At 67.1% G+C, this 56,436-nt stretch carries 52 protein-coding genes and 7 tRNA genes (2 of these 59 only partly in view); 32 read left to right on the forward strand and 27 right to left on the reverse strand.

Annotated elements, in window-relative coordinates; all coding sequences use genetic code 11:
- Positions 1-6, forward strand: the 3' end of a protein-coding gene (locus EZ304_RS02850; RefSeq protein WP_142806215.1) for a LysR family transcriptional regulator. The gene continues 891 nt to the left of window position 1, outside the view; 6 of the gene's 897 nt are visible here — the last part of the coding sequence; its start codon lies off the left edge, out of view; its stop codon occupies positions 4-6.
- A gap of 99 nt (positions 7-105) precedes the next feature.
- On the opposite strand, the gene EZ304_RS02855 is transcribed toward EZ304_RS02850, so the two are convergent.
- Positions 106-2,901 carry a beta-glucosidase family protein gene (locus tag EZ304_RS02855; protein WP_142806216.1) on the reverse strand — a complete coding sequence of 932 codons (2,796 nt, stop codon included), beginning with the start codon at positions 2,899-2,901 and terminating at the stop codon, positions 106-108.
- 337 nt (positions 2,902-3,238) lie between these two features.
- On the opposite strand from EZ304_RS02855, the gene EZ304_RS02860 reads away from it, so the two are divergent.
- Positions 3,239-3,673, forward strand: a complete 435-nt coding sequence (locus tag EZ304_RS02860) for a VOC family protein (RefSeq protein ID WP_099553200.1) — start codon at positions 3,239-3,241, stop codon at positions 3,671-3,673.
- Between the two features lie 187 nt (positions 3,674-3,860).
- Positions 3,861-4,565, forward strand: coding sequence for an AraC family transcriptional regulator (locus tag EZ304_RS02870; protein WP_142806218.1), 705 nt, complete (start codon positions 3,861-3,863; stop codon positions 4,563-4,565).
- A 9-nt stretch (positions 4,566-4,574) separates the two neighbouring features.
- On the opposite strand, the gene EZ304_RS02875 is transcribed toward EZ304_RS02870, so the two are convergent.
- Complete coding sequence (locus tag EZ304_RS02875; RefSeq protein ID WP_260678216.1) at positions 4,575-5,453, reverse strand: sterol desaturase family protein; 879 nt, start codon at positions 5,451-5,453, stop codon at positions 4,575-4,577.
- A 186-nt stretch (positions 5,454-5,639) separates the two neighbouring features.
- Here EZ304_RS02875 and EZ304_RS02880 point away from each other — a divergent pair, with 186 nt between their 5' ends.
- The 7 genes from EZ304_RS02880 (at position 5,640) to EZ304_RS02910 (ending at position 14,411) form a co-directional block, all read left to right on the forward strand.
- Positions 5,640-6,545: a LysR family transcriptional regulator gene (locus EZ304_RS02880; RefSeq protein ID WP_111203929.1), complete on the forward strand. Its 906-nt coding sequence runs from the start codon at positions 5,640-5,642 to the stop codon at positions 6,543-6,545.
- A 92-nt stretch (positions 6,546-6,637) separates the two neighbouring features.
- A complete protein-coding gene (locus EZ304_RS02885; RefSeq protein ID WP_099553197.1) occupies positions 6,638-7,288 on the forward strand; it encodes a DsbA family oxidoreductase in 651 nt (216 codons plus the stop codon).
- A gap of 35 nt (positions 7,289-7,323) precedes the next feature.
- Positions 7,324-8,331, forward strand: coding sequence for a cyclase family protein (locus tag EZ304_RS02890; RefSeq protein ID WP_142806220.1), 1,008 nt, complete (start codon positions 7,324-7,326; stop codon positions 8,329-8,331).
- Positions 8,332-8,613: 282 nt separating this feature from the next.
- Positions 8,614-9,228, forward strand: coding sequence for a translesion DNA synthesis-associated protein ImuA (imuA, locus tag EZ304_RS02895; RefSeq protein WP_142806221.1), 615 nt, complete (start codon positions 8,614-8,616; stop codon positions 9,226-9,228).
- Positions 9,229-9,237: 9 nt separating this feature from the next.
- Positions 9,238-10,647: a Y-family DNA polymerase gene (locus EZ304_RS02900; RefSeq protein ID WP_142806222.1), complete on the forward strand. Its 1,410-nt coding sequence runs from the start codon at positions 9,238-9,240 to the stop codon at positions 10,645-10,647.
- Positions 10,648-10,653: 6 nt separating this feature from the next.
- Complete coding sequence (locus EZ304_RS02905; RefSeq protein ID WP_142806223.1) at positions 10,654-13,764, forward strand: error-prone DNA polymerase; 3,111 nt, start codon at positions 10,654-10,656, stop codon at positions 13,762-13,764.
- A gap of 140 nt (positions 13,765-13,904) precedes the next feature.
- Positions 13,905-14,411 (forward strand): hypothetical protein, encoded by a 507-nt coding sequence (locus tag EZ304_RS02910; protein ID WP_099553192.1) that lies wholly within the window; start codon positions 13,905-13,907, stop codon positions 14,409-14,411.
- A 102-nt stretch (positions 14,412-14,513) separates the two neighbouring features.
- Here the strand turns inward: EZ304_RS02910 and ptsJ are convergent, their stop codons facing one another.
- Entirely contained in the window at positions 14,514-15,800 is a 1,287-nt protein-coding gene (ptsJ, locus tag EZ304_RS02915; protein WP_142806224.1) for a transcriptional regulator PtsJ, read from the reverse strand.
- A gap of 76 nt (positions 15,801-15,876) precedes the next feature.
- Between ptsJ and EZ304_RS02920 the strand changes: the two genes are divergently transcribed.
- The 9 genes from EZ304_RS02920 to EZ304_RS02960 all read left to right on the forward strand — a co-directional run bounded on the left by EZ304_RS02920 (position 15,877) and on the right by EZ304_RS02960 (position 23,758).
- The gene (locus EZ304_RS02920; protein WP_142806225.1) at positions 15,877-16,650 is read left to right on the forward strand and encodes a YggS family pyridoxal phosphate-dependent enzyme; all 774 of its coding nucleotides are present in this window, start codon (positions 15,877-15,879) and stop codon (positions 16,648-16,650) included.
- A complete protein-coding gene (locus EZ304_RS02925; RefSeq protein ID WP_142806226.1) occupies positions 16,647-17,348 on the forward strand; it encodes a glutamine amidotransferase in 702 nt (233 codons plus the stop codon). The genes EZ304_RS02920 and EZ304_RS02925 overlap by 4 nt, the downstream gene beginning before the upstream one ends.
- Positions 17,345-17,569 carry a hypothetical protein gene (locus EZ304_RS02930; RefSeq protein ID WP_142806227.1) on the forward strand — a complete coding sequence of 75 codons (225 nt, stop codon included), beginning with the start codon at positions 17,345-17,347 and terminating at the stop codon, positions 17,567-17,569. The genes EZ304_RS02925 and EZ304_RS02930 overlap by 4 nt, the downstream gene beginning before the upstream one ends.
- A gap of 96 nt (positions 17,570-17,665) precedes the next feature.
- Positions 17,666-18,172 carry a hypothetical protein gene (locus EZ304_RS02935; protein ID WP_099553188.1) on the forward strand — a complete coding sequence of 169 codons (507 nt, stop codon included), beginning with the start codon at positions 17,666-17,668 and terminating at the stop codon, positions 18,170-18,172.
- 124 nt (positions 18,173-18,296) lie between these two features.
- Positions 18,297-18,806 (forward strand): RNA polymerase sigma factor, encoded by a 510-nt coding sequence (locus EZ304_RS02940; protein ID WP_142806228.1) that lies wholly within the window; start codon positions 18,297-18,299, stop codon positions 18,804-18,806.
- Positions 18,803-19,729 (forward strand): FecR family protein, encoded by a 927-nt coding sequence (locus EZ304_RS02945; RefSeq protein ID WP_142806229.1) that lies wholly within the window; start codon positions 18,803-18,805, stop codon positions 19,727-19,729. The genes EZ304_RS02940 and EZ304_RS02945 overlap by 4 nt, the downstream gene beginning before the upstream one ends.
- Positions 19,730-19,793: 64 nt before the next feature.
- Positions 19,794-22,265: a TonB-dependent receptor gene (locus tag EZ304_RS02950; RefSeq protein WP_142806230.1), complete on the forward strand. Its 2,472-nt coding sequence runs from the start codon at positions 19,794-19,796 to the stop codon at positions 22,263-22,265.
- A complete protein-coding gene (locus EZ304_RS02955; protein WP_099553184.1) occupies positions 22,252-23,052 on the forward strand; it encodes a ChaN family lipoprotein in 801 nt (266 codons plus the stop codon). Before EZ304_RS02950 ends, EZ304_RS02955 begins: the two co-directional genes overlap by 14 nt.
- Entirely contained in the window at positions 23,045-23,758 is a 714-nt protein-coding gene (locus tag EZ304_RS02960; protein ID WP_099553183.1) for an energy transducer TonB family protein, read from the forward strand. The genes EZ304_RS02955 and EZ304_RS02960 overlap by 8 nt, the downstream gene beginning before the upstream one ends.
- On the opposite strand, the gene EZ304_RS02965 is transcribed toward EZ304_RS02960, so the two are convergent.
- The 8 genes from EZ304_RS02965 to EZ304_RS03000 all read right to left on the reverse strand — a co-directional run bounded on the left by EZ304_RS02965 (position 23,755) and on the right by EZ304_RS03000 (position 33,757).
- Complete coding sequence (locus EZ304_RS02965; RefSeq protein ID WP_099553182.1) at positions 23,755-24,189, reverse strand: RidA family protein; 435 nt, start codon at positions 24,187-24,189, stop codon at positions 23,755-23,757. The two genes, EZ304_RS02960 and EZ304_RS02965, sit on opposite strands and share 4 nt — an antisense overlap.
- A 127-nt stretch (positions 24,190-24,316) precedes the next feature.
- Positions 24,317-25,219 carry a cation diffusion facilitator family transporter gene (locus EZ304_RS02970; RefSeq protein WP_099553181.1) on the reverse strand — a complete coding sequence of 301 codons (903 nt, stop codon included), beginning with the start codon at positions 25,217-25,219 and terminating at the stop codon, positions 24,317-24,319.
- Between the two features lie 28 nt (positions 25,220-25,247).
- A complete protein-coding gene (locus tag EZ304_RS02975; RefSeq protein WP_142806231.1) occupies positions 25,248-27,536 on the reverse strand; it encodes an Orn/Lys/Arg decarboxylase N-terminal domain-containing protein in 2,289 nt (762 codons plus the stop codon).
- 20 nt (positions 27,537-27,556) lie between these two features.
- Positions 27,557-28,909: an arginine/agmatine antiporter gene (gene adiC / locus EZ304_RS02980; protein WP_142806232.1), complete on the reverse strand. Its 1,353-nt coding sequence runs from the start codon at positions 28,907-28,909 to the stop codon at positions 27,557-27,559.
- Between the two features lie 76 nt (positions 28,910-28,985).
- The gene (locus EZ304_RS02985) at positions 28,986-30,419 is read right to left on the reverse strand and encodes a DcaP family trimeric outer membrane transporter (protein WP_142806233.1); all 1,434 of its coding nucleotides are present in this window, start codon (positions 30,417-30,419) and stop codon (positions 28,986-28,988) included.
- Between the two features lie 513 nt (positions 30,420-30,932).
- Positions 30,933-31,775, reverse strand: a complete 843-nt coding sequence (gene dsbG / locus EZ304_RS02990) for a thiol:disulfide interchange protein DsbG (protein ID WP_099553178.1) — start codon at positions 31,773-31,775, stop codon at positions 30,933-30,935.
- A 30-nt stretch (positions 31,776-31,805) separates the two neighbouring features.
- Positions 31,806-32,609, reverse strand: a complete 804-nt coding sequence (locus EZ304_RS02995) for a TlpA disulfide reductase family protein (RefSeq protein ID WP_099553177.1) — start codon at positions 32,607-32,609, stop codon at positions 31,806-31,808.
- Positions 32,610-32,689: 80 nt separating this feature from the next.
- Positions 32,690-33,757 (reverse strand): GlxA family transcriptional regulator, encoded by a 1,068-nt coding sequence (locus EZ304_RS03000; protein WP_099553176.1) that lies wholly within the window; start codon positions 33,755-33,757, stop codon positions 32,690-32,692.
- 186 nt (positions 33,758-33,943) lie between these two features.
- On the opposite strand from EZ304_RS03000, the gene EZ304_RS03005 reads away from it, so the two are divergent.
- The 7 genes from EZ304_RS03005 to EZ304_RS03035 all read left to right on the forward strand — a co-directional run bounded on the left by EZ304_RS03005 (position 33,944) and on the right by EZ304_RS03035 (position 35,280).
- Positions 33,944-34,342, forward strand: coding sequence for a heavy metal-responsive transcriptional regulator (locus EZ304_RS03005; RefSeq protein WP_142806234.1), 399 nt, complete (start codon positions 33,944-33,946; stop codon positions 34,340-34,342).
- A gap of 103 nt (positions 34,343-34,445) precedes the next feature.
- Positions 34,446-34,521 (forward strand) — tRNA-Ala (locus EZ304_RS03010).
- Between the two features lie 54 nt (positions 34,522-34,575).
- Positions 34,576-34,651, forward strand: a tRNA-Glu gene (locus EZ304_RS03015).
- A 184-nt stretch (positions 34,652-34,835) separates the two neighbouring features.
- Positions 34,836-34,911: transfer RNA gene (locus EZ304_RS03020), tRNA-Ala, on the forward strand.
- Positions 34,912-34,960: 49 nt separating this feature from the next.
- Positions 34,961-35,036 (forward strand) — tRNA-Glu (locus tag EZ304_RS03025).
- A gap of 45 nt (positions 35,037-35,081) precedes the next feature.
- Positions 35,082-35,157: transfer RNA gene (locus EZ304_RS03030), tRNA-Ala, on the forward strand.
- A gap of 47 nt (positions 35,158-35,204) precedes the next feature.
- Positions 35,205-35,280, forward strand: a tRNA-Glu gene (locus tag EZ304_RS03035).
- A 140-nt stretch (positions 35,281-35,420) separates the two neighbouring features.
- On the opposite strand, the gene EZ304_RS03040 is transcribed toward EZ304_RS03035, so the two are convergent.
- The gene (locus EZ304_RS03040; RefSeq protein WP_142806235.1) at positions 35,421-35,837 is read right to left on the reverse strand and encodes a GNAT family N-acetyltransferase; all 417 of its coding nucleotides are present in this window, start codon (positions 35,835-35,837) and stop codon (positions 35,421-35,423) included.
- 77 nt (positions 35,838-35,914) lie between these two features.
- Between EZ304_RS03040 and EZ304_RS03045 the strand changes: the two genes are divergently transcribed.
- Positions 35,915-36,871, forward strand: coding sequence for an SOS response-associated peptidase family protein (locus tag EZ304_RS03045; RefSeq protein WP_142806236.1), 957 nt, complete (start codon positions 35,915-35,917; stop codon positions 36,869-36,871).
- A 10-nt stretch (positions 36,872-36,881) separates the two neighbouring features.
- Here the strand turns inward: EZ304_RS03045 and EZ304_RS03050 are convergent, their stop codons facing one another.
- On the reverse strand, positions 36,882-37,262 hold the full coding sequence (locus EZ304_RS03050) for a response regulator (RefSeq protein ID WP_049427448.1): 381 nt from the start codon (positions 37,260-37,262) through the stop codon (positions 36,882-36,884).
- A gap of 132 nt (positions 37,263-37,394) precedes the next feature.
- Here EZ304_RS03050 and EZ304_RS03055 point away from each other — a divergent pair.
- A tRNA-Leu gene (locus EZ304_RS03055) sits at positions 37,395-37,480 on the forward strand.
- Between the two features lie 200 nt (positions 37,481-37,680).
- Complete coding sequence (locus EZ304_RS03060) at positions 37,681-39,120, forward strand: GGDEF domain-containing protein (protein WP_099553124.1); 1,440 nt, start codon at positions 37,681-37,683, stop codon at positions 39,118-39,120.
- On the opposite strand, the gene EZ304_RS03065 is transcribed toward EZ304_RS03060, so the two are convergent.
- Both EZ304_RS03065 and EZ304_RS03070 read right to left on the reverse strand, forming a co-directional pair.
- On the reverse strand, positions 39,117-40,943 hold the full coding sequence (locus EZ304_RS03065; RefSeq protein WP_099553123.1) for a methyl-accepting chemotaxis protein: 1,827 nt from the start codon (positions 40,941-40,943) through the stop codon (positions 39,117-39,119). The two genes, EZ304_RS03060 and EZ304_RS03065, sit on opposite strands and share 4 nt — an antisense overlap.
- Positions 40,944-41,198: 255 nt before the next feature.
- Entirely contained in the window at positions 41,199-41,882 is a 684-nt protein-coding gene (locus tag EZ304_RS03070; protein ID WP_260678220.1) for a GNAT family N-acetyltransferase, read from the reverse strand.
- Positions 41,883-41,897: 15 nt separating this feature from the next.
- On the opposite strand from EZ304_RS03070, the gene EZ304_RS03075 reads away from it, so the two are divergent.
- Both EZ304_RS03075 and EZ304_RS03080 read left to right on the forward strand, forming a co-directional pair.
- Positions 41,898-42,998 (forward strand): DUF5694 domain-containing protein, encoded by a 1,101-nt coding sequence (locus tag EZ304_RS03075; protein WP_099553121.1) that lies wholly within the window; start codon positions 41,898-41,900, stop codon positions 42,996-42,998.
- Between the two features lie 61 nt (positions 42,999-43,059).
- Positions 43,060-43,350, forward strand: coding sequence for a putative quinol monooxygenase (locus tag EZ304_RS03080; RefSeq protein ID WP_099553120.1), 291 nt, complete (start codon positions 43,060-43,062; stop codon positions 43,348-43,350).
- Here the strand turns inward: EZ304_RS03080 and EZ304_RS03085 are convergent.
- The 10 genes from EZ304_RS03085 to EZ304_RS03130 all read right to left on the reverse strand — a co-directional run bounded on the left by EZ304_RS03085 (position 43,292) and on the right by EZ304_RS03130 (position 53,495).
- The gene (locus EZ304_RS03085; protein ID WP_142806237.1) at positions 43,292-43,591 is read right to left on the reverse strand and encodes a hypothetical protein; all 300 of its coding nucleotides are present in this window, start codon (positions 43,589-43,591) and stop codon (positions 43,292-43,294) included. The genes EZ304_RS03080 and EZ304_RS03085 overlap by 59 nt on opposite strands.
- A 62-nt stretch (positions 43,592-43,653) precedes the next feature.
- Positions 43,654-45,843 (reverse strand): PAS domain S-box protein, encoded by a 2,190-nt coding sequence (locus tag EZ304_RS03090; RefSeq protein WP_142806238.1) that lies wholly within the window; start codon positions 45,841-45,843, stop codon positions 43,654-43,656.
- A 208-nt stretch (positions 45,844-46,051) separates the two neighbouring features.
- A complete protein-coding gene (locus tag EZ304_RS03095; RefSeq protein WP_142806239.1) occupies positions 46,052-48,439 on the reverse strand; it encodes a Tex family protein in 2,388 nt (795 codons plus the stop codon).
- Between the two features lie 207 nt (positions 48,440-48,646).
- Positions 48,647-48,862: a hypothetical protein gene (locus EZ304_RS03100; RefSeq protein ID WP_005417149.1), complete on the reverse strand. Its 216-nt coding sequence runs from the start codon at positions 48,860-48,862 to the stop codon at positions 48,647-48,649.
- A 724-nt stretch (positions 48,863-49,586) separates the two neighbouring features.
- Positions 49,587-50,039, reverse strand: coding sequence for a hypothetical protein (locus EZ304_RS03105; protein WP_099553116.1), 453 nt, complete (start codon positions 50,037-50,039; stop codon positions 49,587-49,589).
- Positions 50,036-50,239 carry a PspC domain-containing protein gene (locus EZ304_RS03110; RefSeq protein ID WP_099553115.1) on the reverse strand — a complete coding sequence of 68 codons (204 nt, stop codon included), beginning with the start codon at positions 50,237-50,239 and terminating at the stop codon, positions 50,036-50,038. Before EZ304_RS03110 ends, EZ304_RS03105 begins: the two co-directional genes overlap by 4 nt.
- A 67-nt stretch (positions 50,240-50,306) precedes the next feature.
- The gene (locus tag EZ304_RS03115) at positions 50,307-50,678 is read right to left on the reverse strand and encodes a YfeK family protein (protein ID WP_428999711.1); all 372 of its coding nucleotides are present in this window, start codon (positions 50,676-50,678) and stop codon (positions 50,307-50,309) included.
- A gap of 51 nt (positions 50,679-50,729) precedes the next feature.
- The gene (gene phaC, locus EZ304_RS03120; RefSeq protein WP_099553113.1) at positions 50,730-51,797 is read right to left on the reverse strand and encodes a class III poly(R)-hydroxyalkanoic acid synthase subunit PhaC; all 1,068 of its coding nucleotides are present in this window, start codon (positions 51,795-51,797) and stop codon (positions 50,730-50,732) included.
- Positions 51,794-52,858 (reverse strand): class III poly(R)-hydroxyalkanoic acid synthase subunit PhaE, encoded by a 1,065-nt coding sequence (gene phaE, locus EZ304_RS03125; protein ID WP_142806241.1) that lies wholly within the window; start codon positions 52,856-52,858, stop codon positions 51,794-51,796. Before phaE ends, phaC begins: the two co-directional genes overlap by 4 nt.
- A gap of 22 nt (positions 52,859-52,880) precedes the next feature.
- Positions 52,881-53,495 (reverse strand): CDP-alcohol phosphatidyltransferase family protein, encoded by a 615-nt coding sequence (locus EZ304_RS03130; protein ID WP_049429661.1) that lies wholly within the window; start codon positions 53,493-53,495, stop codon positions 52,881-52,883.
- Between the two features lie 293 nt (positions 53,496-53,788).
- Between EZ304_RS03130 and EZ304_RS03135 the strand changes: the two genes are divergently transcribed.
- Positions 53,789-54,490: a class I SAM-dependent methyltransferase gene (locus EZ304_RS03135; RefSeq protein WP_099553111.1), complete on the forward strand. Its 702-nt coding sequence runs from the start codon at positions 53,789-53,791 to the stop codon at positions 54,488-54,490.
- Between the two features lie 226 nt (positions 54,491-54,716).
- On the opposite strand, the gene EZ304_RS03140 is transcribed toward EZ304_RS03135, so the two are convergent.
- Positions 54,717-56,078: an MATE family efflux transporter gene (locus tag EZ304_RS03140; RefSeq protein WP_142806242.1), complete on the reverse strand. Its 1,362-nt coding sequence runs from the start codon at positions 56,076-56,078 to the stop codon at positions 54,717-54,719.
- 118 nt (positions 56,079-56,196) lie between these two features.
- Positions 56,197-56,436, reverse strand: the final stretch of a protein-coding gene (locus EZ304_RS03145; protein WP_099552082.1) for a DUF2239 family protein. 390 nt of this gene lie beyond the right edge of the window; only the last 240 of its 630 coding nucleotides appear in the window; the start codon falls outside the window, past its right edge — the gene reads right to left on this strand; the stop codon is at positions 56,197-56,199.

Below are 56,436 nucleotides of genomic sequence, written 5' to 3' on the forward strand. Positions count from 1 at the left end.
ACATAAAAAGGGGACGGAGGGGATTAAGTCGTTTATGCATAAACGACTTAATCCCCTCCGTCCCCTTTTTCAGACACGGCCCTGTGCGGGCCGTGTCTTCAGGCATCAGCGCAGCACCTGCTCCACCAGCTGCACGTCCACGCTATGCAGCGGTTCGGCGGCATTGCGCGACAGTTGCACCTGGTAACTGCCGCCGTCGATCTTCCACTGGCGGGCCTGCGCATCGTAGTGGGCCAGGGTCTTCGGCTCGGCTTCGATGCGGATGCGACGCTGTTCGCCCGGCTGCAGGGTCACCTTGTCGTAGCCGATCAGGCGGATCGGCGTGCTGCTGCCAGCCGGCAGCTTCAGGTACAACTGGGCCACGTCGGCACCGGCGCGCTCGCCGGTGTTGCGGATGTCGACGCTGGCGACCAGGCGCGAACCCTCCACGCTCACTTTCAGGTTTTCATAGGCGAACGAGGTGTAGGACAGGCCGTGGCCAAAGGCGAAGGTCGGGGTCAGGCCCTTGGCCGCCATCCACTTGTAGCCGACGTTGGCACCTTCGATATCGAAATCGAACACATCACCAAACGGCTTGGCCGGCTTGAAGCCGAGGCCGTCGATGTGCGGGCGCGGCAGCTGCGATTCATCCACCACCCAGGTCACCGGCAGGCGACCCGACGGATTGACCTGGCCGGTCAGCAGCGCGGCGATGCCTTCGCCACCTCGGATGCCCGGGTACCAGGCCTGCAGCATCGCCGGCACCTGCGCCAGCCACGGCGTGCGCACCGGGCCGTTGGTTTCCAGCACCAGCACGGTCTTCGGGTTGGCCTTGGCCACCGCCGAGATCAGTGCGTCCTGGTTGTCCGGCAACTGCATGTCCGGCAGGTCCACCGATTCGGCGGCCCACTGCGTGGCGAACACGATGGCCACGTCGGCCTGCGCGGCGGCCTTGGCCGCAGCAGCGGCGTTGGTGCCGTCCACATACTCGATGGTCGCGTCCGGGCGCGCTGCACGCAGCGATTCCAGCGGCGAGGACGGGTGGAAGATCACCGGGCCCGGCCAGGTGGTCGGCAGCACACCCGGCACCGCATTGGTGCCCTTGGCGGTCACGCCCACCATCGACGAACCACCGCCACCGATCACGCCCTTGTCGACATGGCCGCCGATGATGACGATGCGCTTCACGCTGTCGGCCAGCGGCAGCAGGTTGCCCTCATTGCGCAGCAGCACGCTGCCCTCTTCCACCGTGCGCTGGGCAACGGCGAAACCGGCTTCGGCATCGACCTTCTGGTGCTGCGGCGGGTTGTCGAAGTTGCCATGCAGGAACATCGTGCGCAGGATGCGCGCGACCATGTCGTTCAGGCGCGCCTGCGGCACCACGCCGCCGTGCACGGCCAGGCGCAGCGGCTCGTCGAAGAACACCGCCGCATCGAACACTTCACCGGCCGACTGCTGGTCCAGGCCGGCCAGCGCCGCCTTCGAACCGCTGTGCACGCCGCCCCAGTCGGACATCACGAAACCGGGGAACTTCCACTCCTGCTTCAGCACCTGGTTCATCAGGTAGCCGTTCTCGCAGCCGTAGGTGCCGTTGATCTTGTTGTACGAGCACATCGCCACGCCCGGGCGGCCGGCTTCCAGCGCGATCTCGAAGGCCAGCAGGTCCGACTCGTGCATGGCCTGTTCGCCGATGCGCACGTCGTGGAAGTTGCGGCGGGTCTCCATGTCGTTCAGCGCGAAGTGCTTCATCGAGGAGATCACGTGCTGGCTCTGCACGCCCTGGATCAGCGCACCGACCATCGAACCGGCCAGCAGCGGATCTTCGCCGGCATATTCGAAGTTGCGGCCGTTGCGCGGGTCGCGCTGCAGGTTGACGCTGCCCGACAGCAGGATGTTGAAGCGCTGCTGCCACGCCTCGCGGCCCATGGTCGCGCCACCGGCAAAGGCGACTTCGCGGTTCCAGCTGGAGGCGGTGGACGGGCCCGAGGGCATCGCCGTGGCGAAATCGCCCGGGCGGATGCCGCCCGGATTGGTCACGCCGACGCCGGCATCGGCCGACTGCTGCGACGGAATGCCCAGCCGCGCCACGCCCGGCACGAAACCGGCCGAACCGACCGCGCCTTCCGGCAGCGGGCCACCGTCCTTGCCCAGCCCGAAGTAGCTGTGCAGCATCTGGAACTTCTCATCCTCGGTCATCGCCTTCAGCAGCAGCGCAGCGCGCGCATCGGCGTTGAGCGTGGTGTCCATCCACGGCCTGTCGCCATGCGTGTCGGCGGCATAGGCCAGGGTCAGCAGGGTGGCACGCAGGGTGCTGCCTTCCACCTTGAACGGCGCACTGCTGGCGGCCTGGAAACCGTCGCTGAAATAGCTGGCATCCGCTTCCAGCGCCACACGCGCCGGATCGAAGCCTGCGGCCTTGGCCGATTCACCAGCCACCGCGCCGAGCAGCACCGCCGGTGCACCCAGCCGCGAACGGGTGACCAGTGCCGGCAGCTGCGCGGCACCTGCACCGGCATCGGTATAGACCGCCACGGTGTGGCGGCCGTCGTCCAGGCGCAGGTAGTTCAGGCCCGGCTGGTCGGGGCCGGATTCAGCGGCGATCGGCAGCCGGGTCAGCACGGCCTGGCCGCGCTGGGTCTGGCCATCGTCCTTGCCCGCAGCAATGAAGCGGTACGCGTAGCCCAGGCCATCGGCCAGCACCTGCAGCGGATCGACCTGGCCGATGCCACGCTGCACCTGGCGCACGCTCACCGCGTCCACCTGCAGGGTCTTCAGCTGGGCGGCCAGGGCCGGCATCGCCTCGGCGGTCGGGGCCTGTTCCAGGGTCAGCACAGTGAACGCGGCGGGGTCGGCCCAGGCCGGGGCGGCCAGTGCGGCAGACAGGGCCAGGGACAGTGCAAGCGGCTTTGTAAACGTTTTCATCGGCGGGCGTAATTCCGTTGCCAAGGCAATCGGTCCAGGGAAAGTGCCGCCGAAGGGTGCAGCGTTCATGCCGCGCAGGGGTTGCCAGGCAACGTCCCGCAGGCCGAAGGACGGGCCGGTCTGCGCGCGGGACCCTCCTCCCGGCGTGACAACCTGCCTGTCCGGGCCGCGCAGGGCGACCCAATCATGTGAAGATTGTGCGAGGGCGTTCACACCTGTCAACAGGACCTAAGTCACAGAGGCAACCCGGCCAGCGGTTATCAGGCCATCACCGGCAGTCATCAGTGCACCGCGCGGGGCTGCCGATAATGGACGTCCCTGGCCACGAACCGAGCCCATGACCGTCCACCGCGACTTCGACCATCTCTGGCGTGACCGCTGCGATACGTCCAGCCAGCGCGCGCCGCGCGTGCTGATCCGGGTGTTCGTGGCCCCCGGTGAGCTGGAGCGCAGCGTGGCCTTCTACGAGCAGCTGCAGGGCGTGGTGGCCGATGCGGGGTTCCCGTTTCCGGAGGCCGGGCTGCGTCTGGCGATGGTCGGGGCGTTCCTGTTGATCGAGGGTAGCGAGGCGGCACTGGCGCCGTTCACCTCGACCACCGGGACACTGCTGGTCGATGACGTTCGGCCCTATCACGACAAACTGGTCGCGGCTGGCGCCAAGATCATCTTCCCGTTGCAGGTGGTACCGACCGGGGCGGCGTTCAATGCAGTGCATCCCGATGGCACGGTGGTCGAGTACGTGCATCATCGGCCGGATCCGCACGGGCGCTGAGGGCGCGCGCGGCACCCGCGGTAGTGCCGACCGCTGGCTGGCAACCTCCATGCCGCGGACACCCCCGCCAACGGACCCACCCCGCCTTCGACAGTTTCTCGCGACCTGCAGTAGATCCACGCCATGCGTGGATGCTTCTTTTTTTCCATTATCGGAATATTCGATTTCGATGGAGATTCATCCACGCATGGCGTGGATCTACAATCCCGTCATGTCCTCCCTCGCCCTGCCCTGGAATGGCACGTTGCTGCTGGATGCGCACGCCGCCGTGCTTCACGGTCATGCCGGTGACAGCGCCGCGCATGCGCACTACGCCCATCAACTGCTGTTGAGCGACGGTACGCCCTGGCAGGTCGAGGTCGATGGCGTACGGCAGCAGGGCCAGCGGCTGTGGCTGCCCTCCTTCCAGACACACGCGATCCTGTCGGCGCCGGAGGCGGGCTGCACGGTGTTCCTTGAGCCGGCGCATGCCGACCTCGAACAGATCCAGCAGCACCTGCACGCGCTGCCCGGCACTGCGATGGAACTGCACGACTGGCTGCCACGACTGAGCCGCCCGCAACCGCTGGACCGCCGCGTGCAGGCGGCGTTGGCCCGTATTGCCCAGCACCTGCCCGGCCCGGTGCCGGCCGCCGATATCGCCGAGGCGGCGCACCTGTCGACCAGCCAGCTGCACCGGCGTTTCCAGTCCGAGCTGGCGGTGACCCTGCGCGGCTGGGTGCTGTGGCGACGGCTGCGCAACGCGCTCATGCATCATCTGCGCGGGCACAACCTGACCGACAGCGCGCATGCCGCTGGATTCGCCGATCTGGCTCATCTGTCGCGCAACCTGCGCCGCATGTTCGGCATCGGTGCCGCGCAGCTGCAGGGCCTGCAGCTGCACGCGGGCTGACATGTTCGATCATTCGCGCCTGCGCAGGCCTTCCGGCAGCTCCGGCACGTCACCATGCGGCAGCTCGCGGAACGGTGCCAGCAGCTGCCCCGGATAGTCGCGCGGATAGTCCGGCTGGCTGCCGATGCCGAGGTCGTGCTGCCGCAGCCGATAGCCCGGCGCATCGAAGGCGGTCCCCAACAGGTGATCCCAGACGGTCAGGAACAGGCCGAAGTTGACGTCGCCAGCGGTGCCGTAACGCATGTGGTGGAAGCGGTGCAGCGGCGCCCAGGCCATCACCCGGCCGAGCACACCGGGACGCATGTCCACGTTGGAGTGCTGCAGCAGCAGCTGGATGGCAATGGCGAAGGCCAGCACCGCAGCCACCGGCATCGGCAGGCCCAACAGCAGCAGCGGCAGCACGCCACCCACCGCTTCGGCTGCCTGGTGCAGCGGATGCTTCATCAGGCCGTTGAAGCCGTACATGCGGGTGACGCTGTGATGCACCGCATGCAGCCGCCACAGCCAGCCGATGCGATGGCTGGCGTAGTGCACCAGGGTGATGCCCAGGTCGGCGCAGACGATGGCCAGCAGCACCTGCAGCGCGAATGGCCACTGCACCGGCCACAACTGCCACGGAATGATTGCCGCCAGCAGCGGCACCGCCGCGATCGACAGCAGGTTCAGGCTTTCGTTGACCAGTGCATGCAGGGTGTCACGCAGGCTGTCGCCGTGGTCGTGGTTGAACGCCGGGTCATACGGCCACGCGCGTTCGGCGGCGAACGAGAGCCCGATGGCAAGCGCCAGCAAGGCCAGCAGCCACAGCGGGTCACCGTGGCAGTGGCCGACCCAGACGACGGCAGCGGCAACGAAACCCAGCAGGAACAGCGGGGCATACAGGCGGAGCATCCAGTGCTTCATGGGCAACCCGGAGAATGAGGGGGCTGCATGCTGGCGCAGCGTATGGGCTGCCGGCTTGAACAAACGGCGCAAGTGCGTGCCGCGGGTGGATGCGGAGCGTGGTCGGCACCGTGTTTCCTGCATCCACGCGTGGCGTGGATCTACAATGGCGCCGTTATCGCGCCTGGGACCGGCATGGATTCCTTCAACCTGATGCGTGCCTTCCGCCGCATCGTCGAACGCGGCGGGCTGGCCCGCGCTGCCGAAGACCTGGGCATGTCGCCCGCCGGGCTGAGCAAGCAGCTGCGCACGCTGGAAACTCACCTGGGGGTAGTGCTGCTGCAGCGGACCACGCGGCGCATGAGCCTGACCGAGACCGGCCACGCCTATTACCGCGAATGCTGCCGCCTGCTTGACGAACTGGACGCATTGGAACGTGGCATTGCCGAGCAGCGCGGCGAGGTGGCCGGGCGCCTGCGCGTGAACGCGCCGCAGTCGTTCGCGCTGAGCACGCTGTCGCCGCTGCTGCCACGCTTCCTGCAGCAGCACCCGCAGCTGTCGTTGGATCTGGTGATGGAAGACCGGTTGCTCGACGCGGTTGGCGAGGGTTTCGATGTGTCGCTGCGGCTGCGTGCCGAACTGGATGATTCACGCCTTGTGGCTCGCCGACTGGCGTCGCTGCAGCAGGTGCTGTGCGCGGCCCCGTCCTACCTCCAGCAGCATCCGGCACCGCAGGCGGTGGACGATCTGCAGGCGCACAGCGTGCTGGCCTACAGCCTGTCCGACTCCCCCGGCAGCTGGCCGCTGCTCGGCCCCGATGGCCAGGTGACGATCACCCTGCCGGCGCGTGTCACCGTCAACAACAGCCTGCTGCTGCGCGACCTGCTGGTGGCCGGCATGGGCATCGGCGCCCTACCCTCGTTCCTGGCGGCACCGGCGCTGGCCCGTGGCGAACTGCAGCAGGTGCTGCCCGACCACCGCTATCCGCCGCGCTTCGTGCATGCGGTCTACCCCACCTCGCGCCACCTGCAGCCCAAGGTGCGTGCCTTCATCGATTTCCTGCACGCCGAGCTGCCCGGCTGCGCCGGACTGGATTCGTAACCGCCAGCGAAAACTGAGCTGCCCGCGGCGTGCTGTTTCGGCCACGCCGCGCTGCCTAATCTGCCGCCTCCCCTCTCACCGATGGCAGGCAGATGTCTTCCGCTCCTTCCCCCGCCACCGCAGCGCCGGTGGTCGATTTCTTCCACGACGTGGTCTGCGGCTGGTGCTTCGTGCTGGCCCCGCGCCTGCAGCAGGTCTCGGCCGAACTCGGCATCCAGGTGCGCCACCGCAGCTTCGTGCTGCAGGACTCGCGCGCGCAGATGGTCGAGGTGTTCGGCTCGATGGAGCGCGCCAAGGCGATCATCCTGCGCCACTGGACCGACTGCGCCGCGCATGAAGACACCGCGCGCATCGATATCGAAGGCATGCGCGCACAGGACTTCGAGTATCCGTCCGGCTGGCTCGGCGCACTGGCCTGCCAGGCCGCCGGCATGCTCGGCGGCAATGATGCCCATGGCGCGATGTTCGATGCCGTGCAGTGGGCGCACCTGCACCAGCACCGCAACATCGGCGATGCCGAAGTACTGCTGGATATCGCCGAATCGCTGGGCCATCCACGTGGCGCCTTCGCTGACCACATGCACAGCGACGTGGTGCGCCAGCGCGTGCAGGCCGATCGTGCCGAAGCCGCTGCCCTCGGCATCCGTTCCATACCCACCGTGATCGGCGGCAACGGCCTGCGCCTGCAGACCCTGCCGCTGCCGCAACTGCGCCAGGCCCTGGCGCACCTGGTCGCGGCCTGAGCCGCACCATCCCCCACCCTGCAAGGAGATTTCCCATGACCCCACATACCCTGGCCACCGCGCTGGCCCTGCTGCTGGCCGGCACCGCCGCGTCCACCCCCGTGTCCGCGCACGAACGCGTTCCCTCCGGCCAGCAGGTCGGCACCAGCCCCTGGGGGCCGAAGGACGAGATCGGCCGCCTCAACCTGATCACCGAGGCCTCGCGTGCGGCGATCCTGTCGCGGGTGAGCGGCGGCAAGGCCTATGACCTGGCCACCGACTACTACGTCGGCATGCCCAGCTGGCAGGATGCCGGCGACCCGCACTACCAGTTCTGGATGACCCACACCCCGCGCGGCACGGTGATGGATGATCCGATGGGCGTGGGCGAAACCATGAACCTCACCCGCAGCTACACCGGCACCGCGTTCTCGATGTACAGCCACACCGGCACCCACATCGATGCGCTGAACCACTTCGGCATCCATGGAAAGATCTGGAACGGCTTCGAGGCCGACAAGCACCTCGGCGACCGTGGCTGGAATGTCACCGGCATCGAGAAATTCCCGCCGCTGATCGCGCGTGGCGTGCTGATCGACGTGGCCGCCGCCAAGGGCGTGGACATGCTGCCGGACAGCTACCGCGTCACCCGCCAGGACCTGAAGGATGCGCTGGCACGCCAGAAGGTGAAACTGCAGCAGGGCGACGTAGTGCTGATCCGCACCGGCCGCATGCGCCTGTTCGAACAGCCCAAGGCCTACATGGCCAACCCGCCGGGCATGGGCCTGGACGCGGCGCGCTTCCTGGTTGAAGACAGCGGCGCGATGATCGTCGGCGCCGACAACCTCAGCTTCGAGACCTTCCCCTCGGAGGTGTCCGACGACTACGTGCCGCTGCACACCTACCTGCTGGCCCAGCAGGGCGCGCCGATCATCGAGCTGGTGGCGCTGGACGAACTGGCCCGCGACAAGGTCTACGAGTTCGCCTTCATCGGCGGCCCGCTGAAGATCCGCGGCGGCGATGCCGCACCGCTGCGCCCGGTAGCGTTGCCGGTCCACCCGTAACCGGCACCGTTGCCCCATCCACGCATGGCGTGGATCTACCGGACTGCGGCATGGATTGGTCGGGGCTCTGTCCAGTAGATCCACGCCATGCGTGGATGCTTTACCCCTTCAGCAACCTGAAACCCGACCCTCCGATTTCATTAGTAATTTTACTCACAAGGCGAGTAGCATGTCCGGTCTCAGCCCCTGATACCGGCCCGTCGATACTCGCGCCATGCCCGCCGTTTCCGCCCGTTCCTGCCGTTTCCAGCCCGCCCGGCGCCCCTCCTGGAGGACCGGCTGATGGGTGCCGTCGTCGCCCTCGACCGGCTGCTTGACGGCCGCCAGCTGTGGCGTGGCCCGGCCCGCCAGGGGCCAGCCAGCGACCATCTGGCCAGCGGCCACCCGGCACTGGACGCACGCCTGCCCGGCGGCGGCTGGCCGGCCAGCGGGCTGTGCGAGGTACTGCAGGCGGCGCCCGGGGTGGGCGAGCTGGCGCTGGTCTGGCCGGCACTGGCCAAACTGAGCCAGCGCGACCGCCCGATCGTGCTGGTCGCCCCGCCCCATCGCCCGCATGCCCCGGCCTGGGCCGCCGCCGGGCTGGACCTGGCCCAGCTGCAGATCATCCATGCCGCTCCGAAGCAGGCGCTGTGGGCCGCCGAACAATGCCTGCGCTCGGCCGCCTGCGCGGCGGTGCTGTGCTGGCCATACCAGGCCGACGACCGCTCACTGCGCCGCCTGCAGGTGGCTGCCGACAGCGGCCAGTGCCTGGGCTTCGTGTTCCGCGAGGCGCAGGCGGCGCGCAACCCCTCCCCGGCCAGCCTGCGCCTGCAGCTCGACCACGGCCAGGTGCGGGTGCTGAAGTGCCGTGGCGGCCTTCCGCCGGCGCAGCCGTTGCCGCTGGCCATCGCCCACTGAGGCCGCGCCATGCACTGGGCCTGCCTGTTGTTGCCGCAGCTGGCGCTGGACAGCGTGCTGCGCCTGCAGCCGGACCCGCAGCGGCCATTGGTGCTGCTGCAGGGGCCGGCACAGCGTCGCGTGCTGCGTGCGGTCAGCCCTGCCGCCCGCGCAGCGGGGCTGCGCCCGGGCATGCTGCTGTCGGCCGCGCAGGTGCTGGTGCAGGACATGCACCTGCACGACTACGACCCGAACGCCGAACAGCACACCCGGCAGCTGCTGGCCAGCTGGGCCTACGCCTACAGCTCGCAGGTCAGCCTCGATTTCCCGCATGCACTGGTACTGGAGATCGGTGCCAGCCGCGCCCTTTTCGGCGACTGGCTGACCATCGAGCAGCGCCTGCGCAACGAGCTGCATGAACTCGGCTTCCGTCACCGCCTGGTGGCCGCGCCCACCGCGCATGCCGCGCGCGTGCTGGCCAATGTGCATGACGGCCTCGGCATCGATGCACAACAGTTGCCGGCAGTGCTGGCGCAGCTGCCGCTGCCGCGCTGCGGCCTGCCCAGCGAAGCGGTGACCGTACTGGGCCGCTCCGGGCTGCGCACGCTGGGTGCGGTGCTCGAACTGCCGCGCGACAGCCTGGCCCGGCGCTTCACCCCCGAGGTACTGCAGCAGCTGGATGCATTGCGTGGGCTGCCCACCGCACCCCTGCGCTACTACCAGCCACCGGACCGGTTCGATGCGCGCATCGAGTTTGAATACGAAATCGAATCCAGCCAGGCCCTGTTGTTCCCGCTGCGTCGCCTGCTGCTGGACCTGGCCGCATTCCTGTGTTCGCGCGATGGCGGCGTGCAGCGCTTCGACCTGCATTTCGAGCATGACCTGCTGCCGGCCAGCGTGCTGACCATCGGCCTGCTGGCGCCCGAGCGCGATCCCGCGCTGCTGTTCGAGATCGCGCGCAACCGCATGGAGGCCTTCGCCCTGCCAGCCGGCAGCCGCGCACTGCGCCTGCAGGCCGAGCAGCTGCCGCCGTTCGTGCCCGCCGCACGCGACCTGTTCGATACCCGGCCGGCGCAGGCGATGCCCTGGAGCCAGCTGCGTGAGCGCCTGCGCGCACGGCTGGGCGATGACGCCGTGCAGCCGCTGGCGGTACAGGCCGACCATCGCCCTGAACGCGCCAGTGGCATCCAGCCCCCGACCAAACCGCCCGCTTACTGGCCACTGCGCCCCGGCTGGCTGCTGGACACCCCGCAACCACTGCGTGATCCGCGTCTGCGCATCATCGCCGGGCCGGAGCGGATCGAATCGGGCTGGTGGGACCAGGCCGACGCGCGCCGCGACTATTACGTGGTGGAAACCGCGCACGGCCAGCGTGGCTGGGCGTTCCGCACACGCAATGACCCGCATGCGCCGTGGATGCTGCACGGCTGGTTCGGCTGAACCGCGATGCACAGCGAACTGCCCGGCTACGCCGAACTGCACTGCCTGTCGGCCTTCAGCTTCCAGCGCGGCGCCTCGATCGCCGAAGAACTGTTCGCGCGCGCCGCCGGCCAGGGCTACCACGCGTTGGCGATCACCGACGAATGCTCGCTGGCCGGCATCGTACGCGCCTGGCAGGCGGCGAAGACGCATGGCGTGGCGCTGATCATCGGCGCCGAATTCCAGGTCGAGGATGGGCCGAAGCTGGCACTGCTGTGCACCGACCAGGCCGCCTATGCGGGGCTGTGCCAGTTGATCACCACCTGCCGGCGGCGCGCGGCCAAGGGCGAGTACCGCTGCCTGCGCGAGGACCTGCTCGGCCTGCCCGACGGCCTGCTGTGCCTGTGGCTGGACCGGCAACCTGCCGCCACCGACCTGGAACTGCTGCGTGCCGGCTTCGATGATCGCCTGTGGCTGGCGGTGGAGCTGCATCACGAACACGACGATGCACGCCGGCTGCAGCAGCTGCAGGCCTTCGGCGAACGCCATCGCCTGCCGCTGGTCGCCAGTGGTGACGTGCACATGCATGTGCGCCGCCGCCGCGCTCTGCAGGATACGCTGACCGCGATCCGCCACCGCTGCAGCGTGGCCGAAGCTGGCTGGCGCCTGTTCCCCAACGGCGAGCGCCACCTGCGCCCACGCACCGCGCTGGCCCAGTTGTACCCGCCCGAACTGCTGGCCGAGACCCTGCGCATCGCCGAACGCTGCCACTTCACCCTGGAACAGCTGCAGTACACCTATCCGCGTGAACTGGTGCCCGAAGGCCACGACCCGGACAGCTGGCTGCGCGTGCTGGTCGAGCGCGGCATCCCGTGGCGCTGGAAAGACGGCATCAAACCGGCACAACGCACGCAGATCGAGCACGAACTAGCGTTGATCAGGCAGAAGAACTACGCGTCCTATTTCCTCACCGTGCAGGACATCGTGCGCTTCGCCCGCAGCCAGGACATCCTCTGCCAAGGGCGTGGCTCGGCGGCCAACTCGGCGGTGTGCTTCGTGCTGGGCGTGACCGAGATCGACCCGGCGCGCAGCAACCTGCTGTTCGAGCGCTTCATCTCCGCCGAGCGCGACGAGCCGCCGGACATCGACATCGACTTCGAGCACGAGCGCCGCGAGGAGGTGCTGCAGTACGTGTTCAAACGCTACGGCCGCGAGCGCGCGGCATTGACTGCAGTGGCAATCAGCTACCGTGGCCGCAGCGCGATCCGCGACGTGGCCCGCGCGCTTGGCCTGCCGATGGACCAGGTCAACGAACTGGGGGCGGCGATGGACCACTGGGGCGGCCACGTACCGCTGCCGGAGACCCTGCGCGAGCGCGGCTTCGATCCGGACACGCCGTTGATGCAGCGCCTGCTGGCACTGACCACCGAACTGATCGACTTCCCGCGCCACCTGTCGCAGCACCCGGGCGGTTTCGTGATCTCCGAGCACCCGCTGTCGACGCTGGTACCGGTGGAGAACGCGGCGATGGCCGACCGCACCGTCATCCAGTGGGACAAGGATGACCTCGATGCCACCGGCCTGATGAAGGTCGACTGCCTGGCGCTGGGCATGCTCACCGCCATCCGCAAATGCCTGGCGATGCTGCAGCAGCATGGCCTGCACAGTGGACGCATGGATGCGATCGAGGATGACGACAAGCCTACCTACGACATGATCAGTGCCGCCGACACCATCGGCGTGTTCCAGATCGAATCGCGCGCACAGATGGCCATGCTGCCGCGCATGCAGCCGCGCAACTTCTACGACCTGGTGATCGAAGTGGCGATCGTGCGCCCCGGCCCGATCCAGGGCGACATGGTGCATCCTTACCTGGAGCGGCGCCGGCTGCTGCGTGAACAGGGCCCGGAAGCGCTGGACAACCTGGAAGAGCCGCTGTATCCGCCGCAGCTGGAGCGCGTGTTCGCGCGCACCCTGGGCGTTCCACTGTTCCAGGAACAGGTGATGCAGCTGGCCGTGGATGCGGCCGGATACACCCCCGGCGAGGCCGATGCCCTGCGCCGCTCGATGGCCGCGTGGAAACGGCGTGGCGGGCTGGAACCGCATCGCGAAAAACTGCTGGCCGGCATGCTGAAGAACGGCTTCAGCCGCGAGTATGGCGAGCATCTGTTCGAGCAGATCAAGGGCTTCGGCGATTACGGTTTCCCGGAAAGCCACGCCGCCAGTTTCGCCCTGCTGACCTATGCCAGCTGCTGGCTGAAGTGCCACCACCCGGCCGCGTTCACCGCCAGCCTGATCAACAGCCAGCCGCTGGGGTTCTACAGCCCCGACCAGTTGCTGCAGGACGCACGCCGCCATGGCATCCGCGTGCTGCCGGTGGACGTGCGCCACAGCGACTGGGACTGCACCCTGGATTTCAGCAAGGGCGCGGCGTCGATCAGGCTTGGCCTGCGCCTGATCGACGGCTGCAACGAAGCGGCCGTGCAGGCCATCATGCACGAGCGTGCACGGCGACCGTTCGACGATGTCGGTGACCTGTGCCAGCGCACCGCCCTGGACCGCCGCCATCAAGGCCTGCTGGCCGATGCCGGTGCGCTGCGAGGGCTCAGTGGCCATCGCCATCGTGCGCGCTGGGATATCTCGGGCGTAGAGAACCGGTTGCCACTGTTCGACCAGGCCCGTGCCACCGCCGAGGCCCGCGTGCCGTTGCCACTGCCCAGTGCATGGGACGACATGCAGGCTGACTACCGCAGTACCGGCACCACCCTTGGCCGCCATCCGATCTCGTTCCTGCGTGCACAGCTGCGCAGCCGTGGCTGTCTGGATGCCGCGCAGCTGGCGGGCCACGGCCATGGCCGTCGCGTGCGCATCGCCGGCCTGGTACGCATGCGCCAGCGCCCGCAGACCGCCAGCGGCGTTACCTTCCTCACCCTCGAGGACGAGACCGGCATGGTCAATGCGGTGGTCTGGCGCCACCTGGCCGATCGCCAGCACCGGGTTCTGGTCGACACCCAGCTGATGCAGATCGATGGCCGCCTGGAGCGCGTTGATGGCGTGCAGCATGTCATCGTGCAACGCATGCACTGCCTGGATGAGCTGCTGCAGGGACTGCGCAGCCACAGCCGCGATTTCCACTGATACCGGGAATGAAGGCGTGATGGCTACTGGGTGATGGCTACTGGGTAGAGTCGACTCTACCCAGTCGACGCTGCCCGGCCGGCTCTACCCATCCCCTTTTGCATCCGCTATCGTCGGCCTATCCAAGGAAGGACGACCCGATGCCCCGTGCGCTGCTGCTGACCACCCTGGTGGTCTCGACCCTTGCCCTGCTCGTTTCCGGCTGGACCGCCTGGGGCCTGCATCGCAGCCAATCGCCAGAGCGGATCATCGAAGCGCGCGGCCTGGTCATCCACGATGCAGGCGGCCAGCCGCGGGTGATCCTCGGCGCACCGGTTCCCGATCCGCTCAGCCAAGGCCGCCCCCAAGGACCGCGTGCCACGGCACTGTCCGGCCTGATCCTGCTTGGCCCCGACGGCTCCGAACGTGGCGGCTATGGCACCAGTGACCGTGGCGGCGAAGCGCTGCTCACCCTCGACGATGCCACCGGCACCACCGAAGTCTTCAAGGTGGTGGCCAACCCGGATCGTGGCGCCAGCCTGATGGTCAAGCACCAGAACAACACCGGCGCCATGCTCACCTCCTGGCAGGGCAAGCCGGAGCTGATGTTCGTCGATGACAGTGGCCAGTCCTACTACGTGCGCCCGGGTACGAACGCCGCACCCTGATCGGCTTCTGTAGGGTCGAGCCATGCTCGACTTTGCCTCATCTTCGTAGAGCCGAGCCATGCTCGGCTGCTGTCGGTAGAAGCAGTCGAGCATGGCTCGACGCTACACCCCACACACCGTCGCCAGGTCGTCGGCCAGTTGCCGCAGCTGCGCCGTCCCCAGTGCTGCGCAGGTGATGCGCAGGCCATGCCCCGGCTGCGCCACCGCGAACACTTCGCCCGCGCGCACATGCCATCCGCGCGAAGCCAGTGCCAGCACCTGCGGATGGCTGTCGGTTGGCAACGGCAGCCACAGGTTCAATCCTTCCATTGGCTGCGGCGTCGGCATGCCACGCGCGCGCAACAGATCCTGCAGCGACTGCAGGCGTTGCTGGTAACGCTCACCTGCCGAGGCGATCTTCGCCCGCTGCGATGCCGACGCCAGCACCGAGGTCGCCGCATCCTGCAGCAGGTGACTGACCCAGCCGGTACCGGATGCCAACCGCAACCGCAGCCGCATCGCGGTCTCTTCATCGCAGGCCAGCCAGGCCAGCCGCAGGTCCGGGCCCAGTGATTTGGACAACGAACGCAGCAGCGCCCAGCGCCGGCCATCCAGCGGCAGCACCGAGTGATAGGCCTGCCGTGAGAGCAGCGCGTAGTGATCGTCGATCAGCACCGCCACCTGCGGATAGGCGGCCAGCAGCTGGCGCAACGCGCGTGCCCGCTTCGCATCCAGGCTGGCGCCGGTCGGGTTGTGCGCCCGCGGGGTCAGCAGCACCGCGCGTGCACCGGCCTCCAGCGCCGCACGCAGCGATTCGACCTGCATGCCATGCGCGTCCACCGCCACCGGCAACGGCACGTGGCCCACAGCGTTGAGCACGTTGAGGCTGCCGAGGAAGCACGGATCCTCCACCGCGATGCGATCCCCCGGCAGCAGCCACGCCGCCAGCAGGCGTTCGATGCCATCGACCGCGCCATGGGTCAGCTCCAGCGCATAGCCCTCCGGGCAGTCCCCATCCAACGAGGCGCGCGCCAGCGCCTGCAACTTCGGGTCGACCGTGCCCACGCCATACAACCGTGGTGCGGCCGGGGCCAGGCGCAGGTTCGGCAGCAGGCGCGGGTCCGGATTGCCACCGGCCAGGTCCTGCAGGGCCAGCCCGGGCACACTACCCTCGCGCGCCAGCGACGGCGGCAGGCCACGCACCACCGTGCCGCGCCGGCCCGCCGTGCTGGCCAGGCCCGCCGCATCCAGGCGCTTGTAGGCAGCGGCCACGGTGTTGCGGTTCACTCCCAGCTGCTCGGCCAGTTCACGCACCGGCGGCAGCACGCTGCCGGCCGGCAGGCGGCCCTTGCCGATGCCGTCGCGGATGCTGTCGAAGATCGACTCGGCACTATGTCCGGTGATTTTCATTTTGTCCTATGCCAAAATATACCTTGTCCTGTGCCAGTGTATCCCACCCTGGCCGCCCTGCATTGGAGGTGCCCGCATGCCCCTTGCCGCCGCCGACTGGCCCGTCGCCCAGTCCGTTGAACAGATCGCCGCCAACCTGGTCACGGTGCGCCAACGCATCGCCGATGCCTGCGCCCGCGTCGGCCGGGATCCGGCCAGCGTCCGCCTGCTGCCGGTCAGCAAGACCGTGGATGACGCCCGCATCCGCATGGCGGTGGCCGCCGGCTGCCACGAACTGGGCGAGAACAAGGTGCAGGAGGCACAGCGCAAGGCCGGGACAATGGCCGACCTGGGCGTGCAGTGGTCGGTGATCGGCCATCTGCAGACCAACAAGGCGCGCTACGTGGCGCGCTTTGCCAGCGAGTTCCAGGCGCTGGACAGCCTGCGTGTAGCGGAAGCCCTGCAGCAGCGCCTGCAACTGGAAGAGCGCACGCTGGATGTGTTTGTGCAGGTCAACACCTCGGCCGAACCGAGCAAGTACGGACTGGAACCCGACGCGGTCGAGGCCTTCGTGCAGCAGCTGCCAGTCTTCGACCGCCTACGCGTGCGTGGCCTGATGACCCTGGCCATCTTTACCCCCGACGTCGAACGTGTGCGCGCGTGCTTCGTGCGCCTGCGTGAACTACGCGATCAGCTGCAACGCAGCGCCCCACCCGGCCTCGACCTGTCGCAGCTGTCGATGGGCATGTCCGGTGATTTCGAAGTGGCCATCGAGGAAGGCGCCACCGTGGTCCGCGTCGGCCAGGCAATCTTCGGCGCCCGCGCCACTCCGGACAGCTACTACTGGCCGAACAACGGAGCCCCGGCATGAAGCACGCGGTTGTCGTGCAGCACGTTGCCTTTGAAGACCTCGGCACCCTGCAGCCACTGCTGTTGGCCCAGGGCTGGCAGCTGCAGCTGCTGCAGGCCGGCGTCGATGCGCTCGATGACGCCGAAACAGCTGACCTGCTGGTCGTGCTGGGCGGTCCCATCAGTGTCAATGACACAGGGACCTATCCCTTCGTCAACGACAGCATTGCCCTGCTGCAGCGCCGGCTGCAGCAGCAGCGGCCGACCCTGGGCATCTGCCTGGGTGCACAGCTGATGGCGCGTGCACTCGGTGCCAGTGTCGCTCCCAGTGGCGGCAAGGAAATCGGCTTTGCGCCACTGCTGCTGACCGATGAAGGCCAGCGCTCTCCGCTGCAGTCCCTGCAGGGCATTCCGGTACTGCATTGGCATGGTGAGGCGTTCGAACTTCCGGCCGGTGCACGCCGCCTGGCCAGCACGCCAGCCTGCCGTCACCAGGCCTTTGCCATCGGCCACCACGCTTTGGCCCTGCAATGCCATCCGGAACTGGATGCCCGCCAGTTCGAGCGTTGGCTGATCGGCCACACGCTGGAGCTGGCCCAGGCCAACATCGACCCGAACGACCTGCGTGCACAAGCACGCCGCTATGGCGCACCACTGGCCGCAGCCGCCACTGCGATGTTCGACCACTGGCTGCAGGACCTCCCGGAGACACCGCGATGAACTACCGACTGCAGATCCACCGCGATGGTGCCCACTGGGGTCACTTCGACTGCAGCGGCCCCGATGCCCTGCAACGCATGGATGCCATCGCCGCACAGCTGCCTGCCGATCAGGGCTTCCAGCTGAAACGACAGAAAGGTGTCGGCGAAGAGCGCATCCTGTCCAGCAATGCCGACGGACTGCGTGTGCTGGCCGCGCAGATCCAGTACCGCGACATTTGACCCGGCGATGGTAGTGCCGGCCGCTGGCCGGCACCCGGATCTGCCGGCCAGCGGCCGACACTACCCGACGGCATTCCGGCATGCCAATCTTCCACCATGCTGACCCTGCAACGCGGCAACCACCACGGACTGCTCATCGCCCCGCGCTGGCCCTCCACCCGCATCCAACTGGAAGAAGAGGTACTGCAACGCCTGCTCGACGCGCAGGCAATGCTACCTGCCGGGCTGCACCTGCTGCTCACTCGTGGCTTCGAACCCAGCCGCAGCCGTCTCGGCGGCTTCCGCCGCGCGGTGCGACGGCTCGGCATTGCGGTGTTTCGCACCTGCTACCCGCAGCGCCGCGATGAGATCGATGCCATCTTCGGCGCCAACGGCCACGACATCGATGGCCGTCATATCGATGTCTCACTGGTACTGCACGGCAAGCGGCTGCGGCTGCTGCCCCTGGGCGTGTTCACCCCACCGCGCTGGCAGGATCGTCGCGTCGCCCACCATGCCGAAGCGGTCGCGCGGGTGAAGCGCAGCCTGCAGCACTGCGGCTTCGAGCTGCATCACAACCCCACCGAAGCCCTGCAGATCCACTGCGACTATCGCCCGCGCTGACGCCGCGGTCACCCATGCGTGCTGTGCCTTGCGCCATAGATGCAAATGATTCTCTTTTGCTGTAAGGTGCAGCCGCTGCCCTTGCCGCCGCGGGCTGTTCCCTTTCCCAGTTGTCGCCCGCCCCGTGTCCACGCCTGTCGAACCGACGGATGTCGCGCAGCTGTGCGCGGCCCATTACCGGCCGCTGCACGCCCATGTCCGCCGCAAACTCCCGCAACGCAGCGACGCCGATGACGTCGTCCAGGAAACCTGGCTGCGTGTCGTCAAAGTCGCCGCCAGCGGCCTGCTGAGCAATGGCCGCGCCTATCTGTACCGCGTCGCCCACAACCTGATCGCGGACCACTATCGGCAGCGCCAGCGCCGTCGCGAAGAGGTGCTGGATGACAAGCAGTTGCATGCCATCGCCGATCCTTCGCCGCTGCCCGAGCAGCGACTGCTCGACGCCGAACAGCTGCGCCATCTCGATGCCATCATCGCCGCGTTGCCGCCGCGCTCGCGCCAGGTCTTCCTGCTGGCCCGCGTGGAACAGATGGCATTGGCTGAAATTGGCCGCCAGCTCGGCATCAGCCGGCAGACCGCGCATGGCCATCTGCTGCGCGCCCTGGTCGCCCTGCAGCAGGTACCCGGCACATGAGCCAGGAGGCCATTGCACGCGAAGCTGCCCGCTGGTGGCTGGATGGGCACGACGGCGACCGCGACGAGAACGCGTTCGAGCAGTGGTGCCGGGCCGATCCACGCCATGCCGCGCAGTACCAGCACCTGCAGCACCTGTGGCAGGCCGGCGCGGCGCTGCCCAGCCTGCAGCGGCAACAGCAGCGCAGGCAACGCCGTCGCCTGCGCGAAGCCGGCATTGCGGTTCTGTTGCTGTGCGCGCTGGGTCTCTACAGCCGTCATGCCTCGCCGCCCGTGGCGCAGGTACTGCGAACGGCCGCTGGCGAGATCCGCGAGGAGACCCTTGCGGATGGTTCGCATGTCCTGCTGTCACCCGACAGCGAAGTGAAGGTGCGCATCGATGGGCAGCGCCGCCAGCTCCAGCTGCAGCGCGGCCAGGCCTGGTTCCAGGTCGCCGCCGATGCCGACCGGCCCTTCCAGGTGCATACCCCACAAGGCACCGTCACTGCACTGGGGACCGCATTCGATCTTGCCGTGCAGGGCAACAGCAGCGTGGTCACCGTTACCGAGCATCGCGTGCGCGTGGACAGCGGCAACGTCAGCATGCTGGCCGACGACGGCGAGCAGCTGCGCTTCGATGGGCAGGCAACGGCCCATGCAACAACCGCTGCCCCCGAGACACTGGCCTGGCGCGAGCGGCGCCTGCACTGGGTTTCGGCCCCGCTGGCCGACGTCACGCAGGGCCTGGACCGCTGGCATGGCGGGCACACGTGGGTCGTCGGCGAGCAGCTGCGCCAGCAGCCGGTCACCCTGCTTGGCAGTGCCGACGGTGCAGCCAGCAACCGCGACCAGTTGGCCACTCAGTTGCAGGTGCGCGTGCTGCGCCTCGGCGCGGGGATACAGGTGTGGCTGCCGCCACGCAGAGAACAGCGTGATGGACCCTGACATCCGGCCTGTGGCTGCGTCTACCCAGGATGACGACGCTCTGCGTCAGCCTCTGGAGCCCCCGATGCTGTGCCCCCGCCCCCTTGTCCTCGCCCTGTCGCTGGCCTGCGCCAGTTCGCTTGCGCTGCTGCCCGGCAGTGCCCACGCACAGGCCGCCACCCGTACCTACGATCTGCCCGCCCAGCCACTGGCCGCCGCGCTGGACGCCTACAGTCGGCTGACCGGTGTCGATCTGGTGATCGGCGCGGCCCTGCCCCCAGGTCATTCGGCGCCTGCGCTGCGCGGTGACTTCGACGATGCGCAGGCCCTGACGCGCCTGCTGGCAGGCAGCGGCCTGCGCCCGCGCTTCGTGGATGCGCGCCGTGCCGCCCTGGAACCGGCGCCGGCCGAACGCGCCGATGGCAGCCGCCGCACCGGCCCGCTGCGGGTGCAGGGTGCTACCGCACACGGCCAGGCACCGGGTGCCGGCGCCAGCCAATATGTGCCGGCCACCCGCGATGGCTTTGCGCCCTCGGTCGGCAGCGAGCGCGTGGCGATGGCCGAACGCCAGGAAGGCAACAGCCTGCTGCGCTCGATGCCCGGCACCCACAGCTTCCATTCGCGCAGCCAGCCGGGCCTGCAGGTCAACATCCGCGGCATGACCGGTGCCGGCCGGGTCAACACCATGATCGACGGTGTCACCCAGACCTTCCGCAACAATGCCGGGCATGGCTCGGGCGGTCCGTTCGCCTATGTCGATCCTTTCCTGCTGGCCGGCGTGGACGTACAGCGCGGTGCGGTCGCCGGTGGTGATGGCGCGGGCACGCTGGCCGGCAGTGCCAACTTCCGCACGCTGGATATCGACGATCTGCTCGGTGAGGGCCGTGACTGGGGCCTGCGTGCAGGCTATCGCCACGGCAACAACGGCTACGGCAGCGGCCGTACCTTCGCCGGTGCCTGGCGCCACAGCGAAGAGGGTGGCGACCGCCAGTTCGGCCTGCTGGCCGCTGCCAGCAGCAGCCGCAGCAGCGAGTACGCAACCGCGCGTGGGCAGAAGAACGACGCCGATCCTGGCAGCCAGCAGCCCAGCAGCTGGTTGTTGAAAGCACGCTTGCAGCCCAGCGACCAGCACCGGCTGGACCTGAGCCACATGCGTTACGAAAACGACTTCTACCACAACTACCCGTGGCAGATTTCCGCGCGCAACCAGCGCGCCAGTTACCACTACACGCCCTATTCGCCGTGGATCGACCTGCGTGCGACCTTCGCCAGCAACAAGACCCAGCTGTTCTATCCGCCGGTGGAGGCGTCCAGCTACATCGGCCGCCGCACCCACAGCAGCCTGAGCAGCTGGACCGTGGACAACACCAGCCGCTTCGACATCGGGGCACTGCAGGCGCGCTGGAACACCGGCATCAAGCACCAGTCGGACATCTACGTGGCCGATACGCCCATCCTGCGCGGTGCCAACCCGCAGGGTCGCAGCCAGCTGGACAGCGTGTTCAGCACGCTGGAGCTGCAGTACGACATCTACGCGCTGACCGCCGGCCTGCGCCAGGACCGCTTCGGCATCCGTGGCCACATCCCGGTGTGCTCGGATGTGCCCGGTCAGTGCACGGAGATCAATGGCGGCGACATCGACGTGCGTCGCACCGAGCGCGCACTCAGTCCGAGCCTGGCGGTTTCACTGCAGGCCACCGACTGGCTGCAGCTGTTCGCCGAGGTCTCGCGCACCTCGCGGCCGCCGCGCGTGCAGGAAATGTTCTTCGAGAAGATCCCGCTGGAGGACGCCAGCGTCGCCGACGGCATCGGCGCCAATCCGTTCCTGCACCGCGAGCGCTCGCGCAACCTGCAGTTCGGCGCCAACCTCAGCACCGACTCGCTGCTGGTCGACGGTGACCTGGCACAGCTGCGGGTCACCCGCTTCGACAACCGCATCCGCGACTACATCAAGCCGCAGTACCTGCTGATCGTGCATCCGCCGGAAGTGGAACCGTTCGTGGTGCCGATCGACAGCGATCCGCAACTCAACGCCTGGACCGATGTGCTGGACGCCGACGACTTCAGCGCCACCACGCGCTGGATGAACCACCCCGGCGTGGTGCGCATGCGCGGTATCGAACTGGAAGCGCATTACGCCAGCGAGCACTACCACGCCACGCTGAGCTGGACCCGCTCGCGCACCAGTGCGCCGGCCATCGAGTTCGTCAACCTGGAAGACATCACCGCCCTGCCCGACCGCTACTGGACGCTGGACGTGGGCGGCCGCTGGTGGCAGCAGCGCGTGCAGGCCGGCCTGCGCGCCGAGTACTCCGGCCCGACCGAGGAAGGCTACGACTTCTTCCAGACCCGCAAGACCGGCGGCACCGGCGTGCTGCTGGACTTCTACGCGAGCTTCAAGCCCCAGGCCAACACCACGCTGTGGCTGAACATCGAAAACCTGCAGAACAAGGCCTATGACAACAATGCCTCGATCGACAGCATCTTCAGCCCGATCCTGGACCGCGGCAACGGCCGTGGCCGTACCGTCTCGATGGGCGTCAATGTGGCGTTCTAGCCGTCGCTGGCTGCCCGGATGCCTGCTCGCGCTGGCGACAGTGGCCAGCGCGCAGCCGATGCCTGGCACGGTGATCGACCTGGCCAACGGCCAACATCTGGACGAAGCCGCATTCGTGACGCGTGCGGCGGACGCCCAGAGGCTGCTGCTGGGTGAACGCCATGATCTCGCCGGAGACCACGCCGCCCAGCGCTGGCTGCTGCAGTCCCTGCAGCGGCAGCGCCCGCAGGGTTCGCTGGTGCTGGAAATGATCGCCAGCGAGCGCCAGCCACGCCTGCAGCGGGTGCAGCGCTGGCTGGCCAAGGGCAACCAGGCCGAAGGTGCACGCCTGCAGGAACTGCTGGACTGGGATACGCGCTGGCCGTGGGCCGCGTATGGCGGGCTGGTACAGGATGCTGCCGATGCAGGTACGCCGCTGTTCGGCGGCAACCTGTCACGTGCCGAGGTCAACGCGCTGCTCGCGTCCACCGAGGGCGTGCGGTTCCCGGTGGCCGCTGCCCGCCAGCGCCTGTCGGCGGTGGTGCTGGCCCAGCACGCAGACGCAGCACCGATGCTGGAAGGAATGCTGGCCGTGCAACAGGCCCGCGACGCGCGCATGGCACAGGTGCTGCTCGATGCGCCCGCGCCGGCGCTGCTGGTCGCGGGGCGCTGGCATGTACTGCGCGGTACCGGGGTACCGGGGTACCTGTCAGCGGCTACGCCTGCGCTGGTGATCGCATTGGCTTCGCCGGGTGAAACCGTCGATGCGACGGATGCCGATCTGCTGTGGGTGCTGGACGATGAGTGAGCGTGGCCAACACTGGCAGGCGATCGCGATCACCGTCGTCCTGCACCTGCTGCCCCTGCTGCTGTTGGTGCACTGGGTCGCTGTGCCGCCGATGCTGCCGCCGCCGGAGCAGGACGTGCGCATCAGCCTGCGCCTGCTGGCACCGGCCACGCCGCCACAGCCCGTAGAGGAGCGCCAGGCCGACACCCCCAGCCAGGCGCAGCAGGCGCGTGCATCGCAACCGACAAAGTCGCCCCCGCCACCGAAGCCCACCGCCGCGCGCGAGGGCGAGTTGGCCGCCAGCGAAACGGGCGGGACGGGTCGAAAGCCGCTGCCGGTCGCCCCGCCGGCGGCCGCGACCGATGCCAGTCCCGCACCGGCATCGATCACGGCCGCTCCGCCCGCTCCAGACGCGCCACCGGCGGACTTCCAGGCCGGCGCCGCCAGCGACCAGTGGGAAGCCCGCCTGATGGCGCGGCTGGAGCGTTACCGCTATTACCCTGCCGCCGCCCGCTCGCGCCGGCAGCAGGGCACTGCCTGGGTCAGGGCCAGCATCGACCGCGAAGGCCGCCTGCTGGCACTGCGGCTGGAGCAGTCCAGTGGCCAGCCGATGCTCGATGACGCTGCGCTGCAGACCTTCCGTCGTGCGCAGCCGCTGCCGCCCATTCCCGATGAACTGAAGGCACCACAGGAACTGGTGGTGCCGGTGGAGTACTACCTGCGCTAGGCGGCGTAGGCCTCCGCCTCGATCTCGAACAGCATGCCGTCCAGCGCCAGTCGCGGCACCGGGATCAACGTGCAGGTGGGCGCCGCACGGTTCGGCCAGCGCCGCCGCACCTGGTGGGCAATGATGCCCAGCCGGTCCTCATCGTGGCCGACCACCAGGATGCGCAACCGCGTCACATCAGCCAGGCTTGCCTGCGCCGAGCGCAGCGCGGTCTGCAGGTTGTCCAGCGCCTGCCCGACCTGGTCTTCGAAGCTGGGCGAAAGACGGCCCTGGGCATCTTCACCGCCCTGCCCGGCGACGTGGATCACCCGTGCCGGCAGGCGCACCACCGCCACGTGTGAGTAGCCGTTGGCCGAAGGATCATAGAGGCCCGGTGGATTGAACAGCTCCAGCAGGCCATGGCTGAGGTCCGGTGTGGTCAGCAGGTTCATGCCGCGCGCCTCGTAGGGGTTGCCGGCAGTCTGTGACCTCAACCCGGGTTGAGGTCAAACGGATCCGGTGCAACAGACCGGTCTGCCACGCGCAACGATCACGCCGGCCTGTAGAGCCGAGCCCCGCTCACGTCCACGCGGGGTCTGCAGTGAAATCGATGGTCAGCCAGAACGTGCTGCTGCGCGCATCCAGCCGCACCGCGATCTCGTCGCGCATCGCATCGACCTCACCCACTGAACCCAGCGGCATGGCCGGGTCGGCCAACACATGGATCTCGATGAAGCGCATCCGTCCCATCTTCGCCACATGACTGGTGAAACCGGCATAGCCGCGCTCGGCCACGAACGCCTGCATCACCTGCTGCACGCGCCGGTCCAGATCGTCCGGCGCCACCTGCAGCACTTCGCGCATGGCCTTCCACGCACTGCGTGCCGGCACCGGCAACACCGCCAGGCTGATCAACGCCAGCACGATCGAATCCAGGTACGGCACCCAGTGGTGCCATTCGCCCCCCTGCAGGGCCAGGGCCAGTAGGAAGGCCAGTACCACCGCCAGGCTCATCAACCCACCCAGCAGCCAGCCACGCACGTCCAGCCACAGCAGCGCCGAGCGCAGGTGCCGCGCCCGCTGGGCGACAAACGCCGCCATCGCCAGGTTGCTGGCACTCAGCAATGCCGCCCACCACAGCGCGGGCCCGAATTTCACTTCGTGCCCGCCCGTGGTCAAACCAATCACCGCGTTGGCCAGCGCATACACGCAGGCCAGCGACAGGATCACCCCGCCGAGTGCCTCGACCATCGGCTCCAGGTGCCAGTAGCCGTACTGGAAGCGCGGGCTCTGCTCCCGCGCCACCAGTCGCAGCACCGACAACGACACCAGGGTCAGGGCGACGTCGACCAGGCTGTACACGCCGTCGAACAGGATGGCCTGCGATCCCACCAGCAGGCCACCGCCGAAGCCGACCGCGCTCACCGCAAGGGTGACCCCGATCGAGAACTTCAGGATGCGTTGCTCGCGCGCGGTATCCATCGTCCGCCGAAAGGCCGACCGTTGCCGGTCAGGCCTTCAGCACCTCCACCCTGTACGAAACCGCATCACCCTCCTGCTCGATGATGAGCCCGTGAACGTCCGACTCGAAGCCCGGGAAACGGGCGTTCTGCTCGCGGGCGATGCGCAGCGACTGGATGATCGGCTCATCGCTGTCGCCAAAGCGTTCGCCCGGCATGATCGTCGGGATGCCCGGCGGGTATGGCACCAGCATGGTCGCGGCGATGCGGCCACTGATCTGCTCGATGTCGACCCGCTCGATCTCGCCCTTCACCAGATGGTTGTAGGCATCGGCCGGGGTCATCACCGGCGTCGGCAGATCCACGTACATCTCGCGCATCACCTTGGCCACCGCGAATTCCTGGTTGAACGCATGCAGCGCGTCACACAGGTCACGCAGGCCCCAGCCCGCATAGGCGTTCGGATAATCGGCGGCCAGCGTCGGCAGTGCCTGGCTCAGCGGCGCGTTGCAGTCGTAGAGCTCCTTGAATGCCATCAGCTCGGTGACCAGGGTGCTCCACTTGCCCTTGGTGATGCCCATCGAGAACAGGAACAGCACCGAGTACAGGTTGGTCTTTTCCACAGTGATGCCGCGGCCCCACAGGAATTTGCTCAGCACCGCCGCCGGGATGCCCAGCTTGCCCATGCTGCCGTCCATTGCCAGGCCCGGCGTCAGCAGGGTCACCTTGATCGGGTCGATCAGCACATAGTCGTCAACCAGGTTCTCGAAGCCGTGCCAGTGTGCATCCGGCTGCAGGTACCACTCCTCGCGCTTGGCCACCAGCGGTGCCGGCGTATCGCCCTTGTCCAGGCTGCGCTCGACCTGGGTCGGCTGCCACACGCTGAACCACCAGTCGTCACGCCCCAGGTCATCGCGGACATGCAGCATCGCGCGGCGGAAGGCGATGGCTTCGTCGTGCATTTCCTGCACCAGCGAGCGGCCAGCGTCGCCTTCCATCATCTTCGAAGCCACATCACAGGCCGCGATCACCCCGTAGTGCGGGCTGGTCGAGGTATGCATCATGAACGACTCGTTGAAGCGCTCCGCGTCCAGATTGCGCTGCGCCGAATTGCGTACGTGGATCATCGACGCCTGCGAGAACGCGGCCAGCAGCTTGTGGGTCGAATGCGTGGTGAAGATGATCGCATCCTGCTCACGCGGCTTGCCCTTGGCCATGCCGTAGTGGTTCTCGTAGAACGGATGGAACGCGGCATAGGCGTACCAGGCTTCATCGAAATGCAGGAAATCGACCGCGCTGCCGATCTCGTCAGCGATCTTCTCGGCGTTGTAGCACAGGCCGTCATAGGTCGAGTTGGTGACCACCGCGATGCGCGGCTTGGAGCCGGCCTGGTAGGCCTGGCTGGCCAGCGGGTTGGCGGCGATGCGCTGCTGCAGCGATTCCGGCGTGAACTGGTCCAGGCTGATCGGGCCGATGATGCCGTGCGCGTTGCGGCTGGGGGTGAAGTACACCGGCACCGCGCCCGTCATGATCAGCGCGTGCAGCAGCGACTTGTGGCAGTTGCGATCGACGAACACCACGTCACCGCGCGCCACCGTGCCATGCCAGACGATCTTGTTGGCGGTGGAGGTGCCATTGGTGACGAAGAAGGTATGGTCGGCACCGAAGTTGCGTGCCGCCTCGTTCTCGGCGTCCTTGATCGGGCCGGTGTGATCGAGCAGCGAGCCCAGCTCCGGCACCGAGATCGACAGGTCGCTGCGCAGGGTGTTCTCGCCGTAGAACTGATGGAATGCACGGCCGACCGGCGATTTGGTGAACGCCACGCCGCCGGCATGGCCCGGCGTATGCCAGGAATAGTTCGACTCGGCCGCATGATGGATCAGCGCCTTGAAGAACGGCGGCAGCAGGTTTTTCATGTAGTCTTCGGCCGCGCGCATCACCTGCCGCGAGATGAAGCTCTTGGTGTCTTCGAACAGGAAGATGAAGCCGTGGATGTATTTGAGCAGCTTGCTCGGCACCTTTTCGATGGTGCGGCGCTCGCCGTACAGGAACACCGGCAGGTTGGCGCGGCGCGCGCTCTGCTCGCGCAGGAAGGCGGTCAGGCGCTGGAACTCGCCATCCACCTCTTCGCTGCCGTCGATCGAGATCAGCACCGCCGAGGCCGCCACGTAGGTGCGGGCACCGGCGCGGGCATCATCCAGGTTCAGGCCGCACAGCACGCGCTGGTCGTTGCTGCGCAGCTCTTCCACCAGGGCACGGATCAGGATGCCGCCGATGCGCGGCGACTCGTAGTCGTTGTCGATGACAATGACCGGATAGTCCAGGGACTTGAAGTACACGTTGATTCTCCTTGTCGAACTCAGGAACGCTGGGCACCGGCGCTGATGGCCGAGGCCTCGCGGGCGCGCTGCCGCTGCTGGCGGCGCTCCTCGCTGAAGAAGGGATAGAACACGGTGATGAACAGCACGAACAGGAAGGCGTACTGCACGATGGTTCCCGACGAGCCGTAGATCGCCCACAGGCAGTACACGACGGTCAGGCTGGTCAGGGTCCAGAACGCACCGGTGTGGACCAGGGTGTGCGAGCGCTCGACCACGAAGTAGCAGGCCACGCACGAGTAGATGTAGGGCAGCAGGGTCAGCACCACGGCCGCCGACGTGATCACGTCGAACTGTGCCGACGCGGTTTCCGAGGTGGAAGTGACCAGCACCGCCAGGGTCATCAGCACGGCCACGATCAGCACGCCCTTGACCGGCGCGTCGTCCTTGTTGGTCTTGCTGAAGATGCTCGGGAACAGGCCGTCGTCGGAGGCTGCCTTGGCACTCTGCGCGGTCAGCAGGATCCAGCCACCCAGCGAACCGGCAGCGCCGATGAAGGCGCACAGGCTGACCAGCGCACCGCCCCAGCCACCGACGGCCTTGGCGGCAGCCAGTGCGAACGGCGCATCGGAAGTCTGCAGCTCGCCGTTGGGCACCATGCCCATGATCACCGAGGAGCTGGCGATGTAGGCGATGGCGGCCAGGAACACACCGGCCAGGGTGGCACGGGCCACGTTCTTTTCCGGGTTCTCCACCACGCCAGCGGTGACCGAAGCGGATTCAACGCCGATGAAGGCCCACAGGGTCAGTGCCGCAGCGCTGGAGATCGCGCCGAAGTTGGATTCACCGGACACGTTGTAGGCGCCCTTGAAGATGTCGGCATCGAAGAAGAACCAGCCGAAGATGGCGATGCCCAGGATCGGCACCAGCGCGAAGCTGGTGGTGACGGTCTGCACGCGGCTGACGAACGCCGGGCCGATCATGTTGGCGAAGCTCAGCGCCCACACCAGCACCAGCACCGCGATGCAGCGCACCAGCGGCTCGGACAGGATCGGGAAGAAGTAGCTGAAGTAGCCGACCGCCGCGATCGGGATGGCGACGTTGCCGATCCAGTTGGCGAACCAGTAGATGGTGTTGGTCTGGAAGCCCATGTAGGGCCCGAACCAGTCACGCGCATAGGCGTACGGGCCGCCCGCCTTCGGTGCCAGCTTGCCCAGCTTGGCGAACACGAAGGCCAGCAGCAGCGCGCCCGCGGTGGTGATCAGCCAGCCCCAGATCGAGGCGGTACCAATCTTGGCCAGGCTGGATGGCAGCAGGAACACACCTGAGCCCATCATGTTGCCGGCGACGAGGAAGGTGGCTCCGACCACCCCGATTTTCTTTGCTTCTGCCATGACAATCTCCTGTACTGGCATGAGCCCGGTGCAACCGGGCGTGGGGACGGTTACGCTGGCGTACGACCGCTGGCGCCTATCTGATGAAGTTGTATTGCAGGCTGCCCTGCACCCGGACGGTGTCGCCGCGCGCGCCACCCTGCTGTTCCAGGCGGCCATACAGCAGCTCCATGCCCATCGTCCACGACGGTGCCGGGCTCCAGATCAGGTTGAACACGCCGTAGCGGCTCTGACGGAATGCGTCGGCCGCCAGTGCAGCATTCCGCTCCAGGGTCAGCTGGCCGAAGATCAGGTTCGATCGCCACAGCTCGGACCAGTAATGGGTGTAGCCCACGAAGCCGCCGTGCAGGTCCAGCGCGTCGAGACGGCCGTCGGCACCGACCACCGCGTCCAGCCCGGAGCCGGTCAGGTCGGCGGTGTAACGGCTGAGGCCGCGGCCACCCAGCGCACCGAACAGCAACAGGTCACGCTCGCCCACCGAGGCCGAGCCGCTCAGCTGCAGGCCACCGGCCATGCGCCGGTCGCGCTCGCCCTCTCCGTCATAGGCGAGGCTGCGCGCCACCGCGCCCAGCTGCAGATGGCCCCAGTCACGCTCCAGGCGCGCGGTCACGGTTACATCCGGCAGGCGGTTCACCGCAGCCCGCTCGTCGCTGGCACCAGCAAGTTCAGTCTTCGGGTCTTCGGCCGCCACGGTCAGCGTGTTGCCCTTCCCCATCGCGAAGCTGTGGTGGATGCCGGCCACCAACAGATAGCCGGCGCCGCCCGGCCCGGCGAAGTCCAACGTGTCGGGCAGGCTGTCCGGGTCCATGAAGCTGGAGTAGCCATAGCCGGCATAGGTATTACCGAGCTGCCCATAAGCATGCCGCAGGCGGAATTCATAGCCATCGCTGCTGCCGAAGAAGTCGTTCTCCAGATAGAAACGCAGGTTGCCGTGCGTGGTCGGGCGCCGCGCCTCGAAACTGAAGCGGGTCTGCTTGGCGTGGATGTTGAAGTTGGAGACATCGCGGTGGCTGCCGCCGACCGGCATCGACGAGGGAATGAACTGGTCCTCGTCCCCGGCCGCGCGCGAATCGGTGATCGCATCCAGCTTGGCGTAGCCGCCGATGCGGATCACCGTATCGGTGCCGGGAATGGCAAAGAACCCCTTCAGATCGGGATCGGTCGGGCCCGCCGCACTGTCCGGTCGCGATGCGGCAGTGGATGGATCAGCGACCGATTCGCGCTGCGGCAGTACCGGCTGCGCCACACCCGGCACCTGGGTGCGATGGATCACATCGGAAGGGGCGGCGGAGGCAATCGGCGCCGTTGCAGGCATGGCTGTTGCCTGCGCAGGCGTAGCATCGCGCTGCTCCAGCCGGTCCAGCCGTTGCTGCATGCCTTCCAGCGCCTGGCGCATTGCGGCAATCTCACGCCGCAATGCCTGCGCATCCTCCGCGTCACCCTGGTGGGCGTACGCCGGCGTGATCGCCAGTGCCCCCATACACGCCAGACTCAGTACCGCCAAACGCATTGCATACTCCCCGGACGAACACTCGCATCACGGTTCCGGAGCGCACGCATGCGCCGCCCTGGCTTCGCGTTGCCGTTGCTGGAAATGCGGGTACTGCGTCGACGACATCGGCCAGCCTGCGCGTGGCAGGCAACAGGACGATGACACTGTCCCGCCTGCACCCATGTCGACCCCATCAAGGTCGCGCTGCCAGAGAGGTGGCGACCGCAGCGGTCTGGGTAACAAGCAGGAAGTGAGAGTGTCGTGAATGGCTGTGCCGACCTGCCCGGATCAGGGCAGCCGCGGCGCGGCATCCATGGCGCGTTGACGCTGTATTCCATGCGTCAAAGGCTAGTCCGTTTGTCGTTTTTGGCCTTGATTGGAATCAAGGCACGACGCTTGATCTCAGTCACGATTCAGACGTGACGGCGAACAGACTATGCGCAAGCGGTTGTGTTCGCCTGGGGCACGGAACGCAACAGGCCCGCATGTCACCATGCGGGCCTGTGGTCTACATCAGCATGCAGGCATGGATCAACGCGGACCGAGCACCGTCTGCAGGTCGTCACCCTGCGGCAATCCAGCCCGGCGCTGCACCTGGCCCTGTGCATCCTGGAACAGGATACCCGGGGTGCCCTGGAACCCCATCTCCAGCATCAATACCTGGTTGGCATCAAGCTTGCCGGCGATCTCGCGGCTGATGCTCGGCAGCGCCTTGATGCCGCCACGGTCGAACTGGCGCTCGTTCTCCAGCAGCGCCGCACTCGGATCACGTGCCGCGAGAATGGCTGCGGCCTTGGCCGGGCTGTCCTCGCGGATCACACCCACCATGATGTGACGCAGCTGCACCTTGCCGGCGTCGACCCACGGACGGGCCGCCTCCCAGAACTTGTGGCAATAGGGGCAGTTGGCATCACTGAAGGTATAGACCACGCGCGGGGCGTCGGCCTTGCCGTCACGCACCCAGGCGCTGGCGTCGAGCTTGGTCCACATTTTGGCCGACATCGGTGCGGCGACCAGCTTCTCGACCGCTTCGGCAGCCACATCATTGCCTTCGGCATCGAACAGGCTGCCCACCAGCACGTGCTTGCCATCGGCCGTGACATAGGCCGCTGCAGGCTGCTGACCACCCACCACACCGGCAAAACCGCGCAGGCCACCGGGCGCATCGAATTCGGCAACGACCTCGAAGCCGTGCTTTTCGATGCCCTTCAGCACTGCAGGGCGATCGCCCTTGGCGGCAGAGGCCGCAGCACTCGTCGCCGGTGCCGTGGGGGCCTTGCCCGGCGGCGTCTGTGCCTGGCTGCAGGCGGCCAATGCCAGCATGACCGGCAGCAACAGCACCGCCGGGGCGGTGCGCAGGGAAGTCGACAACATGGGAACTCCGTAGTGAGATGCCCGCGCAGGCTACCGCAGCCGGCGCAGTTTGTGTTCAAGGCCGGCCGCGGTCAGCTCGCCCAGGTGCAGTTCACGCAGGCGTCCATCGGCATCGAAGAAGAGTGTCGAAGGATAGGCCTGTACACCCAGCACTGTTGAAGCGGCCGCTTCGTCATCCAGCAACACGTTGCCCAGCATCAGTCGCTCACCGGCAAGAAAACCCTGGACCTCATCCAGGGTTTCGCCCTGATTGAGGAAGACGAACTGCACGTTGCCATGTGCCTGCTGCGCCGCTGCGAGCACCGGCATCTCCCGTCGGCAGGGGCCGCACCATGTGGCCCACAGGTTCAGCACCACCGGCCGGCCACGGAACTGCTGCAGGTCAACCGTTCCGCCCTGCAGGTCCGCGACCTGCAGCGTTGGCAATGGCATCTGCCGCTCCTGCCAGGCCGACAGCAGCTGCCCCCCAGCAGCCCAGAGCAGCACCCCCACAAGTGCGCTCGTCAGTACCGGTGCACGCAACTGACGCCACGGCCGCAGACGCCATGATCCCCACGCCAGCCCGGCCACCAGCACCACCATCAGGTGATAGCCACCATCGGTGACCTGCAGGATGCTCCAGGGCTCCGATCGATAGAGCGCGAAATTCAGCACAACAAAACTGATACGACCACACAACAGGCCGATCAGCAGCATGTCCAGCACCATGCTTGCTGCCGACGGCAGCGGCATTCCGACGGCCCTGCGCGGCCAAAGACGGGCAACGATCATGGCCAGCAACGTGCACATGAGGATCAACACCACCGGCATCGGTACCGGTCCAACACTCGACATCAGCCCACCTGCTCAAGTTCCACTGACTGCATGGTCAAAGCGTCACGCCCAGGTTGCAAGCGCTGGCCCGCCACCCGTCATCAGGCCGCACTCCGCCCCAACTGCATGCCGGGGGGCGTCTGCAGGCCGCGCAGACTGCCGGCCACCGACGGCATCAACGGTCGTTCCCGCCGCTTGCAGTTGACGTGGCGACGATAGTTGGCCGGTGTCATGCCCACGATGCGGAGGAACAGACGCCGGAACGCGCTCTGATCAGCGTAGCCCACACCCCAGGCCACCTCTTCGATGCCTGCGCCCTGCTGCAGCAGGGTCTGCGCCTTGGCAATGCGCAGCCGTTGGCAGTACTCGATCGGGCGCAGACCGGTCGCCCGGAGGAAGCGCCGCTGCAAGGTGCGCGGTTCCAATCCGGAAACCTCGCAGATTGCGGCCAGAGTGGCCCCTCGTGCCGCAGTGGTATGCAGCCAGCGCTGGGCCTTCAGTACATCGCGGTCACCGTGGGCGAAGTTGGCACTGAAACGCTCAAGATCCTGCTGGATGCCTGCGGGCACGACGATCCCGAGCTGTTGCGCGACCGCACTCGCCACGCCCTGCCCGTGCAGCCGATACAGCAAACGCAGCCCGAGGAAACGCCAGGCCTGCGATCCGCCAACGGTCAGCAGATCACCATCATCGACCAGCGCCCGCTCACTGGGGACCCAGCTCACCGCCTGCGCCTGCAACCCCGGATGTCGCCCCAGATCCGGGCCGCTGACCGTTCTTCCGGCCAGCAGTCCCGCACGGGCCAGCACACCGACCCCCTCACTGGCAGCAGCCAGCAGGCTGCCACCGTCATAGTGGGCCCGCAACCAGTCCAGCAGGACCTCCTCGGCGCGCAGACAGGCTCCAGGGCTGATCTGGCCGGGAACCGCGATTACCGCAGGAATGGCGGCGTCAAGCATTTCAGCACCCGCGATGCGATGTACACCGGTCTGGCTGGCGGGCACGATCCAGCGGGTGACAAGCACGCGTTTGAACGGTCGGCGCTGCTGTTGGGCCAGGCGGTTGGCGACGTGGGCCATTTCGGCCAGCACCGAGGCGGCGGAGGGGTCCCCTCCCGGGTATTCGACCACCGCAACCTCGACGAATGCTTCGTTCCTGACTCCCTCCACAGACCACCTCCTCGGTTCGTTGCAGGCCATCGAACGGCCGGTTCAGGCGAAGGGTAGGAACAGGCCCATCTGCGGGGCTATGAAGAAAGTTGCAAAGTGGGCTGAATGCGCGTGCCGGGCTGAAGCCTTGACTCTCGACCAGACTCCAGGCTTCACAATGGCGGCAGGATCCGCAGGAAAACTGCCATGAACATTGGACAACTGGCCCGTCAGGCGGGCGTTCCGATCGATACGGTCCGCTATTACGAGCGGCAGCAGCTGCTGCCGACAGCGGCGCGCTCGGCTGGCGGCTACCGCATCTTCGGCGAGCCGGACCTGCGCCGGTTGCGCTTCATCCGCCGCGCCAAAGCACTGGGATTCAGCCTCGAGGAAATCGGCGAACTGCTGGCGCTCAGCGATCACCACCGGCAGGACATGGGAAGCGTGCGCGACACCGCCCAGGCCCGCCTGCAGGACATTGCACAACGGATGGCCGAACTGCAGCGCATGCATACCGCGCTTTCGCAGCTGGTCGATGCATGCCCCGGTCATGGCACCCTCGACCAATGCCCGATCCTGGCGGCGCTGACCGACGACAACACATAGACATCCCTTGCGCAGATCGGCATTGCAACGCACGTGAAGAAAAGTGCAACAAATGCTTGCCAACCCCCTGGGGCAAGGCTATTATTTCGCTCCTCAGCGACGTGGGGCCATAGCTCAGCTGGGAGAGCGCCTGCATGGCATGCAGGAGGTCAGCGGTTCGATCCCGCTTGGCTCCACCAATCTTTCGGCATTAGGCCGTCGAAAGGTCGCTAAAGAACATTGATGAGAATTGCGTCCCCATCGTCTAGAGGCCTAGGACATCACCCTTTCACGGTGGCGACCGGGGTTCGAATCCCCGTGGGGACGCCACTCATCACGAACAACGAGGACCCGGCCGATAACCGGGTCTTTTTTGTTCACCGCCTACCGGCATTCAGGCTGTGGCGTTGCGGTTCCCCTGCCCTCGTGGCTGCGGTTGAACCGGAACGAAAAAAGTTGAAAAAAAGCTTCCACAAACGTGAACACGCAGGTATGATAGGCGGCTCGGTAACACGGGGCCATAGCTCAGCTGGGAGAGCGCCTGCATGGCATGCAGGAGGTCAGCGGTTCGATCCCGCTTGGCTCCACCACTTTCGACATTAGGCCGTCGAGAGTTCTACAACTTGAAGTTTTTCGTGCGTCCCCATCGTCTAGAGGCCTAGGACATCACCCTTTCACGGTGGCGACCGGGGTTCGAATCCCCGTGGGGACGCCAGTTTCAAAACGGACTCTGCTCCCGGCAGATCATCCGGAGTTTCATGGGGCCATAGCTCAGCTGGGAGAGCGCCTGCATGGCATGCAGGAGGTCAGCGGTTCGATCCCGCTTGGCTCCACCACTTCGACATTAGGCCGTCGAAGCATCTACAACTTGAAGTTTTCGTGCGTCCCCATCGTCTAGAGGCCTAGGACATCACCCTTTCACGGTGGCGACCGGGGTTCGAATCCCCGTGGGGACGCCAATTCTTGAAAACCCTGGCTTCGGCCGGGGTTTTTCTTTGCCTGCGATTCCCGGGAAGGCCCTGTCCGCGCATGGCGGGGATCCACTGCAGGGCCCGGGTAGATCCACGCCATGCGTGGATGGTTTCACCTCCGCCGCACCTCAGAGCCGGCGATACATCCCGATCGACGCCGGTGCTGTCGGCGCAAAACCAAACTGCGCATACAACCGGTGCGCCTCACCATCGGCCAGCAGGCTGACGTACGCCGATGGCGGCAGGTTCGCCTGCATCCAGCCATCCAGGCGCCGCATCACTTCCTTGCCCAGGCCCTGCCCCTGCAGGCGCGGCAGCACCGCGATATCGCAGACCTGCAGGTGGCACCCACCATCGCCGACGATGCGGCCCATCGCTACCAGCTCATTGCCCTGGTAGGCACACACGCCATACAGGGTGTTGGGCAGCGCCCGCGTCGCCGCCTCGTGGCTCTTGGCACTGAGGCCGGCCAGCACACGCAGCCGGCAGTAGTCTTCAACCGTGGGGACAGCCTCGCGGAACTGGCAGCTGACGGAATCATTCATGCGGTATCTCCCTGTAGGTCGGGCTATCCTGCCGTATCCACGTCGCAGCGACTGCGACCCAGGCCTGCAGAGTTCCCATGTGCTATTCCGCCCTGATCCGCGCCGACTACGCCACGCTGGTCCGCGAGTTCGGTGCCATCCTGTCGCTGGAGGAGTTCGCCGAACTGTACGCACACGACCCCGGCAAGAAGCGACCGAAAACTCCGAAAGCAATGGATGACGGCTTTGCCGGCGCACGCACCGGACAGGGCCGCGACATCGTCGCGAAGATCCAGCACTGGCATGCACTGGAACGCCAGGTTCTGGAGGCGGAGCTGGCCGGCCAACGCGAGCGCCGCGATATCGCCCATGCAACGCTCGCCACGCGCCCCACCCAGAAGGCACGCAACGACCTGCGCGTGGCCGGCAACCGCATCGAACGCGCCCAGGCCCGGCTCGAAGACCTGCACCGGGTCCAACTACTGCCGCGCGACAACCGCATTTTCCCCGGCACCTACGCGCCGGTGATGGTCAGCGAGAACGGCCGCCGGGTGATCAAGCCGATGCGCTACCAGTGCCGGCTGCCCGACAAACCGGCACGCAACGACGTGCTCTACCCCGGCACCTACAACGCACGACGTGACAGCCTGGAAGGCTATTGGCGCGGCGCGTTCGGCCTTCGCCACGGCGTTGTCGTGGTGCGGGCGTTCTATGAGCACGTACCACGCCACGCCATCGCAGGGCGCGCGCTGGGCGCCGCGGAAAAGGAACAGGATGTGGTGCTGGAGTTTCGCCCCGATCCGCCCCGCGACCTGCTTTTGGCCTGCCTTTGGGCGGAATGGGAGGGACCGGAAGGACGCCTGCTCTCGTTCGCCACGATCACCGACACCCCGCCACGCGATGTCGCCGCGGCAGGTCACGATCGCGGCGTGATACCTATCCGCAGGGAACATCTCGATGCGTGGCTCAATCCCGACCCGGACAACCTGGCCGGGCAGTACCGCATCCTCGACGACCGCGAGGACATCCGATACGTGTACGACGAGGCCGGCTGAAGCGCCGTTCTCACGCCGTTGCGCTGGAACGGCCCACCGCACGGGTCAGCGCCCGGGTCAGATCCGCCGACAGGTACGGCTTGACCAGCAGTATTCCGGCCAGCATCGACTCGGGCAACTGCTCAGCCAGCATTCCGGTAGCGAGCACGAACGGTACGCCACGCGCCGACAATGCTGCCGCCACCGGCTCGCTGGTCTCGTTGCGGGCCAGGCGATAGTCCAGCAGGGCCACGTCCGGGGCCGAGTCTTCCAGCATGCGCAATGCCTCAGCCACGCTCGCCGCCAACCCGACCACAGTCGCGCCGGCATGCACCAGCTGCATCTGCAGCAGCGCCGCGCTCATCTCGTCGTTCTCGACCACCAGCACCCTCAGGTCCTGCAACACTGTCATCGGCTATGGCTCCTGGAGGCATTCAAGCCGGCGCAGTATAGCCATCACAGAGCCGATGCCGACAGGAAACGCCCCGATCTGCCTTGCCCCTATGAAAGCCCCACCCTCCTCGGTTACACTCACACGCTGCCTGCCGGTGTGGCGGAATGGTATACGCAGCTGACTCAAAATCAGCCGGGGGTGACCCCATGAAGGTTCGAGTCCTTTCACCGGCACCACAGCATCAAAGGCCAGGTCCTCGACCTGGCCTTTTGCTTTTCAGGCGATGCATGCCCATGTGGCCGCTCCTGTGTCACTGCACTGACGCATAACTGCGACCGCTGACAGGGTTGTCTCTAGACGCAGCGCACACTTTTCTTGCCAGACTCACGTACATCTGCCTATCGTGATCCCGCCGGATCCGGGGGCGGGGGAATGCATGACGCTGCGTGCTGCACTGTTTTTTCTGGTCACGCACGCACTCGTCATTGCCTTGGTCGGCCCGCAGGACCCTGTCGGCTCCTACCTGTTGCTGATCACCGCGCCGCTGCTGGCCGCACTGGCCTGCGTGCGGCGCGCACGTGTCAGCCAGGCGGCCTGCAAGTGGCGGCTGCTCGGCGCGGCCGTCGGCCTGTTCTCACTCGCCCTGCTTGCCCTGCTGTACCGCAATGTGGCCGGCCTCACCCCTGCGCAGATGACCGCCTCGACACTGATCCTGTACGTGTTCTACCGGATCCCCCTGACCTATGTAGCTGCAAGCCCGGGCGGCGGGAACCGCTTCATCCGTGCGGTGGACCTTGCGATCATTGCCCTGCTTTGGCTGCTGTACTACCTGCATACGCGCGCCATGGCGCCTCTCAACACCGCGCTGTGGACGCAGTGCCTGAACACCATGAGCAGCGTGCAGAACAGCCTGGTGTTCTGCTTCGCGCTGATCCGTTTCCTGGCCGAGGACAATCCCGACCGCCGCGATTTCTTCCGCACACTTGCGATCTACGCGCTGGGCTACTTCCTGCTGGCGCTCTACATCAACACCTACCAGCCGCAGACACCTGACGGCGGCTGGGGCGACCTGCTGATCAGCGGGCTGTTCGTGTTGCTGGCCGTCCTGGCCGGCAGCCACCGCCGCTACCCGGCAGTGGAGGTATCCCGCAGCCTGCGGCGCATCGTCGACGCCGGCGTCCCACTGATGCTGCCCTTGCTGCTGATGATGGTGGCGCTGCTGGTCGCGCGCCTGCAGCCAAACCTGGCCACGGTAGGTTTCATCGGTGCGATGCTGGGTTACGCCCTGCGCAGCGTGCTGAGCCAGATCGAGATCCAGCGCCAGCGCGATGAACTGGAAACGCTGGCGCGGCGAGATCCACTGACCGGGCTGGGCAACCGGCGCAGCTTCGATGAGTCGCTGGATGGGGCCCACCGCCGCGCGCGCCGCCAGGGCCAGGGCCTGGCGGTGCTGATGATCGACATCGACCACTTCAAACGGCTGAACGACACCTACGGGCACCCAGAAGGTGATCGGCGCCTGCGTGCCGTCGCCGGCATCCTCGACGGCTGCCTGCAGCGCGGTGACGACCTGCTGGCCCGCTATGGCGGCGAGGAGTTCATTGCGGCCCTGCCATCGCCCGAGGCGATGCACGCGCTGCATCTGGGCGAACGCCTGCGTGCTGCGGTCGAAAGCGCCGCACTGCCTGCTGCCGAGGGCCATGTGACCATCAGCGTAGGCGTGGCCTGGCAGGCCGCCAGCGATGAGTACGCGCCGGGAGACCTGGTCGGCCATGCCGACCAGGCCCTTTACCGGGCCAAGCATGCCGGGCGCAACCGTGTGCACCTTGCCTCGGCCATGCAGCCGTCCGATGAGCCTGTGGGCCCGCGCACCTAGACGATCCGCAGGGTCGCCCCTCCATGCAGATGCCCTGCCCCGTCCTGCACGCGGAAACCGGCGACGGTCTGCAGCAGCTGTGCCGACTGCTCTTCCATGCTGCGCGCCGCCGCCGACGCCTCCTCGACCAGGGCAGCGTTCTGCTGCGTGCCCTGGTCGATCAGGTCAACCGCATGGTTCATCTGCTGGATGTCGTCGCTCTGCTGCTGCGAGGCAGTGCTGATCTCGGTCATCAGATCGCTGACCCGGCGGACGTTGGTCACGATCTCGTCCATGGTCCGGCCCGCGCTTTCCACCTGGGCGGTGCCGGCCCCGACGTTCGCCACCGACTCATCGATCAGATGCTTGATCTCCTTGGCGGCACTGGCCGAGCGCTGGGACAGCTCGCGGATCTCGGTGGCGACCACGGCAAATCCTCGACCATGTTCGCCCGCGCGTGCGGCCTCCACCGCTGCGTTCAACGCCAGGATATTGGTCTGGAAAGCGATGCCATCAATCACCCCGATGATATCGACGATGCGCCGCGAGGAGGCGTTGATCACCGCCATCGTCTCGACCACTTCATGCACCACACTGCCGCCGCGCGCAGCCACATCGGCGGCCCCGCCGGCCAGCTGGCTCGCCTGGCGCGCGTTGGTGGCTGTGCGCTGCACGGTCTCGGCCAACCCCTTCATCGACACCGCGGTTTCCTCCAGCGAGGCCGCCTGCTGCTCGGTGCGCTGCGACAGGTCGCTGTTGCCCTGCGCGATCTCGGTCGCACCCACCGCAATGGTGTCGGCAGCGAACTTGATCTGGCCGATGATCGCGGCCATCGCCTCGACCAGCGAATTCACGCCCTCGCACAGTTCGGCAATGGAACCCTGTTTGTCCGCCGTGGCAACGCGCCGGGTCAGGTCGCCCTGCTTGGCCGCGGCCACCACCTCGCGGGTCTGCGCCACTGCGCGCTGCATCGCCTGGTTCTCATGCACCTGCGCGGTGATGTCGGTTGCGTACTTGACGACCTTGAACGGCTTGCCGTTGAGGTCGAGGATGGGGTTGTAGGAGGCCTGGATCCAGACCTCACGCCCGCCTTTGCCCAGGCGTCGATACTGCCCGGCGTCATACTCGCCACGCCCGAGCTTCTCCCAGAACCGGCGATATTCGTCACTGCTGCGATGGCCTGGCTCGACGAACAGCGAGTGGTGCTGTCCACGCACCTCATCGAGGCCGTAGCCGGTGACTTCGAGAAAGTTCTCGTTCGCCGAGAGAATGCGCCCGTCCATGCTGAATTCGATCACTGCCTGCGATTTGCCGATTGCCGCCAACTGCCCGGCCGAATCGGCCGCCTGCAGCTTCTGTGCGGTGATGTCGGTGGCGAACTTGACCACTTTGTACGGTCGCCCCTGGCGATCCAGCACCGGGTTGTAGGAGGCCTGGATCCAGATCTCGCGCTGGCCTTTGCCGAAGCGTCGATACTGCCCTGCGTCATATTCGCCGCGTCCCAGCCGCGCCCAGAAGTCACGGTACTCGGCGCTGCGCGCCTGCTCGGGATCGACGAACAGGGAATGATGCTTGCCCTGGATTTCCTCCAGCCGGTAGCCCACCGCCTGCAGGAAGTTGTCATTGGCCTGCAGGATGGTGCCATCGAGCGCGAACTCGATGACCGCCTGCACGCGGTGCAGCGCTGCGACCTGGGCCTCGAGTTCGGCACGATCGGTCGCTGCCGGTTCAGTGCCGGTACGGTGCTGCGGGGCCAGGGCGCCCAGCAGCGCGCGCCACGGCGACCAACGGGTATGCAGCTCGGCCGGCGCCTGCGCGCCCGCCGTGAAGCCTGGAATGAGCATTGTCTGATCCTCGGTGTCCGGTAAGCGGTTGCGACCCGACGGGCGGGATGCCCGGCGGCAACTTCAGTTGCTTGGGACTACAGGTGCCTGCGGGCACCCCTCGAGCGGCTGGCAAGAACGTCTGGTGCGGGTGCGATCGGCATCCGGGAGCGGCGGAACACACAGCGCGGGCCGCCCATCGGGGGCAGCCTGGGGTCCTGCAGCGGGCGACTGGAGCGGGATCCAGAGGGGATATCGGCGATGCCGTCGGCCGCTTTAGCGGGATTCCGCGACCTCCGTCGCAACTCCGTGCATTGCAGCAGGAAGGCGATAGATGATCGTTGTGTACTTCACACCCTGCTCACGTGCTGCGGGCTGTCCCCCGAGGGACTCAGCAAGCGAACGGCTGGACCGGTTCTGCTCGGCCACCGGATAGCGGAACGCCGCGCATGACAGTCGCTGCGACGCCGCAGACCACACCGCCGCCACTGCTTCCCGCCCATAGCCATGGCCATGCATTGCTTCAGCGATCCAGATACCCAGTTCGGGCTCTGCATCACCGGTGCGATGCAGGCCGGCCAGTCCCAGGAACACGCCATCCTCGCGCCTGCGGATCACGAACGTGATGTCGCTCCCATCGGCAATGGCAGGCAGCCACGCCTGCCAGACGGCGGCAAATGCGTCCTTTGACGGGGGCGGCTCGAAGGCCATGTAGCGGGTCAACCCGGGGGTGATGCCCGCAAACGCCTCGTCAGCGTCACCGGACGTAAATGGCCGGAGGCACAGCCGCGGACTGTCGATGCTCCAGTGATCGGATGTCATGTTCTGCATTGCCTGGGCACGGAATACAGCATCACTCGGCAGATGGATGCAGCTCAAGGCAAAAAGGTTTGCATGACCAACGGGAGGTCCCCTGCCGGGCGGAAATGGCGAGCATGCAGCGATCCGCAGGATGTTCATCTACAAGGAGATCGTATGTTCGTTCGCCTCACCAGCTTCGTCATCCTCGGCCTGTGCAGCACCGGCGCGCTTGCCGCCGATGCCACCTATCGGCCGGCCTTTCACCCCGACCAGCTGAAGGGGCCGCCCGCAGGCCGCACCAACGAGGTGCTGGTGCTGGGCAGCCCGCATCTGTCCGGCCTGCCGAAGACCTTCACACCGGACATTCTGCAGCCATTGCTGGAGCCTCTGCTCGAGCGCCTGCAGGCATGGCAGCCCAATGCCATCGCCGTGGAGAACCTGTCCGGGCTGCAGTGCGACTTCATGCGCCGCAACCCCACCCGCTACGCGGACAGTGTCGAGACCTACTGCATCGACCCGGCACCGGCCCAGGCCGCGACCGGCCTGGACGTTCCCAGCGCCAATGCCGAGATGGAGCGCCTCCTCGCACAATGGCCGAAAGCCCCTACGCCGGCCCAGCGCCGCCGCCTCGCGGCCGTGTTCCTGGCCGCAGGCGAGAACGGTTCGGCGGTGGTGCAATGGCTGCGCCTGCCCATCGACGAACGTCGCGCCGCAGACAGCCTGACCCCGGAGCTGGTGCAGTTCCTCGACAAACGCATTGCCAGGCGCGACGAGGCCGGCATGATCGCCGGCGTCCTCGCTGCACGCCTGGGCCTGGAGCGCTTGTGGTCGGTCGATGACCACACCGCCGACGCGCCTGTCCCGAAGGAGCAGGAGAAGGCCTATGGCGCGGCGCTTCAGGCGGCCTGGGACAACCCGGCAACCACGGCGCGGTTCGCCGCCGACGAACCGCTGCACGCCAACCTGGCCAAGCCCGACGGCCTGCTTGCGCTCTATCGCGACTACAACGCCCCGGACACGGCGATGACCGTCTACAACAGCGACTTCGGCGCGACCCTGGTCGAGCCGTCACCCGATGCCTTCGGACGCAAGTACCTCGGCTACTGGGAAACCCGCAACCTGCGCATGGTCGCCAACATGCGCGACGTGCTCGGCCAACACCCGGGCACCCGCATGCTCACCATTGTCGGTGCCTCGCACAAGGGCTACTACGAGGCTTACCTCAACCAGATGCACGATGTGCAGCTGGTCAGTGCGGACGCAGTATTGCGTTGACGGGCTGGGTGCCGGCCACCCGCCGGCACTATCCTGCAGGGCCCCATCCACAGGTGCCTGCATGCTCAAGGTCATCGCCGAAGACTTCATACATCCCGATGCCGTGGACACTGTGCTTCCGCTGTACCGGGAACTGGTCGCGTGCACGCAGCGCGAGCCGCTCTGCCTTGGCTATGAACTGTTCGTGGACCAGAAGGATCCCGGGCATTTCGTCTTCATCGAGCAATGGCCGGACCGCGCCGCCCTGGACATCCACTGTGCCAGCGAGCATTTCCAGCGGCTGGTGCCGCAGATCAATGCCTTCCAGCGCGCGCCATGCCGGTTCCTGCTGATGGATGCTGCACCTCAGTAGTGCCGGCACCGTCGCCGTGATCCCGGCGACGGTGCCGCCACAGCACCAGGCTGGCCGCCATCGTGCACGCCAGGGTCAGGGCCAGCAGCGCCACCACGCTTCCCTGCAGCACCGGCAGCATTGCCTGGGCCAGACGGTCCTCACGCACCTCCTCCAGCCGCAGCCAGGCGGCGAGGGTCAGGCACCAACCGACCATGGCCGGGGCGAAGGCGCGCACCGTCATCGGGTTCCAGACATTCATGGGATCACCTGTACGAGAGGAGGTGGGCGGAGTATTCGCGCCCGTCCTCTCACTGGATGAGATCAACCCTCGGCCGCGTCGACGTCGTCGCCTGGCAGCTCGCTGGCCTCGCCCTGCACCTGCACGTTGTTACGGCCCATCGCCTTGGCCCGGTAACACTGGGCATCGGCCGCGGCCACCGCCTGGTCCACGCTCATCCCGCCGGCCAGCGGCGCGATGCCGATGCTGGCCCCTACGCGCAACCGGTTCTGGTCCCACGGAATCGACAGCGACGCCAGGGTGTGCAGCAGCTCACCGCCAATGCGGGCAGCACGACGCGGCGTGCAACCGGACAGGATCACCGCGAACTCGTCACCGCCCAGCCGCGCCACCACATCCGAATCGCGTACCCCGTGACGCAGAACGCTGGCCACCGCCCACAGCACCGCATCGCCAGCCAGATGGCCCCAGGTATCGTTGATCGGCTTGAACCGGTCCAGATCGATGTACATCAGCGACGCGGCCTGGCCGGTACGTTCAACGCGGGTGATCGCCTGCTGCAGATGCACCTCGAAGCCACGGCGGTTGCTCAGTTCGGTCAGCGGATCGATCTCGGCCAGATGGCGCGCCTCGCGCTGGCGGGCACGCTGCTGGGTATCGTCGCGCAGCACCCAGACCGCACCTCGCACGTGGCCCTCGTCATCGCGCAACCAGGCGCGGGTCAGGTCCACCGGCACCGTGGCGGCACCCAGGCGCAGCAGCAGGTCGGCATGCAGGTCCACCGCGTTGCTTTCCGGATCCAGCAGTACCGACACGTCCAGCACCGACCCCGGCGCGTACTCGGTGGTCAGCGCCAGCACATCCTGCACCTTGTGCCCGGCCAGCGACAACGCGCCATCGCCGGCCAACGTGCGTACTGCGGCGGCATTGGCGTAGTCGATACGGCCATCGAGGCTGACGCTCAGCACCAGGTCGGCCACGGCATCCAGGGTGATGCGGCTGCGCTGCTCGCTCTCGAACAGCCGCTGCTCGCTGCTGCGCTGGGCGGTGATGTCCTGGATCTGCGACACGAAATGCACCGGCTCGCCATGCTCGCTGCGCACCAGCGAGACCGACAACCGGGCCCAGATCACCTTGCCGTCGCGATCGAGATAGCGTTTCTCCAGGTGGTAGTGGCTGCGCCGCCCGGCCAACAGGTCCTGCACCAGCGACAGGTCGGTCTGCAGGTCGTCGGGATGGGTCAGGCGCTGGAAATCCACCTGCAGCAGCTCTTCCCGCGGATAGCCGAGGATCCGGCACAGCGCATCGTTGACGTCCAGCCATCGCCCTTCCAGCGACACCAGTGCCATGCCCAGCGCAGCCGAGGTGAACGCACCAGCGAACTTCTCCGCGGACAAGCGTGCCTCGGCTCGCGCCTGCAGTATCTCGGTGATGTCGATGGCCATGCCGACATAGCCGATGCGTGCACCGTCGGCACCGTCCATGCGGCTGATCGACAGGCGTACCTGGCGTGGCTGGCCGTCCTTGCGCAGCAGCGTCCATTGCCGCGAATAGGTCTGGCCATCGGCACGCGCACTGAGTGCCTCGAACACGCCTGGCAGATGGCCATCGGCATCGGCCAGCGGTCGCAGCCAGGCATTCAGTTCCTGCGGATCGTGGAAGGCATCCAGCCGGCGCTGGCCGACCACTTCGGCCGCGCTGTAGCCCAGCAGGCGTTGCGCGCCGGTATTGAACAGGGTGATGGTGCCATCGGTATCGGTGGCGATCACCGCCACCTCATCGGAGGCATCGACCACGGCCTGCAGGCGTTGACGGGTCTCGGCCGCATCATGACGGGCCTGCTGCAGTTCGGTCACGTCGGCATGCGCGCCGGCCATCCACAGCGGCCGGCCCTGCCCGTCCCATTCGAAGACGCGGCCACGGTCCTGTATCCATATCCACTGGCCGTTCTTGTGGCGCATCCGCAGCAGGCACGCGTAGTTGTCGGTGCGTCCCTCGAAATGCTCGTCCAGTGCCGCGTCGGACAGCGCTATGTCATCGGGATGGACCAGCTTCAGGAAGGTCTTCTGGCAGATCGGCTCCAGCTCTTCCAGCCGGAAACCGACAATCTCGGCCCAGCGCGCATTGACCCGCATCTCGCCGGTCTGCACGTTCCATTCCCAGGTGCCCGCGGCGGTGCCATCGATGATCATCGCCAGCCGCCTACGCTCTTCGGCCAGCTCCTGCAGGCGGCGCTCCAGCAACCCGTTGCCGTTGGTGCCCTGGCCCGCCATCAACGCTCCCTCCGGCCCGCGCAGGCAGGCGTTGGCCGCAGCAATGCGCTGCAGCGTGCAACGAAGACGACGGGTCGTGCTGGCGTCATGGCCCTCCCCAGCGACAGCGGGGGGGCCGAACGCCTCCCCTCCAGCGCAAGTGTGCGCAATCACGGGGAAAACCGACAAGTCCCCCGCCGCGGATCAACCGTGACGGGGGGCACGAACCTCAGCTGCGCTTGGCGCGGGCGAAGGCCTCGGCCAGGGCGTTGTTGGCCGGCGGCGCCGACTGGGCTGGCCGCCCGCTGTTGCCCTGGCCCCGGTTCGGCCCGCGGTTCTGCCCGCCTGCGTCACGGCGCGGCCCCTGGCCCTGGCCGCGCTCTTCGCGCTGGCCCGGGCGGCTGGTGGCCTGCCCCGGGGTATCGTCCAGGCGCCGGGTCAGCGCGATGCGCTTGCGCGGCACATCCACTTCCAGCACCTTCACCTTGACGATGTCGCCAGCCTTGACCACGTCGCGCGGGTCCTTCACGAAGGTGTCGGACAGCGCCGAAATGTGGATCAGGCCGTCCTGGTGCACGCCGATATCGACGAAGGCACCGAAGGCCGCCACGTTGCTCACCACGCCTTCCAGCACCATGCCCTCGCGCAGGTCCTTGATGTCCTCCACGCCTTCGGCGAAGCGCGCGGCCTTGAACTCCGGACGCGGGTCGCGGCCCGGCTTCTCCAGTTCCTTCAGGATGTCGCGCACGGTCGGCACGCCGAAGGTGTCGTCGGTGAACTGCTCGGCCTTCAAGCCACGCAGGAAGCTGCCATCGCCGATCAGCGCCTTGATCGGGCTCGCGGTGCTGGCCACGATGCGCTCGACCACCGGATAGGCTTCCGGGTGCACCGCCGAGGCGTCCAGCGGCTGGTCACCATCGGCGATACGCAGGAAGCCGGCGCACTGCTCGAACGTCTTCTCGCCCAGGCGCGCAACCTTCAGCAGGTCCTTGCGACGCTTGAACGGGCCGTTGTCGTCACGATGGCGCACGATGTTCTCGGCCACCGTGGCCGACAGGCCGGACACCCGCGACAGCAGCGCGGCCGAGGCGGTGTTCACGTATACGCCGACCGCGTTCACGCAGTCCTCGACGCGCGCGTCCAGCGCCCGCGCCAGGCGGTACTGATCCACATCGTGCTGGTACTGGCCGACACCGATTGCCTTGGGTTCGATCTTGACCAGTTCGGCCAGCGGATCCTGCAGGCGGCGGGCGATCGACACTGCGCCACGCAGCGACACATCCAGGCCCGGGAACTCCTTGGCCGCGAACTCGGACGCCGAGTACACCGACGCGCCGGCCTCGCTCACCACCACCTTCTGCAGCTTCGGGTTGGCGGCGGCCTTGATCGCTTCGCCGGCCAGCTTGTCGGTTTCGCGGCTGGCGGTGCCGTTGCCGATCGCGATCAGTTCCACGTTGTGCTTGGCGCACAGCTGCTTGATCGTCTGCAGCGACTGGTCCCACTGGCGGCGTGGCTCGTGCGGGTAGATGGTGTCGGTGGCCACCAGCTTGCCGGTGGCATCGACCACGGCGATCTTGCAGCCGGTGCGGATGCCCGGGTCCAGCCCGAGCACGGTCTTCGGGCCGGCCGGTGCCGCCAGCAGCAGGTCCTTCAGGTTGTCACCGAACACCGCTATGGCCTCAGCCTCAGCCTTTTCGCGGGCCTGGTTGAACAGGTCCAGCAGCAGATGGGTGTGCAGCTTGGCGCGCCAGGTCAGGCGGCAGGCGTCCAGCAGCCAGCGGTCGGCGGCTCGCCCCTGGTCGGCAATGCCGGCCCTGCGCGCCACGCGTCCTTCGGCGTATTGGTGACCGGCTTCGGCATCGCTGCCCGGGTCCAGCTCCAGGAACAGGATCTCCTCGCGGCGCGCACGGAACAGCGCCAGCAGCCGGTGCGAGGGGATCTTCGCCAGCGACTCGGCATGCTCGAAATAATCGCGGTACTTGGCGCCTTCGGTTTCCTTGCCCTCGGCCACGCGGGCACGGATCACGCCGGTATCACCCAGCCAGGTGCGCAGCTCACCGACCAGCGCGGCATCTTCGCCCCAGCGCTCCATCAGGATCGCGCGCGCGCCTTCCAGCGCGGCCTTGGTGTCGGCCACGCCCTTGTCGGCATCCACGAAGCTAGCGGCAAAGACCTGCGGGTCCCGTGTCGGATCGCCCAGCAGGCCATCAGCCAGCGGCTCCAGCCCGGCTTCGCGGGCAATCTGCGCGCGGGTGCGGCGCTTGGGCTTGTACGGCAGGTACAGGTCTTCCAGCCGGCTCTTGGTATCGGCCGCCAGGATGTCGTTGCGCAGTTCGTCGCTGAGCTTGCCCTGCTCACCAATGCTGGCCAGCACCGCCGCGCGGCGTTCCTCCAGCTCACGCAGATAGGTCAGGCGTACTTCCAGGTTGCGCAGCTGGGTGTCGTCCAGGCCCCCGGTCACTTCCTTGCGGTAGCGGGCGATGAACGGAACGCTCGCGCCCTCGTCAAGCAGGCCGACGGCGGCACGTACCTGGGCGGACTGGGCACCGATCTCGTCGGCGATGGTCTGGGCGATCTGCTGGGCGAGCGCGCTCTGGGCGTTCTTGGCGTCGTGCATTGCTTCAGGTCTGTGCCGCGTTACGGGAAGACCCCATTCTGGCAATCGACGACGCAGCCGGACAAGGCATTGACAGGGGGCAAGGTTCAGCGGCGAGGCCGGATTGGACGCCGGCATCCTGGCGGAGAGAGGGCTCGGACTGGCCCGGGGCTGGGATGCCGGCGCGGGCGCGCGATGGTGGGCGCGCCCTGCCGCGTGTTGCGAAGGTCAGCGGTAGTGGCGGGCGGCGCGCTGCATGACGATGTCGTCACGCATGCCTTCCAGGGCCATCAGGCGGACCTTGCCGACACCCTGCAGTTCCATGAACCGCTCCGTGTAGAACTCCGGCCCCAGCGCGGTGTCGGCGCGGGATTTGCTGAAGCCGTAGGGCACCACGCCCTTCTCGCCATCCTTGCTACCACCGACATAAAGAACGATTGCCATGTGATGTCTTCCTCCAAATTGCTACTGCGTACTGCACTCGATGAGCGATGCTGCGAGCTCATCGAGGGAGAGCTTACCGCGTCGAACCTGACTGGAACGTCACGAAGGCTAATGACGATCGGTTGCATGCAGATGACTGCGGGATCGCAGCAGAATGCTTACGGATCTTTAACTTTCGCCTAACGAATCCAGGTGTGTTTCCGCCAACGGCGCAGCCCCTCGTGGCTTGGTCGCGAAATGCGCTTCATGTGATTGGGTCGGTCGGGGTGGGTTCGCGGGACACGCCGTAAACCCGTCCATGGGGGCTCGATGGCGCCATCCATGGCGCCAACGGTCCCGCGAACCCACCCCGACCGACCCCCGACAGTTTTCGGGCACGTCCAGCCACGGAAAAGAAAAAGAAGATCAAAGGCAAAAGCGGCCTGGTCGGCTGATTTGTTGCTTCCTGTAGAGCCAAGCCATGCCCCGCTCGCGAGCAAGCGCAGCGCGCGACCCGCTTCTGCTGTTCTTTTTCTTTACCGTGGGTGGTACAGGCCTCAGCCATCTGTCAGAGGGCGGTCGGGTTGGGTTCGCGGGGGTGTCCGCGGCATGGATGCCGCGGCCAAGCCCCCATGGATGGGTTTACGGCGTCCCCCGCGAACCCAACCCGACCGACCAGCGCGAAGGTTTTGCATTTGGCGACCCAGCATCACCGCCCACGAGGGGCTGCGCCGTTGGCTGGAAACTACGGCCACCAACCACGCCCGAACCGGGCGAAATGATCGGCCGCCCGCTCGAACGGATTCCGTGCACTCACTCCACCGCACAGCAGGTACACCGGCAGGTACAGCGGCCCCAGCACCATGTACTGGTACACGTGTGCGCGTTCGTGGTCGTCCAGCCGGATCAGCGGCTCCACGCCCCAGCCCGCCTGATGCGCATAGGTCCGGCAGGAAATGCCCAGGTCATGCCCGGTGTGCAGGATCACATTGCCCAGCGTGATCGCCCCGCCCGGCCCCCACGGCCAGCGGTCGAACACCAGCGCACAGTCCCGCCCGCTCCAGCGCGGCGTCGCGCCGCCGAGCATGCCGGCCAGGCCACCGATCACGCCGAGCAGGGAGTTGGGGGACGTCCAGAGCGCGCCCAGTACCTGCAGCGCGCGCAGCCAGACCGTCCAGGGCTGCTGCGCAGTCTTCAATCGGCCTCGTTCGGCATCAGCAGCCACAGGATCAGGTAGACCAGGATGCCGGGAAAAGCTGCAGAGGCCAGCGACAGCAGCACGTAGATCACCCGCAGCAGCGTGACATTCCAACCGAAGCGATGGGCGATGCCACCCATCACGCCGGCAATCATGCGGTCGTTCAATGAACGCGACAGCGTCTTGGGCGTGGTGTTCATGGCGGTGTCTCCTCAGCTTGCGGGCAGAACCAGTCGAGCATGGGTCGAATCTACACCGCCCCCATGTCTACGGCGTGCGTTGGCGCAGGGCCTGCAGGCGCGCACCGAACCAGGCGGCTGCGGTCTGTTCAGGCTGCCCCGGGCAATGGATGCGGTAGGGCTTGCCGCTCATGCTGCTCTGGCTGGCCGCGCGCTCGATGAACTGCTCGGCACTGTCCACCTGGTTCTTCTTCAGCAGGTAATCGTACTTGCGCTGCAGGTGCGCACGCGCCTCGGCGGCGTCATGCCAGCTGCCATTGCGCTGGAACCGGCACTGCGAGCCATCGAGGCTGGAGATCAGCTGGGCGATCTCGCGCTGTGCCTGCGGGCCGGGGGCGGCGTGGGCCACAGGCGCTGCCAGCAGCGCGGCAAGCAGCATCGAAATCCGTTGCGACATCATCATTCTCCATGCAGTCGAGCATGGCTCGACGCTACAAAACCGAAGCAGGCGTTACGCGTCACGCGCCTTCAGCCAACCATCGATCGTCGCCGGCACTTCGCGCTGCGCGCGGCCGGACACGTAGATACCGATGTGGCCACCACGGAAACTGGATTCAGTGTAGTCGGTGGTGCCCAGTCGCCCACGCATCGCGCGCGAGGCATCCGGCGGCACCAGATGGTCCTGTTCGGCGTAGATGTTCAGCACCGGCAGGGTCACTTTCGCGAGATCCACTGCTTCCTCGCCGATCCGCACCGTGCCCTTCACCAGCCCGTTGCCCTGGTAGAACTGCTTGATGAAATCACGGAACGCTTCACCGGCCAGGTCCGGCGAGTCGAAGATCCACTTCTCCATGCGCAGGAAATCCTCCAGCGCCGCCTTGTCATCAAGGATGTCGAGCAGGCCGACATACTTCTGCACGTTCAGGCGGAATGGCTTGAGCATCAGGTAGCTGGCATTCATCAGGTCGGCCGGAATGTTGCCCAGCGTGTCGACCAGCAGATCCACGTCCACCTGCCGTGCCCAGTGCGAGAGCATGTTGTCGGCGGTCTGGAAATCAACCGGGGTGACCATGGTGATCAGCTTGCCCAGCTTCTGCCGGCGCAGTGCCGCATAGCACAGCGCGAACACGCCACCCTGGCAGATGCCGAGCAGGTCCACCGGGCCACCGCTGCGCGCGCGCAGCGCATCCACCGCGCCATCGATGTAGCGCAGCAGGTAATCCTCCAGGGTCTGGAAGCGCTCGGAGCGGTCCGGGTAGCCCCAGTCCAGCACATAGACGTCCTGGCCCAACGCCAGCAGCTTCTGTACCAGCGAGCGGTCGGCCTGCAGGTCCACCATGTACGGCCGGTTGACCAGCGCATAGACAATCAGCAGTGGCGTGCGGCGGGTGGGTGCCTGCTCGCCTACGAAGCGGTACAGCACCACCTTGCCGTCGCGCCAGACTTCCTCGCGGGCAGTCACGCCATAGTCCACGTCTTCAACCTGCGGCAGCAGCTTCAGCCCTTCCATCAGCTTGCGCTGCATGGCCAGGGTTTCCTGCATCAGGTCATCGGCGTTGAAGCCCAGCGGTCCTTTCATCGGGCACGCGCCCGCGAGGTGGTGCGTGCGGCAGCCTTCTTCGCCGGTGTTTTCTTCGCGGCCGGCTTGTTCGACGGCGCGGCCTTCTTCGCGGCTTTGCGCGCGGCCGGCTTCACCTTAGCCGGCGCCGGCTGCGACACCGGATCCACCGCGGCGGTCCCCGCCAGCACCGCCACCTGTGCCTGCAGGCGGCGAAGGCTGCGCTCCAGCTCGGCAATGCGGCGATGCGCAGCGTCCATCTCGCTGCGGGTCGGCAGACCGATGCGTTCACTCATCTGTTCCACCTCGTGCTGCAGGCCGGCGCGCAGGCGCATCTGCGCGTTGCCCAGCGCGGCATACACCTGCTGGAACGGCTCGGACATCGCAACCTTGGCGTAGGCTTCCTCCGCCACTTCAATCCACAGGTCGAACATCGCGCGGGCGCTGGTCAGCTGGCTGCCCGGTTGTTCGTGCTCCGCCAGGCGCTGCTCGAACAACGCGAAGGCTTCGTCCAGCGCCTGCTTGATCTGATCGACGTAGGCACGCGAGTGCTGCTGGTATTCCTCCTGCGCACGCAGCAGGGCCTGCCAGCGCGCCTGGTGTTCGCGGCCGGGCCCGAACGCCGGGCTCTGCAGCCACGGGCCGGCCTGCAGCTGGAACTGCTGCAGCCACGCGGCGAATTCGGGCACGGCGGCGCCGGCCTGGGTGCTGCCCCGCGCGCCCTGCAGCATCCACTGCAGCATGCCGTCGCCCTGCCCCTGCACTGCCTCGCGCCAGGCGTGGGCCACATCGGCGCTGCTGGCATCGCGTCCAGCGAAGCGTGCCGCCACTTCCTGCATCGTGCCGTACCAACTGCCGGCCTGTTCGCGGAAACGGCGCACGGCATCTTCCGGCGCACCCTGCCCCTGTTCGGGCAACAGCTGGCCCCACCAGTCAAACAGGCGCTGCCAGCTGCCGGGGTCATCGCCGGCCGGTGCACCGGGCGTGGTCGCATGGCGCAGGGCATCCCCCCAGGCACCGAAGTACTGCCGGGCAAGGGTCTCGAAATCGCTGCTGCCGGCGTCGTGGGCCGAGCTGGTCATCGCAGGCCTCCGCAGGGCTGGCTCATGGCTTGGGAATGCGCAGGGTCTTGCTGATCATCAGCGACCCGGAAAGGGCGAACAGCAGCACCATCGGGTGCAGCTGCCAAGGGCCGATCTGCCACTGGCCAAACCAGAGGTCCTGGCCGATGGCATCGGTACCGGCGGCGATCGCCAGCACGATCACCAGCACCAGGCTGGTCGGGATCGGAGTGCCCTCGAAATACTTGACCTTGCCCTCGTCGCCGGCCAGCGCCTCGGCGGTGACGTTGTAGCGCGCCAGGCGGCTGACGCCGCAGCACACGAAGTAGCTCAGCACCAGCCAGTCCCAGCCGCCCTGCATGCCGCACGCATAGGCCAGCGCCGCCGGCGCCACGCCGAAGGAGATCACGTCCGACAGCGAGTCCAGCTCGCGCCCCAGGGTGGAGCTGGATTTGCGCCAGCGCGCGATGCGCCCGTCAAGGGCGTCGAAAATGAAGGCCAGCGGGATCAGCGCCATGCCGAACAGCAGGTAGCCGCGCTCGCCGTCCTGCAGGAAACGCATCGCGGCGAACACCGCACCGGTGCCGCAGAAAGCATTGGCCAGGGTGAACCAGTCGGCCAGCTGGAATTCGCGCAGCATCGAGAAGTGACGTTTCATGGGGTCTCACGGAGCATCAAGGCCCACAGGTTACCGCGAGCACCGCCATGGGTGACAGCGCCCGCCAGGCCGATTCTTCACCATGCCCTCACCTATCCTCACCAGCGGTGAATTTTTCGCCACCCATCTTGACAGCCTAGGGGGGTGGCGCCTGTCGCGGCTTATCCACAAAGTTGCCCACGCGTAATCCACACCCCCTGTGGACAACCAGATCTCACCGACTGCGACGCTGGACATTTCCTCATCACCCTGCAGCGGGGTTTTCCTACTTCCCAAGCCGCAAGGTCAGCGTTATGGTCACCGGCGGACCCGCCGCCGCCACGTCCGAATCTCTTCGATGGACGACGACGATGCTGGATGCTTCCACCCTGGCCGCGCAGCTGCGGCAGCCCCATGGCGACGCCGCGCTGGCGGTGGCCGACTCGATGAACCGCAGCAACGCCACGCTCAACCACGCTGCAATCGGGCTGCTGGCCGTCGGCACCGGCGAACGGGTCCTGGAGATCGGCCCAGGCAATGCGGCCTTCGCGCCATTGATGCTGCAGGCCAGCGGCAGCCACTATCTCGGCATCGAGCTGTCCACGGCCATGGTCGAGGCCGGCAACCAGCGGCTGGCCAGCGCCGGCCTGGGCGACCGGGCGGCAATGCGGCTTGGCGATGCCCATGCGCTGCCGGTGGACGAGGCGTCCATGGATGCCGCACTGGCGGTCAACACCCTGTACTTCTGGCCGAACCTGGCCCCGGTGCTGGACGAGCTGGCGCGCGTACTGCACCGGGGAGGCCGGCTGTGCCTGGCGTTCGGCGATGCCAGCTTCATGCGCGGTCTGCCATTCGCCGCCGACTTCCAGCTGCATGAGCTGGACGCGGTGGAGCTGGCGCTGCGGGTATCGGGCTTCCACGTCTCGGCCTGGCGCAGCCATCGCGAAACCGCCGCCGGCAATGACGGGCAGACGCGGGAGAAGCATTTCCACCTGCTGCTGGCGCATCGGCGCTGAAGTGGTAGAGCCGGCCGCTGGCCGGCTGCCTCGGACATTCCGGATTACCGGCCAGCGGCCGGCACTACCCCGCCCGCATCCGTCGCCAGCGAGCGAAACACAACGCCTGCATCACCAGCGGCCAGGCCCAGCGTAGCCACCGCACCGGATGCGATCCGACCGAGTGGTAGAGCCGGCCGCTGGCCGGCTGCCTCGGACATTCCGGATTGCCGGCCAGCGGCCGGCACTACCCCGCCCGCATCCGTCGCCAACGCGCGAAACACAACACCTGCATCACCAGCATCGCCACCAGTCCCAGCGGCCACGCCCACCACAGCCCGGCCAGACCGTACCGGGACTGCAGCCACATCGCCAGCGGCAGCTCCAGCAGCAATACCGCCACCATGCCCAGCAACGCTGGCAGCCATACCGTGCCGCTACCGCGCATCACCCCGACCAGCACCGCGCTGATACCCATCGCCAACACGCCCCACACCACGGTGCGCAACTGCAACGCGGCCAGTTCGCGCACGTCGGTCGCCGCCAGGATCAGGCCGCTCAGCCAGGGCGCCAGCGCCACAACCAGCATCACCACCCCGCACAGCATCACCAGTCCAAGCATCACGCCGGTGCGGGCAATGGCGGGCAATCGTGCCGCACGCCCTGCCCCCATCGCATGCGCGGCGAGGATGGTGGCGGTGATGCCCAGCGACATGGCCGGCAGCTGCACCCAGCTCATCAACTGGTTGACCGCACCATAGGCTGCCGTGGCGGTATAGCCATAGCGGTTGATCCAGCCGAGCAACACGATCTCGGCAACGGCCAGACTGAGCATCTGCAGCGATGAAGGTACGCCGATGCGCAGCATCGAACGAATGATCGCGCCATCAAAGCGGATGGCTTGCAGCAACTCATGCCCCGGTGCCAACGGGTGACCCATCCGCTGCCACCGCCACATCAGCCAGGCCAGGGCCAGCAGCGAGGCGAGCGCCGCCGAGACTGCCGCACTGGCCGCGCCCAGCTGCGGCAGGCCGGCCCAGCCCAGGATCAGCAGCGGCGTGCACAGCAGGCCGACCACCGTGGCCAGCAGCAGCGCATGCAGCGGCGTTTTGGCATCGCCCACCGCACGGCTCACCGCAGTGGCCAGCCACAGCAGGAAGAACGCCGGTGCAGCCAGCAGCAGAACACGGGCATAGACGATGGATTCGCCGAGGATCGGCGCTGGCGTGCCCAGTGCTGCCAGCAGCTGTGGCGCGAAACCGCCGCCCACCGCCATCACCAGCACTGACAACAGCAGGACAAGTGCCACCGCACTGCCGGCCACCGCGCGAGCCTGTTGCGGCCGGCCCGCGCCCCAGGCCTGGCCGATCAGCACCATCGCACCGGTCGCCAGACCCATTACCAGGGCCAACAGCAGGAAGAAGACAGGGAAGAACGCTGCGGCGGCGGCCACCGCCTGCGTACCCAGCAGATGGCCGAGGTAGATGTTGTCCAGCGTGCCTGCGGCCAGCTGCAATGCGTTGGTCAGCAGCATCGGCAGCAGCAGGGTCAGATAGGTGCGCCAGAGGGGCGGCGCGACCGGAGGGATGGGATGTGCGGGGGTGTCCATGGGGTTCTCTGGGCAAGGCGCTGCCCTGCCCGGCGTTTCCGCCAGCAAAGCAAGCACAGGGAAAGCAGGCCGTGGCCCGCGGTCAGGTGGCGCCGCCGCTCAGCAACGGCGCGGTGGCTCAGTCGTCTGCGTGGTCCGAAGAATCATCGAAGGCCAGGCGCAGGGCGTGATTGCGCACATCCCCGGGCCAGCTGCGCAACGCCATTTCCAGGCCCGCCCGGTCGTGCGCGAACAGGACACGGATCGCTTCCTCGAAACCTGGCAGGTCTCCGGCGATGGTCTGCAGGAAGTGATAGGCACGCTCGCTGTGGCGGCGCTGCCGGTCCTTGTCCGCACCAGCACGGCTGGCCGCCTCCAC

It is taken from the genome of Stenotrophomonas maltophilia (assembly GCF_006974125.1).
GTDB classification, from domain to species: domain Bacteria; phylum Pseudomonadota; class Gammaproteobacteria; order Xanthomonadales; family Xanthomonadaceae; genus Stenotrophomonas; species Stenotrophomonas maltophilia_O.

Coding starts and splice junctions, on each gene's coding strand:
- EZ304_RS02855 (WP_142806216.1), bottom strand. CDS start 2,901: ATGAAAACGTTTACAAAGCCGCTTGCACTGTCCCTGGCCCTGTCTGCC.
- EZ304_RS02860 (WP_099553200.1), top strand. CDS start 3,239: ATGACCGTCCACCGCGACTTCGACCATCTCTGGCGTGACCGCTGCGAT.
- EZ304_RS02870 (WP_142806218.1), top strand. CDS start 3,861: ATGGCGTGGATCTACAATCCCGTCATGTCCTCCCTCGCCCTGCCCTGG.
- EZ304_RS02875 (WP_260678216.1), bottom strand. CDS start 5,453: ATGCTCCGCCTGTATGCCCCGCTGTTCCTGCTGGGTTTCGTTGCCGCT.
- EZ304_RS02880 (WP_111203929.1), top strand. CDS start 5,640: ATGGATTCCTTCAACCTGATGCGTGCCTTCCGCCGCATCGTCGAACGC.
- EZ304_RS02885 (WP_099553197.1), top strand. CDS start 6,638: ATGTCTTCCGCTCCTTCCCCCGCCACCGCAGCGCCGGTGGTCGATTTC.
- EZ304_RS02890 (WP_142806220.1), top strand. CDS start 7,324: ATGACCCCACATACCCTGGCCACCGCGCTGGCCCTGCTGCTGGCCGGC.
- imuA (WP_142806221.1), top strand. CDS start 8,614: ATGGGTGCCGTCGTCGCCCTCGACCGGCTGCTTGACGGCCGCCAGCTG.
- EZ304_RS02900 (WP_142806222.1), top strand. CDS start 9,238: ATGCACTGGGCCTGCCTGTTGTTGCCGCAGCTGGCGCTGGACAGCGTG.
- EZ304_RS02905 (WP_142806223.1), top strand. CDS start 10,654: ATGCACAGCGAACTGCCCGGCTACGCCGAACTGCACTGCCTGTCGGCC.
- EZ304_RS02910 (WP_099553192.1), top strand. CDS start 13,905: ATGCCCCGTGCGCTGCTGCTGACCACCCTGGTGGTCTCGACCCTTGCC.
- ptsJ (WP_142806224.1), bottom strand. CDS start 15,800: ATGAAAATCACCGGACATAGTGCCGAGTCGATCTTCGACAGCATCCGC.
- EZ304_RS02920 (WP_142806225.1), top strand. CDS start 15,877: ATGCCCCTTGCCGCCGCCGACTGGCCCGTCGCCCAGTCCGTTGAACAG.
- EZ304_RS02925 (WP_142806226.1), top strand. CDS start 16,647: ATGAAGCACGCGGTTGTCGTGCAGCACGTTGCCTTTGAAGACCTCGGC.
- EZ304_RS02930 (WP_142806227.1), top strand. CDS start 17,345: ATGAACTACCGACTGCAGATCCACCGCGATGGTGCCCACTGGGGTCAC.
- EZ304_RS02935 (WP_099553188.1), top strand. CDS start 17,666: ATGCTGACCCTGCAACGCGGCAACCACCACGGACTGCTCATCGCCCCG.
- EZ304_RS02945 (WP_142806229.1), top strand. CDS start 18,803: ATGAGCCAGGAGGCCATTGCACGCGAAGCTGCCCGCTGGTGGCTGGAT.
- EZ304_RS02950 (WP_142806230.1), top strand. CDS start 19,794: ATGCTGTGCCCCCGCCCCCTTGTCCTCGCCCTGTCGCTGGCCTGCGCC.
- EZ304_RS02955 (WP_099553184.1), top strand. CDS start 22,252: ATGTGGCGTTCTAGCCGTCGCTGGCTGCCCGGATGCCTGCTCGCGCTG.
- EZ304_RS02960 (WP_099553183.1), top strand. CDS start 23,045: ATGAGTGAGCGTGGCCAACACTGGCAGGCGATCGCGATCACCGTCGTC.
- EZ304_RS02965 (WP_099553182.1), bottom strand. CDS start 24,189: ATGAACCTGCTGACCACACCGGACCTCAGCCATGGCCTGCTGGAGCTG.
- EZ304_RS02970 (WP_099553181.1), bottom strand. CDS start 25,219: ATGGATACCGCGCGCGAGCAACGCATCCTGAAGTTCTCGATCGGGGTC.
- adiC (WP_142806232.1), bottom strand. CDS start 28,909: ATGGCAGAAGCAAAGAAAATCGGGGTGGTCGGAGCCACCTTCCTCGTC.
- EZ304_RS02985 (WP_142806233.1), bottom strand. CDS start 30,419: ATGCGTTTGGCGGTACTGAGTCTGGCGTGTATGGGGGCACTGGCGATC.
- dsbG (WP_099553178.1), bottom strand. CDS start 31,775: ATGTTGTCGACTTCCCTGCGCACCGCCCCGGCGGTGCTGTTGCTGCCG.
- EZ304_RS02995 (WP_099553177.1), bottom strand. CDS start 32,609: ATGTCGAGTGTTGGACCGGTACCGATGCCGGTGGTGTTGATCCTCATG.
- EZ304_RS03005 (WP_142806234.1), top strand. CDS start 33,944: ATGAACATTGGACAACTGGCCCGTCAGGCGGGCGTTCCGATCGATACG.
- EZ304_RS03040 (WP_142806235.1), bottom strand. CDS start 35,837: ATGAATGATTCCGTCAGCTGCCAGTTCCGCGAGGCTGTCCCCACGGTT.
- EZ304_RS03045 (WP_142806236.1), top strand. CDS start 35,915: ATGTGCTATTCCGCCCTGATCCGCGCCGACTACGCCACGCTGGTCCGC.
- EZ304_RS03050 (WP_049427448.1), bottom strand. CDS start 37,262: ATGACAGTGTTGCAGGACCTGAGGGTGCTGGTGGTCGAGAACGACGAG.
- EZ304_RS03060 (WP_099553124.1), top strand. CDS start 37,681: ATGACGCTGCGTGCTGCACTGTTTTTTCTGGTCACGCACGCACTCGTC.
- EZ304_RS03065 (WP_099553123.1), bottom strand. CDS start 40,943: ATGCTCATTCCAGGCTTCACGGCGGGCGCGCAGGCGCCGGCCGAGCTG.
- EZ304_RS03070 (WP_260678220.1), bottom strand. CDS start 41,882: ATGAACATCCTGCGGATCGCTGCATGCTCGCCATTTCCGCCCGGCAGG.
- EZ304_RS03075 (WP_099553121.1), top strand. CDS start 41,898: ATGTTCGTTCGCCTCACCAGCTTCGTCATCCTCGGCCTGTGCAGCACC.
- EZ304_RS03080 (WP_099553120.1), top strand. CDS start 43,060: ATGCTCAAGGTCATCGCCGAAGACTTCATACATCCCGATGCCGTGGAC.
- EZ304_RS03085 (WP_142806237.1), bottom strand. CDS start 43,591: ATGAATGTCTGGAACCCGATGACGGTGCGCGCCTTCGCCCCGGCCATG.
- EZ304_RS03090 (WP_142806238.1), bottom strand. CDS start 45,843: ATGGCGGGCCAGGGCACCAACGGCAACGGGTTGCTGGAGCGCCGCCTG.
- EZ304_RS03095 (WP_142806239.1), bottom strand. CDS start 48,439: ATGCACGACGCCAAGAACGCCCAGAGCGCGCTCGCCCAGCAGATCGCC.
- EZ304_RS03100 (WP_005417149.1), bottom strand. CDS start 48,862: ATGGCAATCGTTCTTTATGTCGGTGGTAGCAAGGATGGCGAGAAGGGC.
- EZ304_RS03110 (WP_099553115.1), bottom strand. CDS start 50,239: ATGAACACCACGCCCAAGACGCTGTCGCGTTCATTGAACGACCGCATG.
- EZ304_RS03115 (WP_428999711.1), bottom strand. CDS start 50,678: ATGATGTCGCAACGGATTTCGATGCTGCTTGCCGCGCTGCTGGCAGCG.
- phaC (WP_099553113.1), bottom strand. CDS start 51,797: ATGAAAGGACCGCTGGGCTTCAACGCCGATGACCTGATGCAGGAAACC.
- phaE (WP_142806241.1), bottom strand. CDS start 52,858: ATGACCAGCTCGGCCCACGACGCCGGCAGCAGCGATTTCGAGACCCTT.
- EZ304_RS03130 (WP_049429661.1), bottom strand. CDS start 53,495: ATGAAACGTCACTTCTCGATGCTGCGCGAATTCCAGCTGGCCGACTGG.
- EZ304_RS03135 (WP_099553111.1), top strand. CDS start 53,789: ATGGTCACCGGCGGACCCGCCGCCGCCACGTCCGAATCTCTTCGATGG.
- EZ304_RS03140 (WP_142806242.1), bottom strand. CDS start 56,078: ATGGACACCCCCGCACATCCCATCCCTCCGGTCGCGCCGCCCCTCTGG.